45 protein-coding genes, 3 rRNA genes and 2 pseudogenes are annotated in these 57,533 nt (G+C 70.8%); 17 read left to right on the top strand and 33 right to left on the bottom strand.

Going from position 1 to position 57,533, the window contains the following annotated elements; genetic code table 11:
* Positions 1-25: 25 nt before the first annotated feature.
* The 4 genes from QF032_RS22655 to QF032_RS22640 all read right to left on the bottom strand — a co-directional run bounded on the left by QF032_RS22655 (position 26) and on the right by QF032_RS22640 (position 5,898).
* The gene (locus tag QF032_RS22655; RefSeq protein ID WP_307045178.1) at positions 26-670 is read right to left on the bottom strand and encodes an HAD family hydrolase; all 645 of its coding nucleotides are present in this window, start codon (positions 668-670) and stop codon (positions 26-28) included.
* Between the two features lie 61 nt (positions 671-731).
* Positions 732-848 (bottom strand): 5S ribosomal RNA (gene rrf / locus QF032_RS22650).
* Positions 849-938: 90 nt separating this feature from the next.
* A 23S ribosomal RNA gene (locus tag QF032_RS22645) occupies positions 939-4,061 on the bottom strand.
* A gap of 311 nt (positions 4,062-4,372) precedes the next feature.
* A 16S ribosomal RNA gene (locus QF032_RS22640) occupies positions 4,373-5,898 on the bottom strand.
* The 16S, 23S and 5S rRNA genes sit together here, the layout of an rRNA operon.
* Positions 5,899-6,744: 846 nt before the next feature.
* Here QF032_RS22640 and trpS point away from each other — a divergent pair.
* Positions 6,745-7,740 (top strand): annotated as a pseudogene (gene trpS / locus QF032_RS22635) (tryptophan--tRNA ligase); the annotation flags it as partial.
* On the opposite strand, the gene QF032_RS22630 reads toward trpS, so the two are convergent.
* A complete protein-coding gene (locus tag QF032_RS22630) occupies positions 7,710-8,771 on the bottom strand; it encodes a GlxA family transcriptional regulator (RefSeq protein ID WP_307057262.1) in 1,062 nt (353 codons plus the stop codon). The pseudogene trpS and the gene QF032_RS22630 overlap by 31 nt on opposite strands.
* A gap of 75 nt (positions 8,772-8,846) precedes the next feature.
* Between QF032_RS22630 and QF032_RS22625 the strand changes: the two genes are divergently transcribed.
* Positions 8,847-9,434 carry a cysteine hydrolase family protein gene (locus QF032_RS22625; protein ID WP_307057261.1) on the top strand — a complete coding sequence of 196 codons (588 nt, stop codon included), beginning with the start codon at positions 8,847-8,849 and terminating at the stop codon, positions 9,432-9,434.
* 122 nt (positions 9,435-9,556) lie between these two features.
* Here the strand turns inward: QF032_RS22625 and proC are convergent, their stop codons facing one another.
* The 6 genes from proC to QF032_RS22595 all read right to left on the bottom strand — a co-directional run bounded on the left by proC (position 9,557) and on the right by QF032_RS22595 (position 14,480).
* On the bottom strand, positions 9,557-10,369 hold the full coding sequence (gene proC, locus QF032_RS22620; RefSeq protein ID WP_306949918.1) for a pyrroline-5-carboxylate reductase: 813 nt from the start codon (positions 10,367-10,369) through the stop codon (positions 9,557-9,559).
* A gap of 264 nt (positions 10,370-10,633) precedes the next feature.
* On the bottom strand, positions 10,634-11,443 hold the full coding sequence (locus QF032_RS22615; RefSeq protein WP_307057259.1) for an ABC transporter permease: 810 nt from the start codon (positions 11,441-11,443) through the stop codon (positions 10,634-10,636).
* Positions 11,440-12,240 carry an ABC transporter ATP-binding protein gene (locus QF032_RS22610; RefSeq protein ID WP_307057255.1) on the bottom strand — a complete coding sequence of 267 codons (801 nt, stop codon included), beginning with the start codon at positions 12,238-12,240 and terminating at the stop codon, positions 11,440-11,442. The genes QF032_RS22615 and QF032_RS22610 overlap by 4 nt, the downstream gene beginning before the upstream one ends.
* 211 nt (positions 12,241-12,451) lie before the next feature.
* The gene (locus QF032_RS22605) at positions 12,452-13,225 is read right to left on the bottom strand and encodes a class I SAM-dependent methyltransferase (RefSeq protein ID WP_307045173.1); all 774 of its coding nucleotides are present in this window, start codon (positions 13,223-13,225) and stop codon (positions 12,452-12,454) included.
* Between the two features lie 56 nt (positions 13,226-13,281).
* Positions 13,282-13,851: an EamA/RhaT family transporter gene (locus QF032_RS22600; RefSeq protein ID WP_307057252.1), complete on the bottom strand. Its 570-nt coding sequence runs from the start codon at positions 13,849-13,851 to the stop codon at positions 13,282-13,284.
* A 311-nt stretch (positions 13,852-14,162) separates the two neighbouring features.
* The gene (locus QF032_RS22595; protein ID WP_307057250.1) at positions 14,163-14,480 is read right to left on the bottom strand and encodes an SH3 domain-containing protein; all 318 of its coding nucleotides are present in this window, start codon (positions 14,478-14,480) and stop codon (positions 14,163-14,165) included.
* A 181-nt stretch (positions 14,481-14,661) separates the two neighbouring features.
* Here QF032_RS22595 and QF032_RS22590 point away from each other — a divergent pair, with 181 nt between their 5' ends.
* A complete protein-coding gene (locus tag QF032_RS22590; protein WP_307057248.1) occupies positions 14,662-16,935 on the top strand; it encodes a serine/threonine-protein kinase in 2,274 nt (757 codons plus the stop codon).
* 175 nt (positions 16,936-17,110) lie between these two features.
* On the opposite strand, the gene ilvD is transcribed toward QF032_RS22590, so the two are convergent.
* The 4 genes and pseudogenes from ilvD to QF032_RS22570 form a co-directional block, all read right to left on the bottom strand.
* The gene (gene ilvD / locus QF032_RS22585) at positions 17,111-18,964 is read right to left on the bottom strand and encodes a dihydroxy-acid dehydratase (protein WP_307045169.1); all 1,854 of its coding nucleotides are present in this window, start codon (positions 18,962-18,964) and stop codon (positions 17,111-17,113) included.
* Between the two features lie 125 nt (positions 18,965-19,089).
* Complete coding sequence (locus QF032_RS22580) at positions 19,090-19,695, bottom strand: TetR/AcrR family transcriptional regulator (protein WP_307045168.1); 606 nt, start codon at positions 19,693-19,695, stop codon at positions 19,090-19,092.
* 230 nt (positions 19,696-19,925) lie between these two features.
* A pseudogene (locus tag QF032_RS22575) lies at positions 19,926-20,738 on the bottom strand (sugar phosphate isomerase/epimerase family protein); the annotation flags it as partial.
* 215 nt (positions 20,739-20,953) lie between these two features.
* Complete coding sequence (locus QF032_RS22570) at positions 20,954-21,886, bottom strand: Ppx/GppA phosphatase family protein (RefSeq protein ID WP_307045166.1); 933 nt, start codon at positions 21,884-21,886, stop codon at positions 20,954-20,956.
* A 71-nt stretch (positions 21,887-21,957) separates the two neighbouring features.
* Between QF032_RS22570 and QF032_RS22565 the strand changes: the two genes are divergently transcribed.
* Positions 21,958-22,839, top strand: a complete 882-nt coding sequence (locus QF032_RS22565) for a hypothetical protein (protein WP_373430369.1) — start codon at positions 21,958-21,960, stop codon at positions 22,837-22,839.
* A 133-nt stretch (positions 22,840-22,972) separates the two neighbouring features.
* Here QF032_RS22565 and QF032_RS22560 read toward each other — a convergent pair whose 3' ends face one another.
* Positions 22,973-24,787, bottom strand: coding sequence for a hypothetical protein (locus QF032_RS22560; protein ID WP_307057247.1), 1,815 nt, complete (start codon positions 24,785-24,787; stop codon positions 22,973-22,975).
* A 219-nt stretch (positions 24,788-25,006) separates the two neighbouring features.
* Here QF032_RS22560 and radA point away from each other — a divergent pair, with 219 nt between their 5' ends.
* Both radA and disA read left to right on the top strand, forming a co-directional pair.
* Positions 25,007-26,416 (top strand): DNA repair protein RadA, encoded by a 1,410-nt coding sequence (gene radA, locus QF032_RS22555; RefSeq protein WP_307045161.1) that lies wholly within the window; start codon positions 25,007-25,009, stop codon positions 26,414-26,416.
* 81 nt (positions 26,417-26,497) lie between these two features.
* Complete coding sequence (disA, locus tag QF032_RS22550; protein WP_057577693.1) at positions 26,498-27,622, top strand: DNA integrity scanning diadenylate cyclase DisA; 1,125 nt, start codon at positions 26,498-26,500, stop codon at positions 27,620-27,622.
* Between the two features lie 82 nt (positions 27,623-27,704).
* On the opposite strand, the gene QF032_RS22545 is transcribed toward disA, so the two are convergent.
* The gene (locus tag QF032_RS22545; protein WP_307045159.1) at positions 27,705-28,547 is read right to left on the bottom strand and encodes a hypothetical protein; all 843 of its coding nucleotides are present in this window, start codon (positions 28,545-28,547) and stop codon (positions 27,705-27,707) included.
* A gap of 256 nt (positions 28,548-28,803) precedes the next feature.
* Between QF032_RS22545 and QF032_RS22540 the strand changes: the two genes are divergently transcribed.
* From QF032_RS22540 to cseC, 5 genes are all read left to right on the top strand, one after another.
* Entirely contained in the window at positions 28,804-29,742 is a 939-nt protein-coding gene (locus QF032_RS22540) for an A/G-specific adenine glycosylase (RefSeq protein WP_307057245.1), read from the top strand.
* A 370-nt stretch (positions 29,743-30,112) separates the two neighbouring features.
* The gene (locus QF032_RS22535) at positions 30,113-30,655 is read left to right on the top strand and encodes a SigE family RNA polymerase sigma factor (RefSeq protein WP_057577696.1); all 543 of its coding nucleotides are present in this window, start codon (positions 30,113-30,115) and stop codon (positions 30,653-30,655) included.
* 74 nt (positions 30,656-30,729) lie between these two features.
* Positions 30,730-31,374, top strand: a complete 645-nt coding sequence (locus tag QF032_RS22530; RefSeq protein WP_307045155.1) for a hypothetical protein — start codon at positions 30,730-30,732, stop codon at positions 31,372-31,374.
* Positions 31,375-31,573: 199 nt separating this feature from the next.
* Complete coding sequence (gene cseB, locus QF032_RS22525; RefSeq protein WP_307045153.1) at positions 31,574-32,275, top strand: two-component system response regulator CseB; 702 nt, start codon at positions 31,574-31,576, stop codon at positions 32,273-32,275.
* Positions 32,276-32,303: 28 nt separating this feature from the next.
* A complete protein-coding gene (gene cseC / locus QF032_RS22520) occupies positions 32,304-33,638 on the top strand; it encodes a two-component system sensor histidine kinase CseC (protein ID WP_307045151.1) in 1,335 nt (444 codons plus the stop codon).
* A 387-nt stretch (positions 33,639-34,025) separates the two neighbouring features.
* Here the strand turns inward: cseC and QF032_RS22515 are convergent, their stop codons facing one another.
* On the bottom strand, positions 34,026-35,606 hold the full coding sequence (locus QF032_RS22515) for an MDR family MFS transporter (RefSeq protein ID WP_307045150.1): 1,581 nt from the start codon (positions 35,604-35,606) through the stop codon (positions 34,026-34,028).
* Between the two features lie 179 nt (positions 35,607-35,785).
* Between QF032_RS22515 and QF032_RS22510 the strand changes: the two genes are divergently transcribed.
* Complete coding sequence (locus QF032_RS22510; protein WP_307045145.1) at positions 35,786-36,361, top strand: TetR/AcrR family transcriptional regulator; 576 nt, start codon at positions 35,786-35,788, stop codon at positions 36,359-36,361.
* An 11-nt stretch (positions 36,362-36,372) separates the two neighbouring features.
* On the opposite strand, the gene QF032_RS22505 is transcribed toward QF032_RS22510, so the two are convergent.
* Positions 36,373-36,966, bottom strand: coding sequence for a M23 family metallopeptidase (locus QF032_RS22505; RefSeq protein ID WP_307045142.1), 594 nt, complete (start codon positions 36,964-36,966; stop codon positions 36,373-36,375).
* A 538-nt stretch (positions 36,967-37,504) separates the two neighbouring features.
* On the opposite strand from QF032_RS22505, the gene QF032_RS22500 reads away from it, so the two are divergent.
* Positions 37,505-38,149 carry an HAD family acid phosphatase gene (locus tag QF032_RS22500; RefSeq protein ID WP_307045139.1) on the top strand — a complete coding sequence of 215 codons (645 nt, stop codon included), beginning with the start codon at positions 37,505-37,507 and terminating at the stop codon, positions 38,147-38,149.
* A 67-nt stretch (positions 38,150-38,216) separates the two neighbouring features.
* On the opposite strand, the gene QF032_RS22495 is transcribed toward QF032_RS22500, so the two are convergent.
* Positions 38,217-40,745, bottom strand: a complete 2,529-nt coding sequence (locus tag QF032_RS22495; RefSeq protein WP_107442612.1) for an ATP-dependent Clp protease ATP-binding subunit — start codon at positions 40,743-40,745, stop codon at positions 38,217-38,219.
* 431 nt (positions 40,746-41,176) lie between these two features.
* Between QF032_RS22495 and QF032_RS22490 the strand changes: the two genes are divergently transcribed.
* Positions 41,177-41,824, top strand: a complete 648-nt coding sequence (locus QF032_RS22490; protein WP_307057243.1) for an SCO3374 family protein — start codon at positions 41,177-41,179, stop codon at positions 41,822-41,824.
* Here QF032_RS22490 and QF032_RS22485 read toward each other — a convergent pair.
* The 10 genes from QF032_RS22485 to QF032_RS22440 all read right to left on the bottom strand — a co-directional run bounded on the left by QF032_RS22485 (position 41,803) and on the right by QF032_RS22440 (position 50,533).
* Positions 41,803-42,138: a histone-like nucleoid-structuring protein Lsr2 gene (locus QF032_RS22485; RefSeq protein WP_307045135.1), complete on the bottom strand. Its 336-nt coding sequence runs from the start codon at positions 42,136-42,138 to the stop codon at positions 41,803-41,805. The two genes, QF032_RS22490 and QF032_RS22485, sit on opposite strands and share 22 nt — an antisense overlap.
* Positions 42,139-42,363: 225 nt before the next feature.
* Entirely contained in the window at positions 42,364-42,912 is a 549-nt protein-coding gene (locus QF032_RS22480; RefSeq protein ID WP_306949956.1) for an amino-acid N-acetyltransferase, read from the bottom strand.
* A 9-nt stretch (positions 42,913-42,921) separates the two neighbouring features.
* A complete protein-coding gene (locus tag QF032_RS22475; RefSeq protein ID WP_307057241.1) occupies positions 42,922-43,389 on the bottom strand; it encodes a BlaI/MecI/CopY family transcriptional regulator in 468 nt (155 codons plus the stop codon).
* Positions 43,390-43,538: 149 nt separating this feature from the next.
* Positions 43,539-43,718 (bottom strand): hypothetical protein, encoded by a 180-nt coding sequence (locus QF032_RS22470; RefSeq protein ID WP_307045131.1) that lies wholly within the window; start codon positions 43,716-43,718, stop codon positions 43,539-43,541.
* Between the two features lie 52 nt (positions 43,719-43,770).
* Positions 43,771-44,490 carry a hypothetical protein gene (locus tag QF032_RS22465; RefSeq protein WP_307060334.1) on the bottom strand — a complete coding sequence of 240 codons (720 nt, stop codon included), beginning with the start codon at positions 44,488-44,490 and terminating at the stop codon, positions 43,771-43,773.
* Between the two features lie 558 nt (positions 44,491-45,048).
* On the bottom strand, positions 45,049-45,846 hold the full coding sequence (locus tag QF032_RS22460) for a type III pantothenate kinase (RefSeq protein WP_107442617.1): 798 nt from the start codon (positions 45,844-45,846) through the stop codon (positions 45,049-45,051).
* A 16-nt stretch (positions 45,847-45,862) separates the two neighbouring features.
* A complete protein-coding gene (gene nadC / locus QF032_RS22455) occupies positions 45,863-46,861 on the bottom strand; it encodes a carboxylating nicotinate-nucleotide diphosphorylase (RefSeq protein ID WP_307045129.1) in 999 nt (332 codons plus the stop codon).
* Positions 46,862-46,866: 5 nt separating this feature from the next.
* On the bottom strand, positions 46,867-48,582 hold the full coding sequence (locus QF032_RS22450) for an L-aspartate oxidase (RefSeq protein ID WP_306949962.1): 1,716 nt from the start codon (positions 48,580-48,582) through the stop codon (positions 46,867-46,869).
* Positions 48,579-49,571 carry a pantoate--beta-alanine ligase gene (gene panC / locus QF032_RS22445; protein ID WP_307057239.1) on the bottom strand — a complete coding sequence of 331 codons (993 nt, stop codon included), beginning with the start codon at positions 49,569-49,571 and terminating at the stop codon, positions 48,579-48,581. The genes QF032_RS22450 and panC overlap by 4 nt, the downstream gene beginning before the upstream one ends.
* Positions 49,568-50,533, bottom strand: coding sequence for a Rossmann-like and DUF2520 domain-containing protein (locus QF032_RS22440; RefSeq protein WP_306949966.1), 966 nt, complete (start codon positions 50,531-50,533; stop codon positions 49,568-49,570). The genes panC and QF032_RS22440 overlap by 4 nt, the downstream gene beginning before the upstream one ends.
* 396 nt (positions 50,534-50,929) lie before the next feature.
* On the opposite strand from QF032_RS22440, the gene QF032_RS22435 reads away from it, so the two are divergent.
* Together QF032_RS22435 and QF032_RS22430 are read left to right on the top strand one after the other, a co-directional pair.
* A complete protein-coding gene (locus tag QF032_RS22435) occupies positions 50,930-52,144 on the top strand; it encodes a threonine aldolase family protein (protein WP_307057237.1) in 1,215 nt (404 codons plus the stop codon).
* Between the two features lie 149 nt (positions 52,145-52,293).
* Positions 52,294-53,400 carry a DUF5937 family protein gene (locus tag QF032_RS22430; protein WP_307057236.1) on the top strand — a complete coding sequence of 369 codons (1,107 nt, stop codon included), beginning with the start codon at positions 52,294-52,296 and terminating at the stop codon, positions 53,398-53,400.
* Positions 53,401-53,416: 16 nt separating this feature from the next.
* Here the strand turns inward: QF032_RS22430 and QF032_RS22425 are convergent, their stop codons facing one another.
* The 3 genes from QF032_RS22425 to QF032_RS22415 all read right to left on the bottom strand — a co-directional run bounded on the left by QF032_RS22425 (position 53,417) and on the right by QF032_RS22415 (position 56,109).
* A complete protein-coding gene (locus tag QF032_RS22425) occupies positions 53,417-54,049 on the bottom strand; it encodes an AAA family ATPase (protein WP_307057234.1) in 633 nt (210 codons plus the stop codon).
* A gap of 79 nt (positions 54,050-54,128) precedes the next feature.
* Positions 54,129-54,797, bottom strand: coding sequence for a response regulator (locus QF032_RS22420; RefSeq protein ID WP_306949975.1), 669 nt, complete (start codon positions 54,795-54,797; stop codon positions 54,129-54,131).
* A 109-nt stretch (positions 54,798-54,906) separates the two neighbouring features.
* Entirely contained in the window at positions 54,907-56,109 is a 1,203-nt protein-coding gene (locus QF032_RS22415; RefSeq protein WP_307045115.1) for a sensor histidine kinase, read from the bottom strand.
* A 154-nt stretch (positions 56,110-56,263) separates the two neighbouring features.
* On the opposite strand from QF032_RS22415, the gene QF032_RS22410 reads away from it, so the two are divergent.
* Positions 56,264-57,439: an SAM-dependent methyltransferase gene (locus QF032_RS22410; protein ID WP_307057233.1), complete on the top strand. Its 1,176-nt coding sequence runs from the start codon at positions 56,264-56,266 to the stop codon at positions 57,437-57,439.
* Positions 57,440-57,533: the final 94 nt, after the last annotated feature.

Below are 57,533 nucleotides of genomic sequence, written 5' to 3'. Positions count from 1 at the left end.
TGTCAGCCCGTCCACCGGACCGGCGTCAGACCAGCAGGTCACCCAACTGATCCATGTCCGCGAAGAGTTGCGTGGCCCCGGCGAGCTTGGCGGCCGGCGTCATCGCGGTGAACCCGTACACGTCCATCCCGGCCGCCCGGGCGGCCTGCACCCCGAGCGGGCTGTCCTCTACGACCACACACCGTCCCGGTTCGACGCCCATCCGCTCGGCCGCGAAGAGGAAGAGGTCCGGAGCGGGCTTCCCCTTGCCCACGTCCTGCGAGCTGAAGACACGGCTGTCGTCGAACCACCGGTCCAGCCCCGTCGTCCGGTGCCCCACCCGGATCCGCTCATGACTGCCCGAGGACGCCACGCAGTACGGCACCTCGTCCGCCGCCAGCTTCTCCAGCACGGTCACAGCGCCCGGGACGGGCCGCAGCTCCCGCTCGAAGGCCTCGAACACCCGCCGGTGGAAGACGTCGTCGAAGTCGGCCGGCAGCCGTTCCCCCGTCCGTTGGAGGACCAGGTCGTGGATGCGGTGCATCGCCGACCCCATGTAGTCCCGGATGGAGTCCTCGTAGCTGGTCGGATGTCCCAGCTCGGTCAGATACCCGGCCAGCAGGCGGTTGGAGATCGGCTCACTGTCCACGAGGACACCGTCGTTGTCGAAGACCACCAAGTCGTAGCGCATATTCCGACCCTAAACGCAGAAAACCCCCGTGCCGAATGGCACGGGGGTTTTCGCAATGATTGTTCGGCGGTGTCCTACTCTCCCACAGGGTCCCCCCTGCAGTACCATCGGCGCTGTAAGGCTTAGCTTCCGGGTTCGGAATGTAACCGGGCGTTTCCCTCACGCTATGACCACCGAAACACTATGAAACTGTCCAGCCGCACCACACCGTGACCATGGCATGGGGCTGTTCGTGGTTTCAGAACCAACACAGTGGACGCGAGCAACTGAGGACAAGCCCTCGGCCTATTAGTACCAGTCAGCTTCACCCATTACTGGGCTTCCACATCCGGCCTATCAACCCAGTCGTCTACTGGGAGCCTTACCCCATCAAGTGGGTGGGAATACTCATCTCGAAGCAGGCTTCCCGCTTAGATGCTTTCAGCGGTTATCCCTCCCGAACGTAGCCAACCAGCCATGCCCTTGGCAGAACAACTGGCACACCAGAGGTTCGTCCGTCCCGGTCCTCTCGTACTAGGGACAGCCCTTCTCAATATTCCTGCGCGCGCAGCGGATAGGGACCGAACTGTCTCACGACGTTCTAAACCCAGCTCGCGTACCGCTTTAATGGGCGAACAGCCCAACCCTTGGGACCGACTCCAGCCCCAGGATGCGACGAGCCGACATCGAGGTGCCAAACCATCCCGTCGATATGGACTCTTGGGGAAGATCAGCCTGTTATCCCCGGGGTACCTTTTATCCGTTGAGCGACGGCGCTTCCACAAGCCACCGCCGGATCACTAGTCCCGACTTTCGTCCCTGCTCGACCCGTCGGTCTCACAGTCAAGCTCCCTTGTGCACTTACACTCAACACCTGATTGCCAACCAGGCTGAGGGAACCTTTGGGCGCCTCCGTTACTCTTTAGGAGGCAACCGCCCCAGTTAAACTACCCATCAGACACTGTCCCTGATCCGGATCACGGACCCAGGTTAGACATCCAGCACGACCAGACTGGTATTTCAACGACGACTCCACTCGAACTGGCGTCCAAGCTTCACAGTCTCCCAGCTATCCTACACAAGCCGAACCGAACACCAATATCAAACTGTAGTAAAGGTCCCGGGGTCTTTCCGTCCTGCTGCGCGAAACGAGCATCTTTACTCGTAGTGCAATTTCACCGGGCCTATGGTTGAGACAGTCGAGAAGTCGTTACGCCATTCGTGCAGGTCGGAACTTACCCGACAAGGAATTTCGCTACCTTAGGATGGTTATAGTTACCACCGCCGTTTACTGGCGCTTAAGTTCTCAGCTTCGCCACCCCGAAGAGTGACTAACCGGTCCCCTTAACGTTCCAGCACCGGGCAGGCGTCAGTCCGTATACATCGCCTTACGGCTTCGCACGGACCTGTGTTTTTAGTAAACAGTCGCTTCTCGCTGGTCTCTGCGGCCACCCCCAGCTCGAGGAGCAAGTCCTCTCACCAAGCGTGGCCCCCCTTCTCCCGAAGTTACGGGGGCATTTTGCCGAGTTCCTTAACCATAGTTCACCCGAACGCCTCGGTATTCTCTACCTGACCACCTGAGTCGGTTTAGGGTACGGGCCGCCATGAAACTCGCTAGAGGCTTTTCTCGACAGCATAGGATCATCCACTTCGCCACAATCGGCTCGGCATCAGGTCTCAGCCTTAATGTGTGACGGATTTGCCTATCACACGGCCTACACCCTTACCCCGGGACAACCACCGCCCGGGATGGACTACCTTCCTGCGTCACCCCATCACTCACCTACTGCAAGTCTGGTCCGTCGGCTCCACCACTTTCCATTCCCCGAAGGGTCCGGAACGGCTTCACGGACTTAGCATCGCCTGGTTCGATGTTTGACGCTTCACAGCGGGTACCGGAATATCAACCGGTTATCCATCGACTACGCCTGTCGGCCTCGCCTTAGGTCCCGACTTACCCTGGGCAGATCAGCTTGACCCAGGAACCCTTAGTCAATCGGCGCACACGTTTCTCACGTGTGAATCGCTACTCATGCCTGCATTCTCACTCGTGAACCGTCCACAACTACCTTCCGGTGCTGCTTCACCCGGCACACGACGCTCCCCTACCCATCACAGCAGGCGTTGGCCCTATTGCTGCAATGACACGACTTCGGCGGTACGCTTGAGCCCCGCTACATTGTCGGCGCGGAATCACTAGACCAGTGAGCTATTACGCACTCTTTCAAGGGTGGCTGCTTCTAAGCCAACCTCCTGGTTGTCTCTGCGACTCCACATCCTTTCCCACTTAGCGTACGCTTAGGGGCCTTAGTCGATGCTCTGGGCTGTTTCCCTCTCGACCATGGAGCTTATCCCCCACAGTCTCACTGCCGCGCTCTCACTTACCGGCATTCGGAGTTTGGCTAAGGTCAGTAACCCGGTAGGGCCCATCGCCTATCCAGTGCTCTACCTCCGGCAAGAAACACACGACGCTGCACCTAAATGCATTTCGGGGAGAACCAGCTATCACGGAGTTTGATTGGCCTTTCACCCCTAACCACAGGTCATCCCCCAGGTTTTCAACCCTGGTGGGTTCGGTCCTCCACGAAGTCTTACCTCCGCTTCAACCTGCCCATGGCTAGATCACTCCGCTTCGGGTCTTGAGCGTGCTACTGAAACGCCCTGTTCGGACTCGCTTTCGCTACGGCTACCCCACTCGGGTTAACCTCGCAACACACCGCAAACTCGCAGGCTCATTCTTCAAAAGGCACGCAGTCACGAGACGCCAAGCAAGCTTGACGTCCGACGCTCCCACGGCTTGTAGGCACACGGTTTCAGGTACTATTTCACTCCGCTCCCGCGGTACTTTTCACCATTCCCTCACGGTACTATCCGCTATCGGTCACCAGGGAATATTTAGGCTTAGCGGGTGGTCCCGCCAGATTCACACGGGATTTCTCGGGCCCCGTGCTACTTGGGTGTCTCTCAAACGAGCCGTTGATGTTTCGACTACGGGGGTCTTACCCTCTACGCCGGACCTTTCGCATGTCCTTCGCCTACATCAACGGTTTCTGACTCGCCTCACAGCCGGCAGACTGTGAAAGAGAGATCCCACAACCCCGAATGCGCAACCCCTGCCGGGTCTCACACGCATACGGTTTGGCCTCATCCGGTTTCGCTCGCCACTACTCCCGGAATCACGGTTGTTTTCTCTTCCTGCGGGTACTGAGATGTTTCACTTCCCCGCGTTCCCTCCACATACCCTATGTGTTCAGGTATGGGTGACAGCCCATGACGACTGCCGGGTTTCCCCATTCGGAAACCCCCGGATCAAAGCCTGGTTGACGGCTCCCCGGGGACTATCGTGGCCTCCCACGTCCTTCATCGGTTCCTGGTGCCAAGGCATCCACCGTGCGCCCTTAAAAACTTGGCCACAGATGCTCGCGTCCACTGTGCAGTTCTCAAACAACGACCAGCCACCCATCACCCCCAACCTGAGCTGGAGTTCACTGGGGCCGGCATCAGAAGGACGACCTCACGGCCATACCCTCAGACACCCAACAGCGTGCCCGGCACCCCCGCCACTCGTGATCAGCTTTCCACGCTCCGAAGAGCAGTACTTGCAGCCCGAGATGACTGAGAATGCCGAATAATCAACGTTCCACCCATGAGCAACCAGCACCGGACGTTCGCCGATGAACTGGCCTCTGGACAACCTTGCGGTCGCCTAGAAGTGCTCCTTAGAAAGGAGGTGATCCAGCCGCACCTTCCGGTACGGCTACCTTGTTACGACTTCGTCCCAATCGCCAGTCCCACCTTCGACAGCTCCCTCCCACAAGGGGTTGGGCCACCGGCTTCGGGTGTTACCGACTTTCGTGACGTGACGGGCGGTGTGTACAAGGCCCGGGAACGTATTCACCGCAGCAATGCTGATCTGCGATTACTAGCAACTCCGACTTCATGGGGTCGAGTTGCAGACCCCAATCCGAACTGAGACCGGCTTTTTGAGATTCGCTCCACCTCACGGTTTCGCAGCTCTTTGTACCGGCCATTGTAGCACGTGTGCAGCCCAAGACATAAGGGGCATGATGACTTGACGTCGTCCCCACCTTCCTCCGAGTTGACCCCGGCAGTCTCCTGTGAGTCCCCATCACCCCGAAGGGCATGCTGGCAACACAGAACAAGGGTTGCGCTCGTTGCGGGACTTAACCCAACATCTCACGACACGAGCTGACGACAGCCATGCACCACCTGTACACCGACCACAAGGGGGCGACCATCTCTGGCCGTTTCCGGTGTATGTCAAGCCTTGGTAAGGTTCTTCGCGTTGCGTCGAATTAAGCCACATGCTCCGCTGCTTGTGCGGGCCCCCGTCAATTCCTTTGAGTTTTAGCCTTGCGGCCGTACTCCCCAGGCGGGGAACTTAATGCGTTAGCTGCGGCACCGACGACGTGGAATGTCGCCAACACCTAGTTCCCACCGTTTACGGCGTGGACTACCAGGGTATCTAATCCTGTTCGCTCCCCACGCTTTCGCTCCTCAGCGTCAGTAATGGCCCAGAGATCCGCCTTCGCCACCGGTGTTCCTCCTGATATCTGCGCATTTCACCGCTACACCAGGAATTCCGATCTCCCCTACCACACTCTAGTCTGCCCGTATCGAATGCAGACCCGGGGTTAAGCCCCGGGCTTTCACATCCGACGCGACAGACCGCCTACGAGCTCTTTACGCCCAATAATTCCGGACAACGCTTGCGCCCTACGTATTACCGCGGCTGCTGGCACGTAGTTAGCCGGCGCTTCTTCTGCAGGTACCGTCACTTTCGCTTCTTCCCTGCTGAAAGAGGTTTACAACCCGAAGGCCGTCATCCCTCACGCGGCGTCGCTGCATCAGGCTTTCGCCCATTGTGCAATATTCCCCACTGCTGCCTCCCGTAGGAGTCTGGGCCGTGTCTCAGTCCCAGTGTGGCCGGTCGCCCTCTCAGGCCGGCTACCCGTCGTCGCCTTGGTGAGCCATTACCTCACCAACAAGCTGATAGGCCGCGGGCTCATCCTTCACCGCCGGAGCTTTCAACCCCTACAGATGCCTGCAGAAGTGATATCCGGTATTAGACCCCGTTTCCAGGGCTTGTCCCAGAGTGAAGGGCAGATTGCCCACGTGTTACTCACCCGTTCGCCACTAATCCCCACCGAAGTGGTTCATCGTTCGACTTGCATGTGTTAAGCACGCCGCCAGCGTTCGTCCTGAGCCAGGATCAAACTCTCCGTGAATGTTTTCCCGTGATCGGGATCGCACACACGAGAGCGGAACGTCGAGCGGAATAAGCTCGGCGTTCACAACGTCCTCGCTGTGTTTGTTTCAAAGGAACCTCATCCTCGGCTATCACTGCCGGGGACGGGGTATCAACATATCTGGCGTTGATTTTTGGCACGCTGTTGAGTTCTCAAGGAACGGACGCTTCCTTCGTACTCACCCTCTCGGGCTTTCCTCCGGGCAGTTTCCCTTCGGTCTTGCGTTTCCGACTCTATCAGACCGTTTCCCGATCCGCTTTCCTCGGTGCTTTCCAGGTTCCCCGCTTATCTCGCGGTTTTCCTTTCCGGCGTTTCCGACTCTACCAGACCCTTTCGGTTCTGATTCCCGGTCGACGGGAGTCGTCTTCGCGGCTGTTGGGCCGTTCCGACGAGTGAGACTTTAGCGGATTCCCGGCCTCCGAAGCCAATCGGGGCCTGCGTCCTTTCGAACGCGGATTCCTCATTCCGTGAATACGCACGCCAATGAACGCGACAGCAGACGAGTCGACTGTTGTCGAGTAGTTGGTTGGTACCTGCGGAATGGCTGTCCGGGGACCGACCGGAGTCGGCGCTCACGTCGGACAACTCGGAGAACACTACGTTTCACGCCAGGGTGTGTCAACTCATGTCCCGGGAGCACCCCAGGGGCGTAGTCTGGCTCCCATGACTACGCGTACGTGCACCCAGCTGTGGTGGGCCGCCTGACAGGCGGCCGTGTTCACGTATGCACTCAACGGCCGCCGCTTCGGCGGCCGTTCTCGTTTCTCCCACCAGAGCCCGGGGGTCGGCCGGCCGGAACGGCGGTCTCGACCAGGAGGTGGAGAGATGAAGCGGGTCTTCAGCGGAGTCAAGCCGACCGGGCACCTGACGCTGGGGAACTACCTGGGCGCGCTGCGGCAGTGGGCCGAGGTCGACCAGCACCGGGCCGACTCCCTGTTCTGCGTCGTCGATCTGCACGCGCTGACCGTCGACCATGATCCGGCGCGGGTACGACGGCTGAGCCGGCAGGCGGCGACGCTGCTCCTGGCTTCGGGACTGGATCCGCAGTTGTGCACCGTCTTCGTCCAGAGCCATGTGGACGAGCATGCGCGGCTGTCGTACCTCCTGGAGTGCGTGGCCACCGACGGCGAGATGCGGCGGATGATCCAGTACAAGGAGAAGGCCGCGCGGGAGCGGGAGCGCGGGGGCAGTGTGCGGCTGTCGTTGCTGACGTATCCCGTGCTGATGGCGGCGGACATCCTGGCCTACGCGACCCATGAGGTGCCGGTCGGGGACGACCAGGCGCAGCATGTGGAGCTGGCCCGGGATCTGGCGGTGCGGTTCAACCAGCGGTACGGGCACACCTTCGTGGTGCCGAAGGCGACGCTGCCGACGGTTGCGGCGCGGGTGATGAACCTTCAGGAGCCGGCGTCCAAGATGGGCAAGAGCGACGACTTCGGGCCCGGCATCGTCTATCTGCTGGACGAGCCGGACGTGGTGCGCAAGAAGATGATGCGGGCCGTCACCGACAGCGGGCGGGAGGTCGTGTACGACCGGGTGGGACGGCCCGGCGTCGCGAATTTGCTGGAGATCCTCGCTGCCTGTACGGGCGGGGATCCGGCGGCGCTTGGCGCGGGGTACTCGTCGTACGGCGCTCTGAAGAAGGACGCCGCCGACGCGGTGGTGGCGGTCCTGGAACCCCTGCAGGCCAGGCATCGGGAACTGTGCGCCGACCCGGGATATGTGGAGAGGGTGCTGCGGGACGGGGCCGGGAAGGCCCGGCACATGGCCCGGCCGGTCGTGGACCGCGCCTATCGCGCGATCGGACTGCTTCCGCCGCTGACGGACTCGGTGGCCGAATCGGTGGCGGAGCCGCTGCCGGGGGCCGCTGCGGAGTCGGTGGCGGAGGAGGCGTTGAACGCGGCTCGGTAGGCGCGGGGGCTGGTGGCGAGGCGTGAGGCGAAGTGCTGGCGCATCGTGACCTCGCTGCCGAAGCCGGCGCGCCGGGCGACCTCCGGCATGGCGAGGTCCGTGCGTTCGAGGAGTCGCTGGGCGGCGGCGACGCGCTGGTCGAGGAGCCAGCGCAGGGGGGTGACCCCGGTCTCGGCCCTGAAGTGGCGGGCGAAACTGCGCGGGGACATGCCGGCCTGCGCGGCGAGGTCGGCGACGGTGAGCGGTTCGTGCAGTCGGCGCAGGGCGTGTTCGCGCACGGTGGCGAGGGCGTCGGCGTCCCGGTCCGAGCGGGGCGTGGGGTGCTCGATGAACTGGGCCTGGGTGCCGGTGCGGAAGGGGGCGGTGACCATCGAGCGGGCGATGGTGGCGGCCGCTTCCGCGCCGTGGGAGCGGCGGACCAGGTGGAGGCAGAGGTCGATGCCGGCTGCCGTGCCGGCGGCGGTCCAGATGTTGTCGTCCTCGATGAAGAGGGCGTCGGGCACGACGGTGACCCGGGGGTGGAGGGTGCGCAGGAGGTCGACGAGGTTCCAGTGGGTGATCGCTCGGCGGCCGTCCAGGAGGCCGGCCTGGGCGAGGGTGAAGGCGCCGCCGCAGAGGGCGGCGAGGGTGGTGCCGCGGGCGTGGGCCCGGCGGAGGGCGTCGAGGACGGCGGCGGGGGCGGGAGTGAGGTGGTCGTCCAGGCCGGGGACGAGGATCAGGTCGGCGCGGGAGAGCCAGGCGAGGGTGCGGTCCGGGAGGAGGGCCATGCCGCCGCGCATCGGGACGGGCGCGGCGGGGTCGGCGGCGACGCGGCGCAGATCGAAGGCGGGGGCGCCGCGGTCGGTGCGGTCGGCGCCCCAGACCTCGGTGATGACGGAGACGTCGAAGGCGCGGATGCCGGGGAACGCGACGAGGGCGACCCGGTGCGCGGGCTTCTTCATGGCTGGCAGTAAACCATCGATCGATGGCTTCAGTGCCTCTGGGGCGGGTTCCCGGGCGGCGGCAGGATCGTGGGCATGGACATCGCAGAGAACGCAGCGCTGGTGGTCGTGGACGTGCAGAAGGGTTTCGAGGAACTCGGGTTCTGGGGTGAGCGGAACAATCCGGAGGCGGACGACAACATCGCCGCCCTCATCGACGCCTGGCAGGCCTCGGGGCGGCCGGTCGTGTTCGTGCGGCACGACTCGTCGGGGCCGCGGTCCCCGTTGCGGACGGGGTATCAGGGGAACGACTTCAAGGAGTACGTGCAGGAGAGAAGGGGACGGGGCCCGGGGGCGGAGCTGCTCGTCACGAAGACCGTGAACTCGGCCTTCCTCGGGACGCCGGATCTGGGGGCCTGGCTGACGGCTCAGGGGATCACGCAGATCGTGGTGGCCGGGATCCAGACCAACATGTGCGCGGAGACGACGGCACGGATGGGCGGGAACCTCGGGTACGACGTGCTGTTCGCGTACGACGCGACCTACACGTTCGGCCTGGAGGGGCCGTTCGGCTGGCGGCGGAGCGCCGAGGAGCTGGCGCAGGCCTCGGCGGTGTCGCTGCACGGGGGCGGGTTCGCGCGCGTGGTGACCACGAAGGAGATCGTGGGGGCGGCCGGCGGGTGACCGCCGGGCCGCTCGCCTTCCCCGGGGCCGGTTCTTCCCGGCAGGTCAGGTCGATCCTTCTTGCCGGGTCCGTCCTGCTCTGCGGGTCGGTCCTTCTTGCCAGGTCAGTCCTGTTCGGCGGGTCAGTCCTTTTTGCCGGAGGCCAGTGCGCGGCTGCGGTCGCGGGCGGCCTCCAGGGCGGCGATGAGCGCGGCCCGTACGCCGTGGTTCTCGAGTTCGCGGATCGCGTTGATGGTGGTGCCGGCGGGTGACGTGACGTTCTCGCGGAGCTTGACCGGGTGCTCGCCGCTGTCGCGGAGCATCGTGGCGGCGCCGATCGCGGACTGGACGATCAGGTCGTGGGCCTTGTCGCGGGGCAGGCCGAGCAGGATGCCGGCGTCCGTCATGGCTTCGACCAGGTAGAAGAAGTAGGCCGGGCCGCTGCCGGAGAGCGCGGTGCAGGCGTCCTGCTGGGACTCCGGGACGCGGAGCGTCTTGCCGACGGCGCCGAAGATCTCCTCGGTGTGCACGAGGTGGTCGGCGGTGGCGTGGGTGCCGGCGGAGATGACGGACATGGCCTCGTCGACGAGGGCGGGGGTGTTCGTCATGACGCGGACGACGGGGGTGCCGGGGGCGAGGCGCTCCTCGAAGAACGAGGTGGGGATGCCGGCCGCTCCGCTGATGACCAGGCGGTCGGCCGGGACGTGGTCGGCGAGTTCGGCGAGGAGGGTGCCCATGTCCTGCGGCTTCACCGTGAGGATCAGGGTGTCGGCGGACTTGGCGGCCTCGGCGTTGGTGACCGGGGTGACCCCGTAGCGGGTGCGGAGTTCTTCGGCGCGCTCGGGGCGGCGGGCGGTGACGAGGAGGTCGGCGAGGGGCCAGCCGCCGCGGATCATGCCGCTGAGGAGGGCTTCGCCGATCTTGCCGGTGCCGAGGACTGCGACTTTCTGGGTCATGGCTGGGGGGTCCTCCGGAGGGGTGCGGGGTGGGCGCGCGCGCCGCGGTGATGCCGTCGTCGACCGGGATCATCCTCGCACCGGGGGTGCTGGTCCGGCTGGCGCGTCCGGTGGGCGGACGTGGGTTTTCGCCCCCGCCGTCCCGTCCCGTCCCGTCCCTGGGGGCGCTGCCCCCAGGCCCCCGGTTCGGCCCGGGACGGGCCGTCCTCAAACGCCGGACGGGCTGGGAACCGGGCGCGGGCTGGGATTCGGGAGGGTGGGGTCTCACTGCGTACGGCGTCGGAGGGTTGCGGCGCCCAGGCAGAGGACGAGGAGGGCGCAGCCGCCGACGATGAGGACGTCCCGTACGAAGGTGGCCGTCATGTCGGTGTGGGTGAGGACCTCGTTCATGCCGTCGACCGCGTACGACATGGGGAGGACGTCGGAGAGGGTCTCCAGAGCGGGGTGCATGGTGTCGCGCGGGGCGAAGAGGCCGCAGAGGAGGAGCTGGGGGAAGATCACCGCCGGCATGAACTGGACCGCCTGGAACTCGGAGGCGGCGAACGCCGAGACGAAGAGGCCGAGGGCGGTGCCGAGCAGCGCGTCGAGGAGGGCTACCAGGAGGAGCAGCCAGGGGCTGCCGGTGACGTCCAGGTCGAGGAACCAGACGGCCAGGCCGGTGGCGAGGGCCGACTGGACGATCGCGAGGGCGCCGAAGGCCAGGGCGTAGCCGGCGATGAGGTCGCCCTTGCCGAGGGGCATCGCGAGGAGGCGTTCGAGGGTGCCCGAGGTGCGTTCGCGCAGGGTGGCGATGGACGTGACCAGGAACATCGTGATCAGCGGGAAGATGCCCAGCAGGGACGCGCCGACGTTGTCGAAGGTCCGGGGGCTGCCGTCGAAGACGTACCGGAGCAGGAACAGCATCACGCAGGGGATGAGGATCATCAGCGCGATGGTGCGGGGGTCGTGGCGCAGTTGGCGCAGGACGCGGGCGGCCGTGGCGGCGGTCCGGGAGGCGTTCAGGGCACCGGTCGGGGCGGGTGCGCGGACGGGGGCGGGGGCGCCCGGGGTCTCGGGGGGCGTGGTGGTGGTCATCGGGTGGTCTCCTTCGCGCGGGCCGCTTCCGTCGCGGCGTCCACCAGGTGCAGGAAGGCCGACTCGACCGTCTCCGCGTCGGTGCGGGTGCGCAGTTCGTCGGGGGTGGCGTCGGCGAGGATCTCGCCCTCGCGCATGAGGAGCAGGCGGTGGCAGCGCTCGGCCTCGTCCATGACGTGGGAGGAGACGAGGAGGGTCGCGCCCCGGGTGGCGGCGATGTCGTGGAAGAGGTTCCAGAGGTCGCGGCGCAGGACCGGGTCCAGACCGACGGTCGGTTCGTCGAGGACCAGAAGTTCCGGGGCGCCCAGCAGGGCGACGGCCAGGGAGACCCGGTTGCGCTGACCGCCGGAGAGGTTGCCGGCGAGGGCGTCGGCGTGGGTGGTGAGGTCCACGTCGGCGATGGCCCGGGTGACGTTCTCCTGGCGGCGGTCCGCTGCCGCCCGGCCCGGGTCGAGGATCGCGGCGAAGTAGTCCAGGTTCTGGCGGATCGTCAGGTCGTCGTAGACCGACGGGGCCTGGGTGACGTAACCGATGCGGGTGCGGAGGGCGGCGTGGCCGGCGGGACGGCCCAGCACGTCGAGGGTCCCGGCGACCTTGGCCTGGGTGCCGACGATCGACCGCATGAGGGTCGACTTGCCGCAGCCGGAGGGCCCGAGCAGGCCGGTGATCTGGCCGCGGGGGACGGTGAAGTCGAGGGCGTGCAGGACGGTGCGCGGGCCGCGGACCACGGTCAGGCCTTCGGCGCGTACGGCGGGTGCGTCAGGTGGGCGGGCGCCGGGCCGCCTGGAATTCATCATGTGATGAATAATGCTCGCGGTGAGGGGCGTCGTCAAGTCGCGGCGCGGGGGTGGAGCAGGGCGGGGAGGAGTGGGGCGGGGGGGCTTCGGGGAGGCCGCACATGTGTGCGCGGCGGCCCTGGAGGTGAGGGCCGCCGCGCACGGTCGGACGGGGAGGAAGGACGAAGGGAGGGAGACGGAGGAGGAGAGGGTGGGGATACCGGCGGGCGGGTCAGGCCTTGGCGAGGAGCAGGATGACGTCGTAGACCTCTTCGACGATGCCGTCTGGGAAGGCCCGTATCAGGTGGTCGCGTTCCTCGGCGAGGAAGGCGGCGGCTGCCTCCTCGCCGTGGACCAGGAAGATCGAATGGCTGCCGATGTTGGCCAGATGCGTGTCCACGGGGACCCGGCGGCTCCAGCGGACCGTGCGGTGGACGAGGTCGAGGCGGCCCTCCGGGTCGACGACGCGGGTGTCCACGTTCTTGTTGCCGGCGCCGGCGTTCTGCCCGAAGCGGCGTCCGATGCGTTCCGCGGCCTCGGCGAGCCAGGGCACGTCGAGGGCGTCGGTGTTCCACCACAGAGCCAGAGCGCCGCCGGGACGCAGCACCCGCAGCGCCTCCGGGACCGAGCGCGCCGGGTCGGTCCAGTGCCAGGACTGGGCGTAGGTGAGGAAGTCGACGCTGGAACGGGCCAGCGGCAGGCGGTTGCCGTCGCCGCGGACGACCGGCACGCCGGGAAGGGTCAGGCGCAGTTGCGCGGCCATGCCGTCTCCGGGTTCGACGGCGAGGACGTCCGCGCCGCGGGCGTGCAGTCGCGCGGTCGAGAGGCCGGTGCCGGCCCCGACGTCCGCCGTCCGCGCGCCGGCGAGGGGACGGCCGGCGAGATCCTCGATCACGTCGAAGAGGGCGTTCGGGTAGGAGGGCCGGTTCGCGGCGTACTGGGCCGCGGCGGCGTCGAAGGAACGGGCTCGGGCCGCGTGGAGGGAAGCGGGAGTGGAAGCCGTCATGGGGCCATGGTGGCGGGAGTGGGCGGGGAGGGGAACGGGGCCCCGCTCGGCACGGCTCAGCGGCGGCGCTTCTTCGAGGGGTTGCCGGTGCGCCGCTTCGTGCGGCGTTCGTACTGGAGGCGGGCCGCCTCGTACTCCTCGCGGTGGAGTCTCTCGCCGGGCGCCTCGGTGAGCGCGCGGAAGAAGTACGCGAGCAGCGAGCCGACGAAGCCGACCGCCAGCAGACCGCGCAGGGAGGCCTGGCGGTCGGGGTCGGGGCGCTTGGCGAAGCCGTCCCAGGTGTTCCGGAAGGCGAGCGCGCTGCACACCGCGAACATCACGACGACCAGGACGGTCACGAAGCCGCCCAGATCGGCGATCGCGATGCCCTGGTAGGCGAAACGCAGGACGAGGCACGAGCCGACGACGGCGAGCAGTGAGCCGAGGGCGACCGCGCCGCGCCGGACGGCGTAGCCCCGGGGGCCGCCGTCGTGGTTCAGCCAGGTGGTGCCGAAGAAGCGGAGGGGTTCGGGGCGCGGGCCGGCGCCGACAGGGTCTCCTGCCGGGCCGGCGGGGGCGCCCGGGGAGACCTCGGCGGCGTCCCGGGGTTCCGGCGGACTGTCCGGGGTGCCGTTTTCGTCGCTCACGGGACGATTATGGCTCCGGGCGCGGGCGGGCGGCCGGGTGGGTGCCACAGAGCACGGACGGCCCACCGGGTGGGTGCCCGCAGACCACCCGCCCCGCGAGCCGCCGAGGGGCGGGGCCGGGGGGAACGGGGCAGCGCGGGCCGGGCAGGCCGGGCCCCGTTGTCGCGCGGATTCGCCACGCCCGGGTCCCGGCCGCCCGGGTTCCAGCTGCCTGGTTTCAGCCGCCCGGACCCCAGTGGTCGGGTCGCAGGCGCCGGTCCCAGGCGCCCGGGGCCTCGGTCCGGTATCCCCGCCCCCGGGATCAGGTGTGCTCAGGAGCAGCGCGGTGCGATGTAGCCGTCGCTGCCCGTGCGAATGTAGGCGTCCGAGACGAACTGGCCGTCGGCGATGTTGTCCCAGATGTTCGTGGTGCCGTACGGCCCGGAGACCGACGTGCCCGGGCACTGGCAGAAGACGGGGACCTTCGCGCCCTCGGACAGGACCCGGACGACCGAGTAGCCGGTGCCGGGACCGCTGCGCACGTTGAGCCGGACCCCCGGCGCGACCGGATAGTAGGCGAGCGCCGCGGTCGCGGTCGCGGCCTCCGCCGCGTCGCTGTTCCCCGCCTCTTCCACGTGGTCGACAGACATGTGAAACCTCCCCCGTTGCACCCCATGACTGCCATGGGGTCCCGTTGATTCCCCCGAAACCCGCCACGAAACACGTGTGCGGAATTCGTACGCGGAGGCTAGCAAGCCGCCTCTGCGCCGCACGAGTCATCGACTAGGCTCCGTGCGTCGCGCGCGCGGATGAACAGCACGGGGGTGGTCGATGTCGCCACAGCGCAACACCGGAGCGGGCGCGGAAGCGGAACTTCCGGAGTACGCAGGTCACTACCGCCTCCAGGAGTGCCTGGGTTCCGGCGGCATGGGCGTGGTGCATCTGGCCCGCAGCACCTCCGGGATGAAGGTCGCGGTCAAGGTCGTGCACGCCCGGTTCGCCCGCGATCCCGAGTTCAGGGGGCGGTTCCGGCAGGAGGTGGCGGCCGCCCGCCGGGTGAGCGGGGCGTTCACGGCGCCCGTTGTCGACGCGGACCCGGAGGCCGAACGGCCGTGGATGGCCACCCTGTTCATCCCCGGCTCGACGATCGCCGAGCAGGTGAAGCGGAACGGGCCCATGAACGCCGGTGAGTTGCGGCGGCTGATGGCCGGCCTCGCGGAGGCGCTGCGGGACATCCACCGTGTGGGGGTCGTGCACCGGGACCTGAAACCGAGCAACGTGCTGCTCGCCGAGGACGGTCCGAAGGTGATCGACTTCGGCATCTCCCGGCCCAAGGACAGCGAACTGCGCACCGAGACCGGCAAGTTGATCGGCACGCCGCCGTTCATGGCGCCGGAGCAGTTCCGCCGCCCGCGGGAGGTCGGGTCCGCAGCCGACGTCTTCGCACTCGGCTCCGTGATGGTGCACGCGGCGACGGGACGCGGGCCGTTCGACTCCGACAGCCCGTACGTCGTCGCCTACCAGGTCGTCCACGACGAGCCCGATCTGACGGGCGTGCCGGACAACCTCGCGCCGCTGGTGAAGCGTTGCCTCGCCAAGGAGCCGGAGGACCGGCCCACCCCCGACGAACTCATGCACGCGCTGCGGGCGGTGGCGGCCTCCTACGACACGCAGGTGTTCATACCGCCGCAGCGGGCTCTGGAGGAGCCGGAGCCCGGGCCGACCGCCGGCACGGGCACCTCCTCGACCGGGGAGTCGGGGCAGGCCGCCGGGACCGCAGCGGAAGGCGGGACCGCGGGGAAAGGCGGGACCGCCGAGGCCGGGACGTCCGGGAAGCCCGAGACGGCCGGCGAGGTCGGCGGGGCGGGCGGGGGCGGGAAGCCGCGGGGACGACGCAGGCGGACGGTGCTCGCGGCCGGCGCGCTGGCCGTCGCCCTCTGCGGCGGCGCGCTCGGGGCGGCGCGGATGCTCGGGGACGGCGACGCGAACCGGGGTGGACGGGGGAACGCGGGCGGCGCGCACTCCTCGCCGTCCGCCCTCGCCGACTGGAGCGTGCGGCCCATGGAGGGCGGCGGCGAGGCCGCGCACGGCGGCACGGGCGGCCTGCCGCAGTGCGTGTACGGCACGCGGCTGCTGGTCTGTGCGCAGTCCGGGCAGGTGTCCGCGCTGAACGCGTCCGACGGGCGCGTGCTGTGGCGGCGGGCGGTCCCCGAGGGTGACGGGTCCGTCGAGGCGCCGGCGCTCGCGGGTGGACTGGCGCTGGTGGTCACCGACTCGGGCAGGCGGATGGAGGCGCTCGACCCGGCGTCGGGCGTCCCGCGCTGGCAGCGGGACCTGACGCCGTACCCGGGCGTCCGCACCGTCGGCGACATGCTGCTGCTGACCGCGGTCGACGGCACGGTGACCGGGGTGGACGCGGCGACGGGCAGGACGGCGTGGAGCCGGCCGATCCCGGGCCTGAGCGAGCCGTACTTCGTGTCGTTCGCGCAGGACGCGCGGCCGTTGGCCTACGCGTCGAGCACGTCCGACGACGGGCGGCGCACCCGGATCACGGCCGTCGACCCCGCGACGGGCGCGGTGCGGTGGGAGAAACGGTTCAACGGGACGGTCGTGCCCGCGGGCGCCGTCGGCGACAGCCTCGTCCTGCTGTCCGAGGGCAGTGTGTACGGCGACGTCGACGCCGTGCTCCGCTACCGGCCGGGGGACGCCGCGCCGCGACGGACCGGTCTGGGCGTAGCTCTCCAGGGGGTGCGCGCCACCGTGCGCGGCGACCGGGTCTACCTGCTGGCCTTCGACGGGTCGCTGGTGGCCGTCGACACGCTCGCGGGGAAGGAGCTGTGGTCCCTGCAGACGGCGGTGAGCCGGGGATCGGCGCCGTCCGCCGACGGCGAGCACGTGTACTTCGGCGCCGCCGACGGACGTCTCCTCGCGGTGGACGCCGACAAGGGCAGGCTCGTCGGGCAGACGCGACTGCGGCTCGGGGCCGAGTCGGACAAGGTGGTGGCCTCGCTGCCCGCGCCCACGGCGGTCGACGACCGTGTCTACGCCGGCGCGCCCGACGGTACCGTCTTCACGGTCGACGGGCGGGCCCCGGAGGACTGGTAGCCGCGGCCGACACGCGCCGAGGACCGCCCCCGCACGGAATGTCGGCGGAGACGGCCCTCGGGGCGTCGGGGTCGGGAGGCGGGCAGGGCGTCGCGACCGGGGTCGGCGTGGGCGTCGGCCCGGGTGTCGGGCGCGGTCTCTGCCCGGGGGTCGGCCCCCGTGGAGGTCGCGGGCGTCAGCCCAGCTTGGACACGTCCCGCACCGCGCCCTTGTCGGCGCTCGTGGCCATCGCGGCGTAGGCCCGCAGGGCGGCCGACACCTTGCGCTCGCGGTTCTTCGGGGCGTACACGCCGCCGAGGGCCGCCTCGCGCCGGGTGAGCTCGGCGTCGTCCACGAGGAGCTCGATGGTGCGGTTCGGGATGTCGATGCGGATGCGGTCGCCGTCCTCGACGAGGGCGATGGCGCCGCCGGAGGCCGCCTCGGGGGACGCGTGGCCGATGGACAGGCCGGAGGTGCCGCCGGAGAAGCGGCCGTCGGTGATCAGGGCGCAGGTCTTGCCGAGGCCTCGGCCCTTGAGGAAGGACGTCGGGTAGAGCATCTCCTGCATGCCCGGGCCGCCCTTGGGGCCCTCGTAGCGGATGACGACGACGTCCCCGTGCGTCACCTGCTTGTTGAGGATCTTCTCGACGGCCTCCTCCTGCGACTCGCAGACGACCGCCGGGCCCTCGAAGGTCCAGATCGACTCGTCGACGCCGGCCGTCTTGACCACGCAGCCGTCGACGGCGAGGTTGCCGCGCAGCACGGCGAGGCCGCCATCCTTGCTGTAGGCGTGCTCGGCGGAGCGGATGCAGCCGCCCTCGGCGTCCTCGTCCAGCGCCTCCCAGCGCTCGGACTGCGAGAAGGCCTCGGCGGAGCGGACGCAGCCGGGGGCGGCGTGCCACAGTTCGAGCGCCTCGGGCGAGGGGGATCCGCCCCTGACGTCCCAGGTCTTCAGCCAGTCCGCCAGGGTGGGGCTGTGGACCGAGTGCACGTCCTCGTTGAGCAGGCCCGCGCGGTGCAGTTCGCCCAGCAGGGCGGGGATGCCGCCGGCGCGGTGCACGTCCTCCATGTAGTACGTGCGGTCCTTCGCCACGTTCGGCGCGACCTTGGCCAGGCAGGGCACGCGGCGCGAGACCTCGTTGATCTCCTCCAGGCCGAACGGGACGCCCGCCTCCTGGGCGGCGGCGAGGAGGTGCAGGATCGTGTTGGTGGAGCCGCCCATCGCGATGTCGAGGGCCATCGCGTTCTCGAAGGCCGCGATGGTGGCGACGTTGCGGGGCAGGACCGTCTCGTCGTCCTGCTCGTAGTAGCGGCGGGTGATGTCCATCACCGTGCGGCCGGCGTCCTCGTACAGCGCCCTGCGGGCCGTGTGGGTGGCCAGGACCGAGCCGTTGCCGGGGAGGGACAGACCGATGGCCTCGGTCAGGCAGTTCATCGAGTTGGCGGTGAACATGCCGGAACAGGAGCCACAGGTCGGACAGGCGTTCTCCTCGATACGGAGGATGTCCTCGTCCGAGATCTTGTCGTTGACGGCGTCACTGATCGCGTCGACCAGGTCGAGCGTGCGGACCGTGCCGTCGACGAGGGTGGCGCGGCCGGACTCCATCGGGCCGCCGGAGACGAAGACCGTGGGGATGTTCAGCCGCAGGGCCGCGTTCAGCATGCCCGGGGTGATCTTGTCGCAGTTGGAGATGCAGATGAGGGCGTCGGCGCAGTGGGCCTCGACCATGTACTCCACGCTGTCCGCGATCAGGTCGCGGGAGGGCAGGCTGTAGAGCATGCCGCCGTGGCCCATCGCGATGCCGTCGTCGACGGCGATCGTGTTGAACTCGCGCGGGATGCCGCCGGCCGCGGTGATCGCCTCGCTGACGATCCGGCCGACCGGCTGGAGGTGCGTGTGCCCGGGCACGAACTCGGTGAAGCTGTTGGCCACCGCGATGATCGGCTTCCGGCCGATGTCCGCACCGGGTACACCGGAGGCGCGCATAAGGGCGCGGGCGCCCGCCATATTGCGGCCGTGGGTGACTGTGCGGGACCTCAGCTCGGGCATCGTCGCTCGCTCCTTCAGAGACTGCGATCAGAGACTTCTGACTGCTAACGAGCGTACGCCGGTCATCCAGGGGGCGGACACTGTGTCCGTATACCGGGACGAATGTCTCACCTGCGGACCGCGGCTCACGGTCCGGTCAGGTGGCCCTGCACGACCGGCGCCACGCGCGCGATGATCTGCTCCAGATCCGCCGAGGCGAGCGGCTCCACCTTGATGACGTACCGCAGCATCGCGCAGCCGACCAGCTGCGCCGCCGCGAGTTCGGCGCGCAGCTCGGCGTCCGGCAGGTCGAGCTGGGCGGCGATGCGGCGCAGCAGCTGTGAGGCGACCAGGCGCCGGAAGACGGCTGCCGCGGTGTCGTTGTTCACGGCGGAGCGCACGATCGCCAGCAGGGGCTTGCGGGTGGTGGGGTTCTCCCAGACGCCGAAGATGAAGCGGGCGAGCCGTTCGCCGACCTGGTCCGGCGGCCCGTCGGCGACCGCCTCCGGCGCGTTCAGCGCGGGCGCGAAGGCCACCTCGATCGAAGCCTCGAAGACCTGTTCCTTGGTGCCGAAGTAGTGGTGCACGAGGGCCGGGTCCACACCGGCCGCCTTCGCGATGCCGCGGACGGACGTCTTCTCGTAGCCCCGCTCGGAGAACTCCTCACGGGCGGCCGTCAGGATGCGGTCCCGGGTGTCCGCCGACTCCGCGCGCGGGGGGCGGCCCCGCCTGCGGGCGGTGACGCCGGTCATCGGCGGCGGGCTTTCGGGCGCCGGAATCCGGCCCGGGACTTCGGCGAGGAGGACCTCGAGGACGGCATCGCGGCCCCCGAGGAGCCTTCGGGCGCCGAGGACCCCGTGGGCGTCGAGGAGGACTCCGGCGGGGGCGCGGCGGCCGGGGACGCCTGGGAGGACGCCGTTGACGGCTTGGACGGCTTGGAGGACGACGGCGGCGGCAGGGAGGACGAGGCGGGCGGCAGGGAGACCGAGGAGGCGGAGGCGAGGTGCAGGCGGGTGAAGGCGAGGGCCTCCGCCAGGTCGGCCTCCCGTTCGGCGCCGGACATCGCGCGCCGCGTGTTGACCTCGATGACGACGTGCCCGTCGAAACCGGTCAGCGCGAGCCGCTCCAGCAGCTCGGCGCAGGGCTGGGAGCCGCGCCCCGGCACCAGGTGCTCGTCCTTCGCCGAACCGTTTCCGTCGGCGAGGTGGACATGGCCCAGCCGGTCGGCCATGCGGTCGACCATCTGCATCGCGTCCGCGCGGGCCGTCGAGGCGTGGCTGAGGTCGATCGTGAAGTGCCGGTAGTCGTCCTTCGTGACGTCCCAGTCGGGCGCGTAGGCGAGCATCTCGCGGTCGCGGTAGCGCCACGGGTACATGTTCTCGACGGCGAACCGCACATCCGTCTCGTCGGCCATCCGCCAGATGCCGGTGACGAAGTCGCGCGCGTACTGGCGCTGCCAGCGGAACGGCGGGTGGACGACGACGGTGCTCGCGCCGAGCTTCTCCGCCGCCGCGCGGGCCCGCTGGAGCTTGGTCCACGGGTCGGTCGACCACACCCGCTGCGTGATCAGCAGACAGGGGGCGTGAACGGCGAGGATCGGGACGCGGTGGTGGTCGCTGAGCCTGCGCAACGCGTCGATGTCCTGGCTGACGGGATCGTTCCAGACCATGACCTCGACGCCGTCGTACCCGAGGCGCGCGGCGATCTCGAAGGCCGTCGCCGTCGACTCCGGGTAGACCGAGGCCGTCGACAGGGCGACCTTCGCATCCGGGATCCGCACGACTGGCTCTGCCATGGGGGACAGGTTACGGGGTGCGGTCGGGTGGGACCGCGCGCCCGATCGCCGTTGTGGTGTTCCCCACGGACGGGCGTGTGCGCCGGGGTCGTGCGCACCGCCGGCCGCGCCCCCGGCGTGCAGGATGTCCTAGGGCTCGGGGGTGGGCCGCCGGGCGCCGGGCCGGGCGGTGGTCCCTGCGCCCGTTTGTCCGCCGGTCCGTCCGCCGGTACCGGTCACGTGGCCGCCATGTGATCGAGCTTGCGGAGGATGACGCCCTCCCTGAGCGCCCAGGGGCAGATCTCCAGCGACTCCACGCCGAAGAGGTCCATCGCCCCCTCCGCGACCAGCGCGCCGGCGAGAAGCTGGTTTGCGCGGCCCTCGGACACGCCCGGGAGCTCCGCGCGCTGGGCGGTCGTCATGCCGGCGAGGCGGGGCACCCAGGACTCCAGGGACTCCCGCTTGAGCTCACGCTGGGTGTACAGGCCGTCGGTGGAGCGGGCGGCGCCGGCGATGCGGGCGAGCTGCTTGAAGGTCTTCGACGTGCCGACGACGTGGTCGGGGGCGCCGAAGCGGCTGAACTCGCCGACCGTGCGGGCGATCTGCGCCCGGGCGTGACGGCGCAGGGCGCGGATGTCCTCGGGGTCGGGCAGGTCGCCGGGGAGCCAGCCCGCGGTGAGGCGGCCGGCGCCCAGCGGCAGGGACGCGGCCGCGTCGGGCTCCTCGTCCATGCCGTACGCGATCTCCAGGGAGCCGCCGCCGATGTCCAGGACGAGCAGCTTGCCCGCCGACCAGCCGAACCAGCGGCGGGCGGCGAGGAAGGTGAGCCGGGCCTCCTCGGCGCCGGTGAGAACCTGGAGCTCCACACCGGTCTCGGCCTGCACGCGCGCGAGGACGTCGTCGGCGTTGCTGGCCTCGCGCACCGCGGAGGTCGCGAACGGCAGCACATCCTCGACGCCCTTGTCCTCGGCGGCCTGCAGGGCCTCGTGGACGACCGTGACCAGCCGGTCGACCCCGTCGTCGCCTATCGCCCCGTCCCCGTCGAGGAGTTGAGCGAGGCGCAGTTCCGCCTTGTGCGAGTGCGCGGGAAGGGGCCGCGCGCCGGGGTGGGCGTCCACCACCAGCAGATGCACCGTGTTCGATCCCACGTCGAGGACACCGAGTCTCATGTAGGGCACGCTACTGCCCGTGCGGCCGTGCTCCGCCCCCGAAGGCGCTTCCGGCGACTTACCCTGGACAGGTGCCAAAGACGAAAAAGGCGAAGACCGACAAATCCACCGGCGGCTCTTCGCGGGCGGACGCGGTGACGGCGGCCAAGAAGGCGAAGAAGGCCCTGGAAGCGGCCCTGGGAACGACCCCGGCAGCGGACGAGAAGGGGCTCGACTTCGCGCGCGCGTGGGTGGAGTTTCCGGATCCGGCGGACGCCGAACAGGTCTTCCGCTGCGATCTGACATGGCTCACCTCTCGCTGGAACTGCGTCTTCGGCAGCGGCTGCCAGGGCATCCAGGCGGGCCGCGCGGACGACGGCTGCTGCACGCTGGGCGCCCACTTCTCCGACGAGGACGACGAGAAGCGCGTCGCCGGACATGTGGCGAGGCTCACCCCCGACATCTGGCAGCACCACGCCGAGGGCACACGGGACGGCTGGATCGCGGAAGACGACGAGGGTTCGCGCCAGACCCGCCCGTTCAACGGCTCGTGCATCTTCCAGAACCGTCCGGGCTTCGCGGGCGGCGCGGGCTGCTCGCTGCACATCCTGGCCCTCAAGGAGGGCCGCGAACCGCTGGAGACCAAGCCGGACGTCTGCTGGCAGCTTCCGGTGCGGCGGACGTACGACTGGATCGACCGGCCCGACGACACGCGCGTGCTGCAGGTGTCGATCGGCGAGTACGACCGGCGGGGCTGGGGCCCCGGCGGCCATGACCTGCACTGGTGGTGCACGTCGGCGACCTCGGCGCACGGCGCGGGCGACCCGGTGTACGTCTCCTACCGGCCGGAGCTGACCGAACTGATGGGCAAGGCCGGATACGACCGCCTGGTCGAACTGTGCGAGGAACGCCTCGCCGGACAACTCCCGCTCCTCGCCCCGCACCCGGCGGACCCGGCGCGCCCGACGGACTGAGCGTCCGCGGCGCGTCCGACGGGCCAGGTGCCCGCGGCGCGTCCGGGACGTGCCGCGGGCAGGGTCCGGACGTGGGCGAACGCGTGGGCGAGGACATGGGTGAAGACGCGGGCGGCGACATGGCGCGCGCGGCTCAGGACGTCGCCGGGCTCGGGGGTTCGCCGTCGCCCGTCGTGGGTTGCGGGCTGTCCGGGTCGGTCGGGGTCGGGTCGGCCGGGGTCGGGTCCGGGTCGGAGCCGGGGGGCGGGTCGGCGGGGGTCGGGTCCGGGTCGGACGGCGTCGTGGGCGTGGGCTCCGGGTCCGTGGCCGGGGGCGGGTCGCCGTGGCCCGGCCCGGGGTCGTGCCCCGAGCCGTGTCCGGTTCCGTTTCCAGGGCCGGACGGCCCGGCGGCGGTGCCGTAGCCCCCGATGGAGACGACGGCGCCCGCCGGGGCGATCGCCACGCGTGCGTGCCATGACCCGGCAGGCTCGCGCAGGTGATCCACGTACACCTTCACCGTCACCGACTCGCCGGGCCGCAGGACGCCCGCGGACCGGCTCATATACAGCCAGGGCGCCGCGGTGACCGCCGACCAGCGGACCGGGCCGTCGGCGTCGGCATCCGCGGTCAGGGTGACGAGGGTGGTGTCGCCGCGGGTGACGGCCGTCACGGAGAGCCGCCCGGCGGCGCTCTCGGCAAGTCCCGTGACGCTGACGACCTCCACGGACACGTCCGGGTCGTCGCCCTTCGCGCCGGGGCTCCGGGGGCGGGTGCTGACGTTGCCGGCGTTCTCGTAGCCGCCCTCCGTCTCGCCGTCCAGGCTGTCGGGGCCGTGCGCCTCGCTGACGCCGACCGGGCGTCCTTCGGCGCCCTCCCCCGTCGGTGTTCCCCGGTAGGCCGCCCACAGGGCGAGCACGGGAGCGGCGACGACGGTGGCGACGACGGTCGTCGTGACGGCACGCGCGCGCAGACGCTCCCGGCGGGCGGCGTGGTCCTTGGGGTCCATCGGGAAGCCGCGCCGGTCGTAGCGCGGCACGGCGGTCCGCCGTGCGCGCGGAAGGTGGTTCATGGCGACGTGCAGCCGCGCGCGGGGCGCTTCCAGGACGGGCAGCTCGGCGGGGGTGACGCCGGCGCCGGGCCAGCGACCGGGGACGGCGCGTCCGGCGGCCCGGCGACAGTGCGGGCAGTCGTCGACGTGCCGGACGAGTTCACGGCGCAGCGCGGCGTTGAGCACGAGCTGGTTCCCGCCGGTCAGTCGCGCCACGCCGGGACAGCCGCCGGTCTCGACCACGGCGAGGGCCGCACGCGTGCGTTCCACCTCGCAGGCGGCCGTGGCGAGCAGTTCGCGGGCGGCGGCGAGGTCCTTGCCGAGGACGGCGGCGACCTCGTGGACGGCGAGATGGTGGCGCACGGCGAGTTCCAGCGCCTCGCGCTGTTCCGGGGTGATGCCCGCGGCCTCCGGCCAGGCCAGCTGGGAGAGCTCGTGCCTTTGCCGCTCCTGGCCCGCGTCGGGCCCGGCCGGCGTGGACCCTGCCGGTGCGGACCCGGACGGGGCGGACCCGGACGGGGCGGCGGGCACCCGTTGCGGTCCCTGTTGCGGTCCCGGCTGCCGACGGCGGCCGTCGCGGTGCGCCGCGTGGGTGCTCCGGTGGTTCTGTCTGGCCTCGGCGAGCTTGCGCAGGCAGGCCCAGCGGGCCAGGGCGTACAGCCAGGCCCGGCGGTCGCCCGCGGCGTCCGGCCCGCGCTGGCCGCGCCGCTCGGCGAACGTCAGCGCGTCCGCGAGGGCCGCGGTGGCCGCCTCGTGGTCGCACAGAACGGACAGACAGTAGGTGAACAGGCCGTCCAGGTAAGGCTCGTCACGCGTGGGCGGCCGCTGCGCGAGCGTGCGCGCCGCAGCGCCGTCGCGCGCCTCCCGGTGCGCCCGGTGCGCGCCGGTCGTGCGGGTCGAGATGTCCGGGCTGCTGCTCATCACCCGTGCGACCGTAGGCGGCACGGAACCAGGTCTTCTTGTCCCTTGAGTCCTTTTAATCCGTACGGGTGAAACGATCCCTCAAAAGGGGACCGTCCAGGGGGGTCCCGTGGCTCGTTCGTGAGGGGACGTGGCTGATTCACAGGGGGCGCCGGTGTTTCGCGCCCCCGCCGTCCACAGGCACGTCCGGCTGTCGGTGGGGGCGGCTACGGTTTCCCCATGGCTGCCCGTACGAAGACCACCAAGGACCGCCCGTCCTACCGCTGCACTGAATGCGGCTGGCAGACGGCAAAGTGGCTCGGCCGCTGCCCCGAGTGTCAGGCCTGGGGCACGGTCGAGGAGTACGGCGCGCCAGCGGTCCGCACCACGGCGCCGGGCCGCGTCACCACCTCCGCCCTGCCCATCGGTCAGGTCGACGGACGGCAGGCCACCGCCCGCCCCACCGGCGTGGCCGAGCTGGACCGCGTCCTCGGCGGCGGGCTCGTGCCGGGCGCGGTCGTGCTCCTGGCGGGCGAGCCCGGCGTCGGCAAGTCGACCCTGCTGCTGGACGTGGCCGCCAAGTCGGCCAGCGCCGAGCACCGCACCCTGTACGTCACGGGCGAGGAGTCCGCGTCGCAGGTCCGAATGCGCGCCGACCGCATCGGCGCCATCGACGACCACCTGTATCTCGCGGCGGAGACCGATCTGGCGGCCGTCCTCGGCCATTTGGACGCGGTCAAGCCGTCCCTGCTGATCGTGGACTCCGTGCAGACCGTGGCCTCCCCGGAGATCGACGGTGCGCCCGGCGGCATGGCCCAGGTCCGCGAGGTCGCGGGCGCCCTGATCCGCGCCTCCAAGGAACGCGGGATGTCCACGCTGCTGGTGGGCCACGTCACGAAGGACGGCGCGATCGCCGGTCCGCGTCTCCTCGAGCACCTGGTCGACGTCGTCCTGAGTTTCGAGGGCGACCGGCACGCGCGGCTGCGCCTGGTGCGCGGCGTCAAGAACCGTTACGGCGCGACCGACGAGGTCGGCTGCTTCGAACTGCACGACGAGGGCATTACGGGCCTTGCCGACCCGAGCGGACTTTTCCTGACCCGTCGTGACGAACCGGTCCCGGGCACCTGCCTGACGGTCACCCTGGAGGGCCGCCGGCCCCTGGTCGCCGAGGTGCAGGCGCTCACCGTCGACTCCCAGATCCCCTCCCCCCGCCGCACGACGTCCGGTCTGGAGACCTCCCGCGTCTCGATGATGCTGGCCGTCCTGGAGCAGCGCGGCCGGATCAGCGCGCTCGGCAAGCGGGACATCTACTCGGCGACGGTCGGCGGCGTGAAGCTCTCGGAGCCCGCCGCGGACCTGGCCATCGCCCTCGCCCTGGCGTCCGCCGCCAGCGACACCCCGTTGCCCAAGAACCTCGTCGCGATCGGCGAGGTGGGCCTCGCAGGCGAGGTCAGACGGGTCACGGGCGTCCAGCGCAGGCTCGCCGAGGCCCACCGTCTGGGATTCACGCACGCGCTCGTGCCGGGCGATCCCGGCAGGATCCCCGCGGGCATGAAGGTCCTGGAAGTGGCCGACATGGGGGACGCCCTGCGGGTCCTGCCGCGCTCCCGTCGCCGAGACGCCCCACAGGACGCGGAGGACCGCCGGTAGACTTTGCCCTGGTCTCGCCCGTCCGTACGAACGAGTGCGCGAAACGGGGACGCCCCAGACCCCAGTGACCGGAGGAGTGCAGTGGCAGCCAACGACCGGGCGGCAGCTCCCGGAAAGTCCGGTGGGAGTTCCGGTTCCGACGGCCTGATGCGCGCCGCGCTGAGCGCGGTGGCCCCCGGCACGGCCCTGCGCGACGGCCTGGAGAGGATCCTCCGCGGCAACACCGGCGGGCTGATCGTGCTGGGCTCCGACAAGACGGTCGAAGCGATGTGCACGGGCGGGTTCGTCCTGAACGTGGAGTTCGCGGCCACCCGTCTGCGCGAGCTGTGCAAGCTCGACGGCGGCATCGTGGTCTCGTCCGACCTGTCGAAGATCCTCCGGGCCGGCGTCCAGCTCGTGCCCGACCCCATGATCCCCACGGAGGAGACCGGCACCCGGCACCGCACGGCGGACCGGGTCAGCAAGCAGGTCGGCTTCCCGGTCGTCTCGGTCTCGCAGTCCATGCGCCTGATCGCCCTGTACGTCGACGGGCAGCGCCGGGTCCTGGAGGACTCCGCGGCGATCCTGTCCCGCGCGAACCAGGCGCTGGCCACCCTGGAGCGCTACAAACTCCGCCTGGACGAGGTCGCGGGAACGTTGTCAGCGCTGGAGATCGAGGACCTGGTGACGGTCCGGGACGTCTCCGCGGTGGCCCAGCGACTGGAGATGGTGCGCCGTATCGCCACCGAGATCGCCGAATACGTGGTCGAACTGGGCACGGACGGGCGGCTGCTCGCCCTCCAGCTCGACGAGTTGATCGCGGGCGTGGAGCCGGAGCGCGAACTGGTGGTCCGCGACTACGTTCCCGAGCCGACGGCCAAGCGTTCCCGCACGGTCGACGAGGCGCTGCACGAGCTGGACGCGCTCACCCACGCCGAGCTCCTGGAGCTGTCCACGGTCGCCCGCGCGCTGGGCTACACCGGCTCCCCCGAGGCGCTGGACTCGGCGGTCTCCCCGCGCGGCTTCCGTCTGCTGGCGAAGGTGCCGCGTCTTCCGGGGGCCATCATCGACCGTCTCGTGGAGCACTTCAGCAGCCTGCAGAAGCTGCTCGCCGCGAGCGTCGACGACCTCCAGACGGTGGACGGCGTCGGTGAGGCGCGGGCCCGCAGCGTCCGCGAGGGCCTGTCCCGACTGGCCGAGTCCTCGATCCTGGAGCGGTACGTCTAGGCCCACCCGCCCCGGCAGCGCGTGAGCGCGGAGGGGCGTGTCCGCGGGTGGAGCGGGCGCGCGGGTGGAGCGGGCGGTGCGCTCAGTCGTCCTTGAGCACGAACGACGTCTGCGCCTTCGCGAAGCCCGGGGCCTGCGCCTCGAGGAGATACGTGCCGGCCTTGGCCGTCCCGGCCGGCGGAGTGGCGCATGCGGGGGCGCTCGGCTTGCGGTCCCACTTCACGGTGTAGGTGAAGCTCTGACCGGCCGGCACCCGGTACAGCAGGCTCCCGGAGGTCTTGGGGCAGTCCGCGGAGGACCAGTAGTCCTCGTCGTCGGCCGCCTGAGTGATCGTCAGCACCGCCCGCTTCGGGCCGAGATCGACTTTGCAGTCGCTCGCCGAGCTGTTCTTCGCGATCAGCTGGAAGGTCGGCGTCTGGTCGGGCGAGTAGTCGTTACGGATGCTGCGCAGCGTCCATGTCACCGCACCCGCAGTGCAGTTGGGGAGCGTGGTGCCGACAGGCAGCGTCGTGGCCGTGCCGCCGCCACCGCCGGTGCCACCGGCGCCGGTGCCCGCCGCGTTGCCGTCACCGCTGCCGTTGGCGCCGTCGTCGTTGTCGCCGGAACCTGCCGAGCCGCCGTCCGAACCGCCGGAGCCTGCGCCCGCGTCCGCACCCGATCCGCCGGTGGACCCCGGGCTCGACTCGTCGCGTCCGCCCGGGTTCTGGCTGATCGCGGGCCCGGATCCGGACGGCCCGGGCGTGATGGACGGGGCGGGGTTCTTGCCGTTGCCCTTGCCGGCGCCGTTCCGGCCGCCACCCCCGCCCGAGGTCACGACCCACAAGGCCAGCAGCGCCAGCAGGGCGAACACGGACAGCATGACGACCCTCCGTCGCCAGTAGATGGAGGAGGGAAGCGGCCCGACCGGATTGCGCAGAGATCCCACGGCGCAAACTGTACGAGAGATCGTGGTGTTCACCGGCCTCACCCGCCGCTGGGAACACAACTTTTCCGGATCATCATTCCGGAGACCGGTCTCGCGCGCCCCACTTCGGCCCGCGAGGTCACCGCTCATTGACGATCACCCTGCCGCGCCCCGGGCCGCGCCCCCGGCACGTGGGCGCGCAGCGCACTCGCGCCGGTCCCGGCCGAGTGGCGGTGCACACGCGCGCGCCGGTGGGCATGGCAGGATCGGAAGAGCCATGACTGCGCCCACGAAGTCCCCGCACAGCAGCCCCGCCCGGGCCGAAGCCGTCGCCGACGCCCTCGGAGCGGACCTGCACTCCCCCGTGATCGACTGGTTCGACGACCACGCCCGTGACCTGCCCTGGCGACGCCCCGAGGCCGGCGCGTGGGGCGTGATGGTCAGCGAGTTCATGCTCCAGCAGACGCCGGTCAGCCGGGTCCTGCCGGTCTACGAGCAGTGGCTCGCCCGCTGGCCGCGCCCCGCCGACCTGGCCGCCGAGGCTCCGGGAGAGGCGGTCCGCGCGTGGGGGCGGCTCGGCTACCCGCGCCGCGCCCTGCGGCTGCACGGCGCCGCCGTGGCGATAACGGAACGGCACGGCGGCGGCGTGCCGTCCGACCACGCCCACCTGCTCGCGCTGCCCGGCATCGGCGAGTACACGGCCGCGGCCGTCGCCTCCTTCGCGTACGGGCAGCGGCACGCCGTTCTGGACACCAACGTCCGCCGGGTGTTCGCGCGCGCCGTGACGGGCGTTCAGTACCCGCCGAACGCGACCACGGCCGCCGAGCGCAAACTCGCCCGCGCCCTGCTGCCCGACGACGAGACGACGGCCGCGCGCTGGGCCGCCGCGTCGATGGAACTCGGCGCGCTCGTGTGCACGGCCAGGAACGAGACGTGCGTGCGATGCCCGATCGCCGCGCAGTGCGCGTGGCGGCTCGCGGGCAAGCCGGAGCACGACGGGCCGCCGCGCCGCGGTCAGACGTACGCCGGCACCGACCGGCAGGTCAGGGGCAAGCTGCTCGCCGTCCTGCGGGACGCGCACGCGCCCGTGCCGCAGACCGCCCTCGACCGCGTGTGGCACGAGCCGGTGCAACGCGCGCGTGCGCTGGACGGGCTCGTATCGGACGGACTGGTGGAGCCGCTGCCCGACGGGCTGTACCGCCTGCCGCTGAGCTGACTGCCGTTGAGCCGAAGCCGTGAGCTGACCGCCGTTGCCCTGACTGTCGCCTAGCTGACGCATGGTCAGTTCACGGACAACGGCCACCTTCACAGACTTCGTCGAGCCGTGACCGCGCCTGTGTCACACCCAACGAGGGGGCAAAAAGCCTCATAGTTGGACTATCGACCCCGCCCCTCTACCCAGAACTCATTTCCGTTACACAACCGACGGACAGCCGAGCGCTAGCCGCAGGCTGCTTCGGACAGCCCCGTGACAACACCTCCGTAGCTTCGTTTGCGTGCCCACCGAGAACACCGGGCCACCGACCACAGCAGGAACCGGCAGGCGACAGCCCGCCGGAAACGGGGAAAAGACGGAGGAGTTCACCATGGCGCAGGGCGAGGTGCTCGAGTTCGAGGAATACGTCCGCACGCGGCAGGACGCGCTGCTGCGCAGCGCCCGACGTCTGGTCCCGGACCCGGTCGACGCGCAGGACCTCCTGCAGACCGCGCTGGCCCGTACGTACGGCCGCTGGGACGGCATCGCGGACAAGCGCCTCGCGGACGCCTACCTTCGCCGGGTCATGATCAACACGCGCACCGAGTGGTGGCGGGCCCGCAAGCTCGACGAAGTGCCGACCGAGCAGCTCCCGGACGCCCGGGTGGACGACTCCACCGAGCAGCACGCCGACCGCGCCCTGCTGATGGACGCGATGAAAGTACTGGCTCCGAAGCAGCGCAGCGTCGTAGTACTGCGACACTGGGAGCAGATGTCCACGGAGGAGACCGCCGCTGCCCTCGGCATGTCGGCGGGAACGGTCAAGAGCACGCTGCACCGGGCGCTCGCCCGGCTCCGCGAGGAGCTGGAGGCCCGCGATCTGGACGCACGTGCCCTGGAGCGTGAGGAGCGGGAGCGTTGCACGGCGGCCTGACCGACAAGGGCGGTGTCGATGGCCCCGTCGTCCGCCCTGAGGGCGGGCGGCGAGGCGCCGGGGGATCCTTCGACATGCGCCATGGGCCGACACCGGCCCGGGGCGCCATCCAGGCGGCGACCACGGCGATGGCCGTGCTCGCCGCCCTTGCCCTTTTCGTCTCCGCCTGCGCCACCGGCGGCACCGGCGCACGCGACGAGGGGCCGGCGCACGGCGACGCGGTGGCGGGCGCGACGCCCATGCCCCGGGCCGCCGCCTCCGAGAGCCTCGACCAGTCGGACGCGGTCCAGCTCGTCAAGGACGACCCGGCGGTCTCGGCCGAGGTCAAGGGCGAACTCAAGCCCTGCGTGGGCGACGAGTATCCGGTCGACGTCTCCTACGGCAACCTGACCGGCAGTACCGGCGACGACGTCATCGTCAACGTGCTGACCTGCGGTGACGCTGTCGGCGTGGGCTCCTACGTGTACCGCGAGAGCGACGACGGCTACCAGAACGTGTTCAAGGCCGAGGAGCCCCCCGTCTATGCGGAGATAGACAGGGGCGACCTCGTGGTGACCAAGCAGGTGTACGAGAAGGGCGATCCGGTCTCCAGTCCGTCCGGCGAGAACGTGATCACGTACCGCTGGACCTCGGGCCGCTTCATGAAGGAGTACAGCTGGCACAACGACTACAGCAGCGTCGTCGGCGGGAATCCGACCCCGGTGCCGGAGACCAGCTGACCCGCACGGAAGCGGGCGATCAAAAAAATCTTCGTCCGGCGTGAACCGATCGGGCTGCCCGGTGCGATCAATGAGTGGACGGGCAAGGCGGCGGCACGGGAAATGAACGCTCGCCGTGCTCCGTGCGTCCCTCCAAGGGGCGCTCCGACAGGATCCCGACAGCAGCACGAGACCGCATACGAGAACTGAGAGCACCGGGATGGCAGACCAGACCCACGTCCTGTTCGTCGAGGACGACGACGTCATCCGCGAAGCCACCCAGCTCGCCCTGGAGCGGGACGGCTTCGCGGTCACCGCGATGCCCGACGGCCTCTCCGGCCTGGAGGCGTTCCGGGCCGACCGCCCCGACATCGCCCTGCTGGACGTGATGGTGCCCGGCCTGGACGGCGTGAGCCTGTGCCGGCGCATCCGCGACGAGTCCACGGTGCCGGTGATCATGCTGTCGGCGCGCGCCGACTCCATCGACGTGGTCCTGGGCCTGGAGGCCGGCGCGGACGACTACGTGACCAAGCCGTTCGACGGAGCGGTGCTGGTCGCGCGGATCCGCGCCGTGCTGCGCCGCTTCGGTCACGCGGGCGGCGGCGACCGCTCCGCGCCCGAAGCCACCGCCGACGGGGGTGTGCTGACCTTCGGTGACCTGGAGATCGACACCGAGGGCATGGAGGTGCGCCGGGCCGGACAGCCGGTGGCGCTGACGCCCACCGAGATGCGGCTGCTGCTGGAGTTCTCCTCCGCTCCGGGCACCGTCCTCTCCCGCGACAAACTGCTGGAGCGGGTGTGGGACTACGGCTGGGGCGGCGACACCCGGGTCGTCGACGTCCATGTACAGCGGTTGCGAACGAAAATCGGTCAGGACCGCATCGAGACGGTCCGCGGCTTCGGCTACAAGCTGAAGGCATGAGCGGAGCGGGGACAGGGATATGCGGGGGATGATCGAGCGCCTGATGCCGGCGCGCGCAGCGGGCGCGGGCATGCGCACGGGGCTGCGATGGAAGCTGAGTGCGGCGATCGCGCTGGTCGGCGCGCTGGTGGCGGTCGCCCTCAGCCTCGTCGTGCACAACGCCGCGCGCGTGTCCATGTTGGACAACGCCCGCGACCTCGCCGACGAGCGGGTGCAGATCGCCCAACGCAACTACGAGCAGTCCGGGCGGCTGAACTTCCCCAACATCAAGATCGACGACCCCGGTCTGCCGACGTCGCTGCGGCACAAGATGCAGGAGGGGCGCCGGGCCACGTTCGTCTCCGACCGTACCGGCGGAGTGCCCGACATCTGGGCCGCCGTGCCGGTCAAGGACGGGCACGTGCTGTCCCTGCACACCGGGTTCACCGACCGCAGCACGGACATCCTGAACGACCTCGACCAGGCTCTGGTGATCGGTTCCATCGCGGTCGTCTTCGGCGGCAGCGCGCTCGGGGTGCTCATCGGCGGGCAGCTCTCGCGCCGGCTGCGCAAAGCGGCGGCCGCGGCCAACCAGGTCGCCAGGGGCGAGTCGGACGTCCGCGTCCGGGACGCCATCGGCGGGGTCGTACGGGACGAGACCGACGACCTGGCGAGAGCCGTCGACGCCATGGCGGACACGCTGCAGGAACGGCTGGAGGCCGAGCGCCGGGTCACCGCGGACATCGCGCACGAGCTGCGCACCCCGGTGACGGGACTGCTGACGGCCGCCGAGCTGCTGCCGCCCGGCCGGCCGACGGAGCTGGTCCTGGACCGGGCGAAGGCCATGCGCACCCTCGTGGAGGACGTGCTGGAGGTGGCCCGTCTCGACGGCGCCTCGGAACGGGCCGAGCTGCAGGACATCATCCTGGGCGAGTTCGTGGCCCGGCGGGTGGCGGCCAAGGACCCGGAGGTCGAGGTGCGGGTCGTGCACGAGTCGGTGGTCACGACCGACCCCCGCCGCCTGGAGCGGGTCCTGTTCAACCTGCTGGCCAACGCCGCCCGGCACGGCAAGCCGCCGATCCAGGTCAGCGTCGAGGGGCGGGTCATCCGGGTCCGCGATCACGGCCCCGGTTTCCCGGAGGACCTGCTCGCCGAGGGCCCGAGCCGGTTCCGCACCGGAAGCATCGACCGCGCCGGGCACGGGCACGGGCTCGGCCTCACCATCGCGGCCGGCCAGGCCCGCGTCCTGGGCGCCCGACTGACGTTCCGCAACGTGCGACCCGCCGGAACCGCGGAGCACATACCCTCCGAGGGCGCCGTCGCCGTCCTGTGGCTGCCCGAGCACGCGCCGACCAACACGGGCAGCTACCCGGTGATGCCGTAGCGACCGTGGCCCGCGGTCGTCCGGGTCGATCCGCGGAGGCCCGCGAAACCGTGCCGACCCAACAGGCCTCACGGGCCCGGCTGCCGGATGGGCCGGGTGCCGGATGGGCCCGACAGCCAGACGGCCAGACGAGCCGCCGGTGGGACGCGACAGCCAGATGAGCCCGACCGGACGAGCCCGGCTGCCGGAGGGACCCGATGGCCGGACGGGTCCGACAGCCGTAGGCACGACGGCCGGTAGACATCACGGCTGGTAGGCACCACGGCCGGTAGGCACCACGGCCGGTAGGCACCACGGCCGGTAGGCACCACGGCCGGGCAGGTGGGCCCATGGGGAAGGCCCCCCGGGGCGGACACCGCCGGGAGGCCTTCGGTCGTCGTGGCCGGGTCAGACGGCCTCGACCACGGGCGGCTGAGGGGCCGTGGCGGCGGCCGGGGCATCGGCCTTCTGCGGTCCGGCACCCTTCAGCGGGACTTCCTTGACGAACACCGCCGCCGCCAGCGCGCCCACCGCCACGACAGCGCCCAACAGGAACGCCGAGTGCGTGCCGGCCGACACCGCGTGCTGGTAGGCCTCACGGGCCGCAGCGGGAAGCTTCGCCAGGCTGGCCGCGTCCAGCTGGGCGGACTGCTCGGTGACCTTCGAACCCAGCGCGCCGGCCCGCTCGGTCATGACGTCCTGGACCCGGTTGTTGAACAGGGCGCCCATGATCGCGACGCCGAACGACGAGCCGAGCGTACGGAAGAGGGTGGTGGACGAGGACGCGACGCCCATGTCCTTCATCTCGACGCTGTTCTGGGCGACCAGCATCGTGATCTGCATCAGGCAGCCCATGCCGAGGCCGACGACGGCCATGAACACCCCGGAGGTGAAGCGGCTGGTCCCGGTGTCCATCGTCGACAGCAGGTACAGGCCGATCACCATGAGGGCGCTGCCGACGACCGGGAAGACGTAGTACCTGCCGCTGTTCGTGGTGACCCGGCCCGCGACCATCGAGGTGACGAGCATCGCGCCGAGCATGGGCAGGAGCAGCAGGCCCGAGTTGGTCGCGGAGGCGCCCTGCACCGACTGCTGGTAGAGCGGCAGGAAGAGCGTGGCGCCGAACATCACGAAGCCGGTGATGAAGCCGATGAGCGACATCAGGGTGAAGTTGCGGCTGCGGAAGATGTGCAGCGGGACGATCGGCTCGGCCGCCCTGGTCTGCCAGAACACGAACCCGATGAGCGAGGCGACGCCGATCCCGATGAGCTCCATGATCCGCGCGGACGTCCACGCGTACTCCGTGCCGCCCCAGGTGGTGACCAGGACGATGGAGGTGATGCCGACGGTCAGCAGCGTCGCGCCCAGGTAGTCGATCCTCGACTGCGACCGCTTCTTCGGCAGGTGCAGGACGGTGCTGATGAGGGCCAGCGAGACCACGCCCAGCGGCAGGTTGATGTAGAAGGACCAGCGCCAGCCCCAGTTGTCGGTGATGGTGCCGCCGACCAGCGGGCCGCCGATCATCGCGAGCGCCATGACGCCGGCCATCATGCCCTGGTACTTGCCGCGTTCCCGGGGCGGGATCAGGTCGCCGATGATCGCCATGACGCCGACCATCAGACCGCCCGCGCCGAGGCCCTGGACCGCGCGGAAGCCGATCAGTTCGCCCATGTTCTGGGCCATGCCGCTCATCGCGGACCCGATGAGGAAGATGACGATCGACGACATGAAGGCGCCCTTGCGCCCGTACATGTCGCCGATCTTGCCCCAGATCGGGGTGGAGGCGGCGGTGGCGAGGGTGTACGAGGTGACCACCCACGAGAGGTGTTCGAGACCTCCCAGCTCGCCGACGATCGTCGGCATCGCCGTGCCCACGATCATGTTGTCGAGCATCGCGAGCATCATCGTGATCATGAGTGCGAGCAGGACGACCCGCACGCTCCTGGGCTGCTTCCCGGCTTCCGTCTCGGTTGTCTGCGTGTCCGCCATCTTTCCCACTCCCCTGGGCCACTCACCGACGGCCACTTACTTGCCGACCGGCTAGTTCAGTACACTGGGGAAGGTAGACCTGCAACTAGCCGGGCGTCAAGTAAGTTTCTTGCGACGGGCCGGTCGGACGGTACCTGGCTCTTCGCGGGAGCCCGAGAAGTACGAGGACGGACGTCACCATGGACGGCACCAAGCAGCAACGTCGCGGCAACACCCGCCAGCGCATCCAGGACGTGGCACTCGAACTCTTCGCCGAACAGGGCTACGAGAAGACCTCGCTGCGCGAGATCGCGGAGCGCCTGGAGGTCACCAAGGCGGCCTTGTACTACCACTTCAAGACCAAGGAAGAGATCACCGTCAGCATCTTCACGGATCTGACGAAGCCGATCGAGGACCTGATCGAGTGGGGCCGGAGCCAGCCGCAGACCCTGGAGACCAAGCACGAACTCGTGCGCCGTTACAGCCAGGCGCTCTCCGAGGCGGCCCCGCTCTTCCGCTTCATGCAGGAGAACCAGGCGACGGTGCGCGAGCTCCAGATCGGCGACTCGTTCAAGGACCGCATGCGGAGCCTGCGCGACATCATCATCGACCCTCAAGCCCCGCTGACCGACCAGGTCCGCTGCGTGAGCGCCATCTTCACGCTGCACGCCGGCATGTTCTTCCTGCAGGACCTCGAAGGCGACCCCGAGGAGAAGCGGCAAGCCGTCCTCGAGGTCGCCGTCGATCTGGTGACCCAGGCGCACCAGGGCGCCTGATCACGCCGGCGTCAGACCTTCACGCCCTTGGAGTGCAGGAAGGTGACCGGGTTGATCGCCGAACCGTAGTTGGCGGTCGTACGGATCTCGAAGTGCAGGTGCGGACCGCTGGAGTTGCCGGTGCTGCCGGACAGCGCGATCTTCTGGCCGGTCTTCACGACCTGGCCGATCTTCACGTCGATGCGCGAGAGGTGGGCGTACTGCGAGTAGACACCGTTCGCGTGCTTGATCACGACGGCGTTGCCGTAGGCCGGGCCGTCGCCGGCGCCGTTGCCGCCGGCCTTCACCACGGTGCCGCCGTGCGCGGCCATGACCTTGGTGCCGCTCGGCACGGCGAAGTCCTGACCGCTGTGGGTGGACTGCCACATCTTGCCGGCCTGGGCGAACCCGGCGGACAGCGTGTACTTCTTCACCGGGTCTATCCAGGAGGCCGACACGGCCTTCTTGGCGGCGGCGGACACGGCGGCGGGCGCAGCGGCGGGGGCGGCGGCGGACGCCACTCCGGTCCCCAGCACGACCGAGGCGCCCACTGCGGCGGCCCCGACGGCCACGCGGGTGCGGAGCAGGGACGTACGGGAAGAACGGAACGTGACGCGCTGGAACATGAAGACCTCGTGAGGGAAGGGGACAGAAGAAACCACCCGGCGTGAACGTCCGCCGCAGTGGCCATCCCTTGGTAACCCCGAGGCCCACACGGGCTCAAACGTGTGATGTACGACGGAAGCTAGTACTTCACCCCAAAACTTCCCACTTGTTGACAGAGCGCGCCTTCCGGACACTTTCGACAACACCCCAGCCGGAGGCCGCGGCGGAGTCTCGAACTCTCGAGTCGATGTCCTTTTTGTCGCGTTTCGCGCTATGACTATCCGCCCTAGTAGGGCCCAAATCGCCTGTGCGGCTTGTCACCGGCCGCCCACCTCAAGGCACTTCGGAATGTGACGGCGGCTACTCCCGCGCCCTGCAGGGCACTTGTGACCCCGGTCACGTTCGCATGCAAGGGTCTGTGACGGGCCTCTCAGTCGGCTCTACCGTCCAGTAACCCGCTGGTTTCCCCCGGTAACCCCTTGGTTCCCCCGTAAGTCATCCCCACCGATGAGCATGCCCACGACACCGGCAGCGCAAGGACGCGAGAGGACCCCACACATGACCAGAGGCACCTGGAAGCGCCGCATCGCCATGACCGCCGTCGCCACGGCCGCCGCCACGGCCCTGGCCGTTCCGGTCGGAGCCCAGGCCGCGACGGCCGGCGGCGCCTCCACCGCCACTGCCACCGCCTCGGCAGCCGCCGCGGAGGCCGTCGACTACGCGACCTGGCAGCAGGACTGCCGAACGCTGATGGACCAGGCGCTGCCGGCGCTGAAGCAGCGGATCGCCGCCGCCAAGCCGGGCGAGAAGCAGGCGATCGTGTTCGACATCGACAACACCACCCTGGAGTCCGACTTCGGCTTCAGCTACCCGGCGCCGGCCAACAAGCCCGTCCTCGAGGTGGCCAAGTACGCCCAGGAGCACGGCGTCTCCCTGTTCTTCGTCACCGCCCGCCCGGGCATCATCTCCGGGGTGACCGACTACAACCTCAAGACCGTCGGCTACAAGGTCTCCGGGCTGTACGTACGCGGCTTCCTCGACCTCTTCAAGGACGTCGCCGCCTACAAGACCGCACAGCGCGTCACCATCGAGTCCAAGGGCTACACGATCATCGCGAACATCGGCAACAGCGCCACCGACCTCTCCGGCGGCCACGCCGAGACGACGTACAAGCTGCCCGACTACAACGGCCAGCTGTCGTAGGAGCGCATGCGAAAGGGGCCGGTGCTGTGCAGCACCGGCCCCTTTCGCGGGCTCGACCCCTGGTGGGTCAGGCGTCCTTGCTCAGGTTCGGTCCGGCGCCGCCGGCCGCCTGCTCGATCGGCGGGACGTCGGGCAGCGCCGACTTCTCCTCGCCGCGGAAGGTGAAGGTCTTGGTGTCACCCTCGCCCTCGGTGTCCACGACCACGATGTGACCGGGGCGCAGCTCGCCGAAGAGGATCTTCTCCGACAGCGTGTCCTCGATCTCGCGCTGGATCGTGCGACGCAGCGGCCGCGCGCCCAGCACCGGGTCGTAACCCTTCTTGGACAGCAGCTCCTTGGCGGACTGGGAGAGCTCGATGCCCATGTCCCGGTCCTTGAGCCGCTCGTCGACCTTGCCGACCATCAGGTCGACGATCTTGAGGATGTCCTCCTGCGTGAGCTGCGGGAAGACGACCACGTCGTCGACGCGGTTGAGGAACTCGGGGCGGAAGTGCTGCTTGAGCTCGTCCGACACCTTGTTCTTCATGCGCTCGTAGTTGGTCTTCGAGTCGCCCGAGGCCGCGAAGCCCAGGTTGAAGCCCTTGGAGATGTCCCGGGTGCCGAGGTTGGTCGTCATGATGATGACCGTGTTCTTGAAGTCCACGACCCGGCCCTGGGAGTCGGTCAGGCGACCGTCCTCCAGGATCTGCAACAGCGAGTTGAAGATGTCCGGGTGGGCCTTCTCGACCTCGTCGAAGAGGACGACGGAGAACGGCTTGCGGCGGACCTTCTCGGTCAGCTGGCCGCCCTCTTCGTAGCCCACGTATCCGGGCGGGGAGCCGAAGAGCCGCGAGACTGTGTGCTTCTCGCTGAACTCCGACATGTCGAGGGAGATCAGCGCGTCCTCGTCGCCGAAGAGGAACTCGGCGAGCGCCTTGGACAGCTCGGTCTTACCGACACCGGACGGGCCGGCGAAGATGAACGAGCCACCGGGACGCTTCGGGTCCTTCAGACCGGCACGCGTACGGCGGATCGCCTTCGACAGCGCCTTGACGGCGTCGACCTGGCCGATGACCCGCTTGTGGAGCTCGTCCTCCATGCGCAGCAGACGCGAGGACTCCTCCTCGGTCAGCTTGAAGACCGGGATGCCGGTGGCCGTCGCGAGGACCTCGGCGATCAGCTCGCCGTCGACCTCGGCCACGACGTCCATGTCGCCGGCCTTCCACTCCTTCTCCCGCTTGGCCTTGGCGGCGAGGAGCTGCTTCTCTTTGTCGCGCAGCGAGGCGGCCTTCTCGAAGTCCTGCGAGTCGATCGCGGACTCCTTGTCGCGGCGGACGCCGGCGATCTTCTCGTCGAACTCGCGGAGGTCCGGCGGAGCGGTCATCCGGCGGATGCGCATCCGGGAGCCGGCCTCGTCGATCAGGTCGATCGCCTTGTCCGGCAGGAAGCGGTCCGAGATGTACCGGTCGGCCAGGGTGGCGGCCTGGACCAGCGCCTCGTCGGTGATCGAGACGCGGTGGTGGGCCTCGTACCGGTCCCGCAGACCCTTGAGGATCTCGATCGTGTGCGGCAGGGACGGCTCGGCGACCTGGATGGGCTGGAAGCGGCGCTCGAGGGCCGCGTCCTTCTCCAGGTGCTTGCGGTACTCGTCCAGCGTGGTGGCGCCGATGGTCTGCAGCTCACCGCGGGCCAGCATCGGCTTCAGGATCGAGGCGGCGTCGATGGCTCCCTCGGCGGCACCCGCACCGACCAGCGTGTGCAGCTCGTCGATGAACAGGATGATGTCGCCGCGGGTGCGGATCTCCTTGAGGACCTTCTTCAGGCGCTCCTCGAAGTCACCGCGGTAGCGGGAGCCGGCGACCAGCGCGCCGAGGTCCAGGGTGTAGAGGTGCTTGTCCTTGAGGGTCTCGGGCACCTCGCCCTTGACGATGGCCTGGGCGAGGCCCTCGACGACGGCGGTCTTGCCGACGCCGGGCTCGCCGATGAGCACCGGGTTGTTCTTGGTGCGGCGGGACAGCACCTGCATGACCCGCTCGATCTCCTTCTCGCGCCCGATGACCGGGTCGAGCTTGGACTCACGAGCGGCCTGGGTGAGGTTCCGGCCGAACTGGTCGAGGACCAGGGACGTCGAGGGCGTGCCCTCGGCAGGACCGCCACTGGCGCCGGCGGTCTCCTTGCCCTGGTAGCCGGAGAGCAGCTGGATGACCTGCTGCCGCACCCGGTTGAGGTCGGCGCCCAGCTTGACCAGGACCTGGGCGGCGACGCCCTCGCCCTCGCGGATCAGGCCGAGCAGGATGTGTTCCGTGCCGATGTAGTTGTGGCCCAGCTGAAGCGCCTCGCGGAGCGACAGCTCCAGGACCTTCTTGGCACGGGGGGTGAAGGGGATGTGCCCGGACGGGGCCTGCTGCCCCTGCCCGATGATCTCCTCCACCTGCTGGCGGACCGCCTCGAGCGAAATCCCGAGGCTCTCAAGGGCCTTGGCGGCGACACCCTCACCCTCGTGGATCAGGCCCAGGAGGATGTGCTCGGTGCCGATGTAGTTGTGGTTGAGCATCCGGGCTTCTTCCTGAGCCAGGACGACAACCCGCCGCGCGCGGTCGGTGAACCTCTCGAACATCGTTAATCGCTCCTCAGAGCGGTCAGGCAGTGGGGGGAACTTCCCCTCCCTGTCCTTCCGCAGCTTAGTCCCGCAAGCGGGGACCGCTCATTCCAACTGCCGACACCGTCGATGGCCTCCTGACCCCGAACGCCGACATCTGCTCCAACCCGATGGTGCGAGACGATGTTCCCGCAGGCCAGGCAGATACCCCAGTCGCCAGTACGCCGATGGCGAACGTGAGACGTGCCGTGCCTGCGTGTCGCCCCCTCCCACTAGGGATGTCTTACCCGTCGGGACTGACACTCCATGCCGGGGGCACCGGTTCCCTCCGCTACGGGCGAACAACCTTGCGCCTCGCGACACCCCGCCTCGCCCCGATCGGCGAAACGGTGCGCAGTCAAGGAAACACCCAGCGTAACTCGGGGGCCTTTCGGACGGTTGCACTTGGCATGGTTGGCCCAGTTCCCTCGTCGAACCCCCCGGCGGCCCGCTCGGCCCGCTCGGCCCGCTCCTCACCGCCCACCGTTCCCCTCCCTCGACGGCCCTGGGATCCGGCCGACCGGATCCGTGGCTGGTACGAGAACGAACTGGGCTGGGCGACCGTGCCCGGGGAACCGCTCCGGCTTTCGACCGGCGGGCGCTTCGACGTCCTGGACGTCCCGGCCGAGGCGGGGCTCACGGCGCTCCGGCACCTCGCGCCGGCCTCGCCGGTGGCCGTGCGGGGCGACCGGATGCTGCTGCTGGTGGCAGCCGGCTGCGCGGAGGAGGTGCCGGGGATCCTGGAGTGGCTGGAGTGGGGCGCGCTGCCCCTGGACCTGACGGCGCTCGGGGCCGGCGGCCTCATCGAGGCGCCGTGGCCTGCGGACCGGACTCCGGACTGCGCCACCGGGTCGGACCGCGGGCCGGTGCAGGGGGCCGCCGTGTGGTTGCGGCCCCCCGTTGCAGGGTGCGAGGTCGAGGCCTCGCTGCCGACCATGTCGGCACTGGGAGGCGTGGGAACCGCCCCCGATCTCGTACGGCTGGTGGACACGCTGGCGACGCAATGCCACCGTGTCCGACTGCTGGGCGCGTGCGCTCAGCCGTTGGCCTTCTCGTAGGCCTCGCGAATGGTCGCCGGAACACGGCCACGGTCATTGACCTCGAAACCGTTCTCCTTCGCCCACGCGCGGATCTGGGCGGTGTCCTGGCTTCCGCCGGAAGCGGCACGCGCCTTTCCACGCCCACCCGCGGCACGGCCGCCGGTACGCCGGCCGCCCTTCACGTAGGGCTCGAGAAGTCCACGCAGCTTGTCCGCATTGCTGGTCGTGAGATCGATCTCGTAGGTCTTGCCGTCCAGCGCGAACGTCACGGTCTCGTCCGCCTCGCCGCCGTCGAGGTCATCGACAAGAAGGACCTGAACCTTCTGTGCCACCGGATTTCCTTTCATCGAAAACGTGAGGGTCGGGGGTCCGCGGCGTCCGCCGTTTAGCCGCGCCCTCTTATATGCAGTACTGCAGTACGTCGGAAAGCAAACCGCTTTTGCTGGGAAAACACAAACCCTCGGCCAAGGCTGACGGCCCGCCCGCCGACCGGAAACGTGCGCGTTTCGGACATAGGGAACCCGGGCATGGCGGGTCGGCGGGAATGGCGGCGACGATCACAGATGCAGAAGCATCCGGCTGTTGCCCAAGGTGTTCGGTTTCACTCGTTCGAGTCCGAGGAACTCCGCGACGCCCTCGTCATAGGAACGCAGCAGCTCTGCGTAGACATCGGTGTCGACCGGCGTCTCACCGATCTCCACGAACCCGTGCTTGGCGAAGAAGTCCACTTCGAAGGTGAGGCAGAAAACCCGGCGAACGCCGAGCCAGCGTGCGGTGTGGAGCAACTTCTCCAACAACCGGTGCCCGACGCCGGCGCCCTTCAGCCCGGGCTTCACCGCGAGAGTCCGCACTTCCGCCAGGTCTTCCCACATGACGTGCAGGGCGCCGCAGCCGACCACCTCGGCGTTGTCGTCGCGTTCGGCGACCCAGAACTCCTGGATGTCCTCGTAAAGAGTGACCGTCGCTTTGTCGAGCAGGATCCCGCCGCGGACGTAGGCGTCGAGGAGACGGCGCACGACGGGGACATCACCGGTCCGGGCCCGCCGGACGGTGATGGCTTTAGCGGTGACTTCGGGGTTCTCGGCCGAGGGACTCTCTGCTGACATGTACGGACGCTATCGCCCGTCGCGCTCCGTCGCCGAGGCGGGGTTCTCCGCGGCGCCGCCCTTACCGGCCTCGGTCTGCGCACTCGGTGCGCCGGACGGACTCGGCGTTGTTGCGGGTTCTGCGGTTTCCGGGCCTTGGACCATGCGCACGGCGTCGCTCAGCGCGCGCCGCTGTTCGTCGCTCATCATCCCGAAGAAGGCGACGAGAGCGGCGGCGGGGTTGTCGCTCTGCGCCCAGGCGTCGTTCATCAGGGCGGCGGCGTAGGCGGCCCGGGTGGAGACCGCCTCATATCGATAGGCCCGGCCTTCCGCTTCCCGGCGCACCCAGCCCTTCTGATGGAGATTGTCCAAAACGGTCATCACGGTGGTGTACGCGATGGACCGTTCCTGCTGAAGGTCTTCCAGGACTTCTCGAACGGTGACCGGGCGGTTCCACTTCCACACCCGCGTCATGACCGCGTCTTCGAGTTCTCCCAATGGGCGAGGCACAGCTCAGAACAATAGTGGGAGATCACACCAATCGCGTGCCGGACGTGCGCTTTCGCCGACAAACAGCAACAAAAAGGGCGCGTGGCTCCGGAAGGAGCCACGCGCCTCGGGAGGGCGGCGGAGCGCCGAGGGGGCGGTCAGGCCTCCGGGCTCACGGAGGCCTGGCGGGCCCCCTCCGCGCGCGCGAGGGCGGCGTCGACGGCCGCGTCCTCCTTGGCCTTGTTGGCACCGCCCTGGGTCTTCACGATCACCCTGATCAGGCCGATGAAGAACACCGCCATGACGACGGGGGGCAGCAACGCGGAGACGTAGTCCATGGAACCAGGGTAGCCAGGGAGGAACGGGACATCGGGGCGGGGTGCGCGGGGATCAGCCGGCGGCGAGGCGCCGCTGGTCGGGGTCGGCGGGCGGCGGGCTCGGTCTGCGGCGCGGGAAGACCTCGCCCGGCGTGGGGACGGGCCGGCGGGCGGGCTCCGGGGAGGCGGGCTCGGCGGGCACGGGACCGGGGCCCGGCGTGGCCGGCTTCCCGGCGGGCTTCTTCCGCGGCTCCCCCTGCGGGCGGCCGCCGGGGTCCGCACCGGCCGCGGAACCCGCCGAACCCGCGGAACCCGCCGACACACAGACGGGCGCCTCCTCGGAGAGGCCTCCCCGAAGAGCCAGGAGGCGCGTACGGGACGCCGGGACGGTCGCGGTGGCCGCCGGGGCCCTGCGGGCCGTACGACGGGCCAGCCGGGCGCGGACGTCCTGCTCGGCGAGCGTCTGGCAGCGTTCCAGGAGGGCCGCGCCCGCCGGGTTGCCGCGCAGGGCGCGCAGAGCGGCGAGGTCGTCGGGATCGGGCCGGTAGCCGGTGGCCAGAACCTCCTCCAGGAGGGCGAGGTAGCCGGCGGCGGTGCCGGGAAGGGCTGCGCGGTACCGGCCGAGGTCGGCCACCAGGAACGCCCGGAGCCGGGCGGCCTCGTGCGTCGCCTCGTCGAGGGACTCGGCTAGGCGGTGGCAGTCCTGGATGTCCTCGGCGGAGACGGGGCCGGGGTGAAGGGCGAGGGCGAGGGCGCGGCGGAGCACGCGCAGCTCCTCCGCGCCGAACGCCAGGCCGCCGCGGGATCCGTAGGGCGTGGGCATGCGGCGACGATACGCGCTAATCAGACAAATTCGACATAGCGGACGGGCGTGGCGCGCCCGAATCCGCCCCGCCGGCCCCGTCGGTTCCGTAGGCCCCCTAGGCCCCCGAGGCCCCGTCGGGCCGGCTTCCGGCATCGGCCCGCGGTCCGGTCGGCCGTTCGGTTCCGCCGGCCGCGCCCCGGCCGACCTCGTCCGCACGGACGGGCCCACTTCGTGCACGGACGGGCCGACTTCGTGCACGGACCGGCCGGGCAGGCCGCGGCCCGCGCAGGCTCGGCAAGTCCAGGCAGGCATGGCGAGGCGAGGTGAGGTGAGGTCCAGGCAGGCATGGCGAGGTGAGGTGAGGTTCGCGCGGGCCTGGCCGTGTTCCGCGCGGGCTGGCGAGACCCGCGCAGGCGGGGGCCGGAGTCCGCGCCGGGCGGGGCCGGAGTCCGCGCCGGGCGGGGCCGGAGTCCGCGCCGGGCGGGGCCGGAGTCCGCGCCGGGCGGGGCCGTTCGCTGCCCTCCCGGCTTCAGGAGGGCAGTCGGCTCACATGCGCGACACGTTCCGCTCGTACACCAGGCGCAGCCCGATCAGCGTCAGCCAGGGCTCGTGCTCGTCGATCACCGAGGATTCGCCCAGCACCGTCGGCGCCAGGCCGCCGGTCGCGATCACCGTCACGTCGTCCGGGTCCTCCGCGAGTTCCCGGGCCATCCGGGTCACCACGCCGTCGACCTGGCCGGCGAAGCCGTAGAGGATCCCGGACTGCATCGCCTCGACCGTGCTCTTGCCGATCACGCTCCGGGGCCGGGCCAGCTCGATCTTGCGCAGCTGCGCGGCCTTGACGCCCAGCGCGTCCACCGAGATCTCGATGCCGGGGGCGATGACGCCGCCGACGTACTCCCCGCGCGCGCTGACCGCGTCGAACGTCGTCGCCGTCCCGAAGTCGACGACGATCGCCGGACCGCCGTAGAGCTCGTTCGCCGCGACGGCGTTGATGATGCGGTCGGCGCCGACCTCCCTGGGGTTGTCGAACAGGATCGGCACCCCGGTCTTCACGCCCGGCTCGACGAGCACGGCGGGCACGTCGCCGTAGTAGCGCCGCGTCACCTCGCGCAGCTCGTGCAGCACCGAGGGCACCGTGGCGCAGATCGCGATGCCGTCGATGCCGTCGCCCAGCTCGTCCCCGAGGAGGGGGTGCATGCCCATCAGGCCTTGCAGGAGCACGGCCAGTTCGTCCGCCGTGCGGCGGGAGTCGGTGGAGATCCGCCAGTGCTCGACGATGTCCTCACCGTCGAAGAGGCCGAGCACGGTGTGCGTGTTGCCCACGTCGATCGTCAGCAGCATGGCCGGTCCCCGTTCCCTACTCCGCCGCCCGCAGATCCAGACCGATGTCCAGGATCGGCGAGGAGTGCGTCAGGGCGCCCACGGCGAGGAAGTCGACGCCCGTGTCGGCGTACACCTTGGCGTTGTCCAGGGTGAGCCGGCCCGACGCCTCCAGCAAGGCGCGCTTGTCCACGAGGGCGACGGCCTCCGCGCACTCGGCGGGCGTGAAATTGTCCAGCAGGATGAGGTCGGCGCCCGCGTCGACGACCTCGCGCAGCTGGTGCAGGGTGTCGACCTCGACCTCGATCGGCACGTCCGGGAAGGTCTCCCGCACCGCCTCGAAGGCCTGGGCGACACCGCCCGCGGCGACCACGTGGTTGTCCTTGACCAGTGCCGCGTCGGACAGCGACATGCGGTGGTTGACGCCCCCGCCGCAGCGGACGGCGAACTTCTCCAGGGAGCGCAGGCCCGGCGTCGTCTTGCGGGTGTCGCGCACGCGTGCCCCGGTGCCCTCCAGGGCGTCCGCCCACGCGCGCGAGGCGGTGGCGATGCCGGACAGACGGCACAGCAGGTTCAGCGCGCTGCGCTCGGCGGTGAGGAGGTCACGCGTGCGCGTGGTGACCGACAGCAGCTTCTGCCCGGCCTCCACCCGGTCGCCGTCCTCCACGTGCCGCTCTACCTCGAACTCGTCCGTGCAGACGACCGAGACGACCGCCTCGGCGATCCGCAGCCCCGCGACCACGCCCGCCTCGCGCGCGGTGAAGTCGGCGGTGGCGACCGCCTCCTCGGGGATGGTCGCGACCGTCGTCACGTCGACGCCGTGCGCCAGGTCCTCCTGGATGGCGACGTTGGCGATGTCCTCCACCTCGACGGGGTCCAGTCCGGCGTCGACCAGCAGCTGGGCGAGTGCGGGGTCGAGCCCGCACTCCTCGTATTCGGCGTATCCCTCGTCGGTGAATTCGGCGTCTGCGGCGCCGCAGGCACAGCCGTCGCCGCAGCCGCCGCTCGGGGCGAGGGGAAGGTCGGGGGTGCTCACGTCTGTCACTGCTCCTGGTGGTGCTGCCGGGTCGGGGGGAAGTCTGCGGTATCGGTGGTGTGTACGGCGAGGGTGCGATCCGGATTCAGCCGTACGACGATGTGGCGGCGCCAGTCGGCGTCGTCTCGGTCGGCGTGGTCCTCGCGCCAGTGGCAGCCGCGGGTCTCCTCGCGCAGGAGCGCGGCGGCGACCAGGACGCGCGCGACGCACAGGAGGTTGGTGGCCTCCCAGGTGTCGACGCCGGGCTCTGCCGTCTTGCCGTTCTCGTCGAGGGCGTCGCGGGCCTCGGTGTGCAGCCGCTGCAACTGGTCGGCGGCCCTCTCCAGGGACGCGGCGGAGCGCAGCACGCCCGCGCCGTCGGTCATGATCCGCTGGATGGCGAACCTGGCTTCGGGGGCGAGCAGCGGGTGCGCCGGCCGCTCGGGGCGCTCCACGGGTGCGGGCACGCGCGCGTGGAGCGCGTCGTCCGTCCGGCTCGCGGCGATGTCGCTCACGATGCGCTCGGCGTAGACGAGGCCTTCGAGGAGCGAGTTGGACGCCAGCCGGTTCGCGCCGTGCACGCCGGTGCAGGCGACCTCGCCGCAGGCGTACAGGCCGGGCACGGTCGTACGGCCGTGGGAGTCGGTGCGCACGCCGCCGGAGGCGTAGTGGGCCGCCGGGGCGACCGGGACGGGCTCGGTGACCGGGTCGATGCCGTGGGCGCGGCAGGCGGCGAGGATCGTCGGGAAGCGGTGCTCCCACATCTCGGCGCCGAAGTGGCGGGCGTCGAGGAACATGTGCTCGGCGTCCTGCTCCTGCATGCGGCGCATGATGCCCTTGGCGACGATGTCCCGGGGGGCGAGTTCGGCCAGCTCGTGCTTGCCGACCATGAAGCGCACGCCGTCCGCGTCGACCAGGTGCGCGCCCTCGCCGCGCACGGCCTCCGAGACGAGGGGCTGCTGGCCCTCGGCGTCCGCGCCCAGGAACAGCACGGTCGGGTGGAACTGGACGAACTCCAGGTCGGAGACCTCCGCGCCCGCGCGCAGGGCGAGCGCCACACCGTCGCCGGTGGACACCGAAGGGTTGGTGGTCGCGGAGAACACCTGGCCCATGCCGCCGGTCGCGAGGACGACGGCGGGGGCGTGCACGGCCCCCACGCCGTCGTGCTGGCCCTCGCCCATGACGTGCAGGGTGACGCCGGCGGTGCGGCCCTCGGCGTCCGTGAGGAGGTCCAGGACGAGTGCGTTCTCAACCGTGCGCAGTCCGCGCGCGCGGACCGCCTCGACGAGCGCGCGGGAGATCTCCGCGCCGGTCGCGTCTCCGCCCGCGTGCGCGATACGGCGGCGGTGGTGGCCGCCCTCGCGGGTCAGCTCCAGGCCGCCTTCCTCCGACTCGTCGAAGTGCGCGCCGGTCTCGATCAGCCGGCGCACGGCGTCGGGGCCCTCGGTGACGAGGATCCGCACGGCCTCCTCGTCGCACAGGCCCGCGCCCGCCACCAGGGTGTCGTCCAGATGCTGTTCGGGCGTGTCGCCGTCGCCCAGGGCCGCGGCTATGCCGCCCTGCGCCCAGCGGGTGGAGCCGTCGTCGAGGCGCGCCTTGGTGACGACGACCGTCCTCAGCCCCGCGGCCTCGCAGCGCAGGGCCGCCGTCAGGCCGGCGACGCCGGAACCGACGACCACCACGTCCGCGGAGATGTTCCACCCGGGCGCGGGTGCGTGCAGTCGTATGCCTGTGCTGGTCACGAGGCGGCTCCGAAGGTGAGGGGGAGGTTGTCGATCAGCCGGGTCGTGCCGACCCGGGCGGCGACGGCGAGAACGGCCTCGCCGGTGAAGTCGTCCTCGATCTCGGTGAAGTCGGACGGGTCGACGAGCGCGAGGTAGTCCAGCCGCAGCGGGGGGTCGAGCCGCAGGGCCTCGTCCAGGATCTGGCGGGCGGCCGCGCGGACCGCGGCAGGGTTGCCGGGGGCGGCCTTGGCGACGGCGTGCGCGTCGGCGGCCGCGCGGGACTCGCCGATGGCGCTGAGCGCCTCGGCACGCGCGTGTGTGGCGGGCACCTCCCGCGCGCGGGCCCGCAGGGCCTCCTGCGCCGCGTGCCGGTCGCGGCCGGCGAAGAGGGCCTGGGAGAGCGCGAGCGCGGTGCGCCGCTCCCGCGCGGACAGATAGCGGTTGCGGCTGGACAGCGCCAGCCCGTCCTCCTCGCGCACGGTCGGCACGGCGACGATCTCGGTGCCGAAGTTCAGATCCCGGACCATGCGGCGGATCAGGGCGAGCTGCTGGGCGTCCTTCTGCCCGAAGAGGGCGGCGTCGGGCCGGGTGAGGTGCAGCAGCTTGGCGACGACGGTGAGCATGCCGTCGAAATGCCCGGGGCGTGAGCCGCCCTCCAGGCGCTCGCCCATGGGGCCCGCCGAGATCCGGACCTGCGGCTCGCCGCCCGGGTAGACCTCGTCCACGGACGGGGCGAACACGACGTCCGCGCCGGCCTGCCCGGCGATCTCGACGTCGGCGTCCAGGGTGCGCGGGTAACGGTCGAGGTCCTCGCCCGCGCCGAACTGCAGCGGGTTGACGAAGACCGTGACGACGACCTCGCCGCCGGGCCCGGCGAGTTCGCGGGCGGTGCGCACCAGGGTGGCGTGCCCTTCGTGCAGGGCGCCCATCGTCATCACGACGGCGCGGCGGCCGTCACGCGTGCGTGCGTACAGCTCGTCGGCGTTGCGCAGCAGGGCGGCGGTCATCCGGCATCTCCTTCGGCGCCGCGCGGGCCGGGGCCGCCGGGATCGGACGGCGCGCCGTGGACGTTGCCGGCGAGCACCCCCAGGAGGTCCTCGGCGAGTTCGGGCTTGAGGAGCCCGTGCGCGAGCGCGCGGTCGGCGGTCGCGCGGGCCATCGCGAGATAGCCGGCGACGGTCTGCGGAGCGTGCTCGCGCAGCTGCGCGACGTGCGCGGCGACCGTGCCCGCGTCCCCGCGCGCGACGGGCCCGGTGAGCGCGGCGTCGCCCGAGCGCAGCGCGTTGTCGAGAGCGGCGCCCAGCAGCGGGCCGAGCATCCGGTCGGGGGCTTCGACGCCGGCCGCGCGCAACAGCTCCATGGACTGGGCGACCAGGGTGACCAGGTGGTTGGCGCCCAGGGCGAGGGCCGCGTGGTACAGCGGGCGGCTCTCCTCGGCGATCCACTCCGGTTCGCCGCCCATCTCGATCACCAGGGCTTCGGCGGCCATCCGAAGTCCGTCGGGCGCGGTGACGCCGAAGGAGCAGCCGGCCAGGCGCTGAACGTCCACCGGGGTGCCCGTGAAGGTCATCGCGGGGTGCAACGCGAGCGGCAGGGCGCCCGCGCGCAGGGCGGGGTCGAGGACCTTCGCGCCGTACCGCCCGGAGGTGTGCACGAGCAGCTGGCCGGGGCGTACGGCGCCGGTCTCGGCGAGGCCCTCCACCAGGCCCGGCAGGGCGTCGTCGGGGACCGTCAGCAGCACCAGGTCGGCGCGTCGCAGGACTTCGGCGGGCGGGACGAGCGGCACGTCGGGCAGCAGGAGCCCCGCTCGTCGTCTGGAGGCGTCGGAGACGCCGGAGACGGCGACCGGACGATGCCCGGCGAGCTGGAGGGACGCGGCCAGGGCAGGACCGACCCGGCCCGCGCCGACGACGCCGACGGCCAGCCGCGCGGGGCGGTCCCTCGGGTCTGGTTGTTGGGCTGTACTCACGCGACGCGGCCTTCCGTTCCAGTCCGCTCCGGGTACCGGACGATTTCTCGTCATGTTAACGCGATCCGTTCGAAGGGCGTCCGGTTGTCCACAGGCTGTGGGCTTTCCCACCCGTTCCCCGACATCGGCCGGGACGGGTGGGGGCTGAGGCACGGGTGGGGGGCTGGGGCACGGGTGGGGGGCTGGGGCACGGGTGGGGGGCTGGGGCACGGGTGGGGGGCTGGGGCACGGGTGGGGTCGGGCGGGCGTATGCGGACCCGCCGGGGGTGGGTGCGGTGGCCCGGGTGCGGGCCGGTGGGCCCGGGGGCGGGTCGACGGGCCCGGGGGCGGGGGCGGGAGCGGGGCGACGGAATATGCGCGTGCTCACGCGCGTGGGGGCACGGCATCATCCGGGGCATGGCATACACGACGGACCAGGGAGACGAAAAGACGGCGCAGCAGCGCCTCCGGGAGCGGCGGGCGGCCGCCCACCGTGCGGCGGAACGCGTCGTGTCGCGCGCGGGATTCCGCGGCACCCTGCGCGAGCGGCTCGCGCACCTCCACGCGCACGCACCCGACGTCCACGACCTGGACGACCCCGGTGACATGTACGGCAACGGGGTCGTGGGAGCCCTGGAGGAGCGGGTCGCCGGGCTGCTCGGCACGGAGGCCGCCGCGTTCTTCCCGACCGGCACGATGGCCCAGCAGATCGCGCTGCGCTGCTGGGCGGGCCGTACCGGCAACCCGACGGTCGCACTGCACGCGCTGAGTCATCCCGAGAAGTGGGAGCGGGACGCGTTCAGCGCCGTCAGCGGGCTGCGCACCGTCCGAGTGACGGGGGAGCCCCGGCTGCCCACGGCCGCGGAGGTGCGCGGGTTCGAGGAGCCCTTCGGCGCGCTGATGCTGGAGCTGCCCCTCCGCGACGCCGGTTACGTGCTGCCCTCCTGGGAGGAGCTCACCGAGACCGTGGAGGCGGCGCGCGAGCGCGACGCGGTGGTGCACTTCGACGGCGCGCGGCTGTGGGAGACGACCCGTCGTTTCGGGCGTCCTCTGCACGAGATCGCCGACCTGGCGGACAGCGTCTACGTGTCGTTCTACAAGTCCCTCGACGGTCTCGGCGGCGCCGCGCTCGCCGGCCCGCGGTCGCTGGTGGAGGAGGCGAAGACCTGGCGGCACCGGTACGGCGGCATGATCTTCCAGCAGTTCCCCACCGCTCTGTCGGCGCTCATCGGCCTGGAGCGCGAACTGCCCCGGCTGCCCGAGTACGTGGACCACGCGCGCGTGGTGGCCGCCGCGCTGCGCGAGGGCCTCGCCGCGACGGACGTGCCGTGGGCGCGCGTGTACCCGGAGCCGCCGCACACCCACGAGTTCCAGGTCTGGCTGCCGTACGAGGCCGACGTCCTCGCCGAAGCGTCGCTGCTCCAGGCCGAGGAGACGGGGACGATGCTCTTCGCGGGCGCCTGGGAGCGGGGCGGGCCGGGGCTGGCCGTGACCGAGGTCGGCGTCCGCTCCGAGGGCCTGACCTGGACGGCGGACGACGTGAAGGCGGCGGTCGCGGACTTCACCAGGCGGATCCCCCGAGCGGCCCGGATCGCCGACGGGGTCGAAGGGATCGACGGGATCGACGAATAGGGACCGGCACCACGGGATCCCGGCACCCTCGGCATCCCCTGCACCGGCACCCCGGCGGCCGGTCGACCCCGGGCGTCGGCCGGGTGTCAGACGTCGGTCGGGCCGGGCGGTCGGGCCGGGGTGTCAGTGGCGGAGTGCACCATGAGGGAATGAGCCTGCGCATCGACGTCGCCGGGCTGCGGCCGGAGAGGGTCTCCGTCGCGCCCTCGCCCCTGGCCGAGCTCGGCATGGCGCTGCACGCGCTGGCCGAGCCGGGGCACCATCCCGGCCTGCAGGGCTGGGTCACCGCGGTCACCGCCGGTCTCGACCCGCATCTGGCCGACCGGATGTGCGAGGCCGACTTCCTGTGGCGGACGACGTTCTCGGACCTGTTCCTGCCCTGCGCGGGCATCCCGGGCAGAACCGCCCTCCCCGGCGCGACGCTGGCCGACGAGCTCGACCTCCTGGACAAGCTGACGGACGAACAGTTCGTGGACTGCGCGCTGGAATTCATCTGCGCGCCCGGCTACGACCTGCCGAGCGCCGGCGTCGTCTCCGACCCGGAGCTGCGCCGGCGCGCCTTCGACCTGGCCGCAACGCGCGGTCCGCGGCAGGTGCGGTTCACCCGGCGGCTGCTCGACGACCCGCCACGCGTGCGTGCATGGCTGCGCCAGTTCCTGCGGGACTGCGACGAGGCGTTCTTCGCCGACGTCTGGGCGCGGGTGCGGCTCCCGCTCGCCGCCGACGCCCGCCTGAAGACGGACCTCCTGCGCCGCAAGGGGCTGGCGGAGACGCTCACCTCCGTCTCCTCAGCCGTGACACTCGACGAGGAGGCCGCGCGGATCACCGTCGACAAGCTGGTCGTGGGCCGGAGCGCCACGGGCGACGGCGGCCTGCTGTTGGTGCCCACGAGCCTCGGCTGGCCGCACCTGATGGTGCTGCACCGGTACGGCTGGCAGCCGGTGCTGCACTACCCGGTCGGCTCGCCGGAGCCGGCCGCACCGCCGTCGGTGGAGCAGCTGGCGCTCCGGATGACCGCGCTGTCCCATCCCGTCCGCATGCGCATCTGCCGGATGCTGGCCCGCAGCGCGTACACCACGACGGAACTGGCCCAGGTCCACGGCGTGTCGGCGCCCGAGATATCCCGGCACCTCACCCTGCTGAAGAAGGCGGGCCTGGTCACCACCCGCCGGCGCGGCCGGTATCTGCTGCACCAGCTCGACGTCGCGGTGGTGGCCCGGCTGGGCAGCGACTTCCTGGAAGGGATCCTCCGCTAGCGGGCTGTCCGGAGGGTCAGTCGAACCGGATGTGCCTCAGGCCCACGCCGGCCTGCCGCAGCCGCGTCCGCAGCGCGCCCCCGGTGTGGGGCCTGAGCGTCAGACCGGCCAGGACGGCGACGCGGTCGGCCGTCTTCGGCACCGTCGTGTGGTCCGTCCACAGGTGTTCGGCGAACTCCGGCTCGCGCAGGCGCTCCAGGCAGTGGTCGAGCCGCCCGACGGCCCAGGTCTCCCGGCGCAGCCCCGCGTTCCTTCCCACGGCGAACCCCAGGAGGTGCCCCGGTCCGCGTTCACGCAGCCGTCGCAGGATGGTCTCCCGTCGGGCGAGAAGCGTGAAGTGACGCACGTCGTGGCCGAGTTCGCGCAGCCTGCCGACGGTCTCGGCGAAGTACACCGGGTCGGTGACGGTCATCGGGGCGACGACCACGCCGTCGTGCTTGCGGAGTGCGAGGTCAAGGACCTCGACGACGCCCTGCCGCCAGGACGCGAGGTCCTGGAAGTCACCGCGCAGGTCCGGCGGCAGCATGCGGCGCAGACCGAACCCGGCGTGCTCGGGGTCGCACACCACGCTGCCGGGCAGACGGCGCCGGATCTCGTAGGCGGTCTGCGTCTTGCCCCCGCCGAAGGGGCCGTTGATCCACAGAAGCATCCCCAGACCCTAGTGCGAGCCCGGCCCGATCCGAACGAGAGGCCCCGAGCCGTGCCCGTGACGAAGGGCGGGACACGCCCTAGTGGCCGCCGGCCCGGACGAGACCCGTTTCGTAGGCCAGCACCACGACCTGGACGCGGTCGCGCAGGCCGAGCTTGGTGAGGATGCGTCCCACATGGGTCTTGACGGTCGCCTCGGAGAGCACCAGCCGGGCCGCGATCTCCCCGTTGGACAACCCCTGGGCGACCAGCACCATCACCTCGCGTTCGCGCTCCGTCAGCCGCTCCAGCTCCTTGTGCCGGGGCTCGCCTCCGGTGGCGGGCAGCATCGGCGCGAACCGGTCCAGGAGGCGGCGGGTGGTGGAGGGCGCGACCACCGCGTCACCGCTGTGCACGGAGCGGATCGCGGCGAGCAGCTCGCCGGGCGGGACGTCCTTGAGCATGAAGCCGGAGGCACCCGCCTTCAGCCCGGAGAACGCGTACTCGTCGAGGTCGAAGGTGGTCAGGATCAGCACCTTCGGAGGGTCGGGCTCCTCGCAGATGCGCCGGGTGGCCTCGACGCCGTCCAGTTTCGGCATCCGGACGTCCATCAGCACGACGTCCACCTCCGTGGAACGCACCACCTGAAGGGCCTCGACGCCGTCGCCCGCCTCCGCCACGACCTCCATGTCCGGCTGGGCGGCGAGCACCATCCGGAACCCGGTGCGCAACAGCACCTGGTCGTCGACGAGCATCACGCGGATCGTCATCGGGTCCTCTTCCGTTCTTCTGTCGGGTGAGCGTGGGGCGGAGGCGGGCGGGGTGGAGCGGGCGGTTCACGGGGGCGTGACAGGTGTCAACGAGGGGCGCGCGTCAGCGTCAAGCCGGTTTGAGCGGGAGCAGGGCGCTGATCCGGAATCCTCCGCCCGGTCGCGGGCCCGCGTCCAGGGTGCCTCCCACCATGCCGACCCGTTCACGCATGCCGATCAGCCCGTGCCCGGCGCCGTCGGCCCCGCCCTCCTCGTACAGCTCGTGCGGGGCGCCCTTGCCGTCGTCCTCCACGAGCAGCCCGAGACCGTCGTCGAAGTAGACCAGGCGGACGCTGGCGCCCGTGTTCGGCCCACCGTGCTTGCGCGTGTTGGTCAGCGCCTCCTGCACGATGCGGTACGCCGTCAGCTCGACGCCACTGGGCAGGGGCCGGGGCGTGCCCTCGACCTTGAAGTCCACGGGCAGGCCCGAGCCGCGGCACTGCTCGACCAGGTCCTCGATCTGCTCGACGTCGGGCTGCGGGACGTACTCGCCGCCCTCCTGGTGCTCGCCGGTGCGCAGCACACCCAGCAGCCGGCGCATCTCGGCGAGGGCCTGGCGGCCGGTGGAGGAGATCGTCTCCAGGGCCGCCTTCGCCTGGTCGGGCGCGGCGTCCAGGACGTAGGCGGCGCCGTCGGCCTGCACCACCATCACCGACACGTTGTGCGCGACGACGTCGTGCAGCTCGCGCGCGATGCGGGCGCGCTCGGCGGCGACGGCCACCTTCGCCTGCGCCTCGCGCTCCTTCTCCAGACGGGCCGCGCGCTCCTCCAGCTGGGCGAAGTACGCGCGGCGGGTTCGCATGGAGTCGCCGAGCACCCAGGCGAACGCGAACGGCACCGTCAGGAAGACCACGGTCGCGAGGCTGCCCAACACGCCCGAGCTCTCGTTCGGCCAGCGCAGCTGGGCGGCGGTGGCCGCGCTCAGGCCCATCACGAGCGCCAGCCGGGACGCCCAGCGGGCGCCGTTCGCCGCGACCGTGTAGACGATCACCAGCAGGGCGAAGTCGGCGGCCGTGGTCGAGACGTTCAGCACCAGCTGCGCCAGCCCCAGGGCGGCGGCCAGCAGCAGCATCTTCTCGGGCAGCCGCCTGCGCAGCGCGATGACCAGGCAGAGCAGAAGCACGACGGGCACGTACAGCGCCATGGAGTCGGTGCCTCCGCGCTGGTCCTGGCCGGCGGTTCCGGCCAGGACAGAGATCCCGAAGAGGACGAGGGCCCAGAAGCCGTCGACCCCGGTCGGGTTTCTGCGGAGGAAGTCATAGAGGCGTTGCACGTAACCCAGCGTAGGGAAGCCCGATGCGTGCGGGGGTCAACCGGAGGATCGATCCGGTACGGGCGCGTGTACTCCGCAAGGTGGATGCCGCGATCACCTGTACGCCTGGTGCGTCCGCCTAGTCTGTCCGGGTGGACGAGGTCTGGCGGACGGGATGACCGGCTCGGGCGAGTGGCGCGGCTGGCGCGCGGCGACGCAGGCCGCGCTGTACGGAACGGGCGGAGCCACGGAGGGCTTCTACCGGCGGCCCGAGGGTCCCGCCGGGCACTTCCGCACATCCGTGCACGCCTCGCCGCTCTTCGCCGGGGCCGTGGCCCGCCTGCTGTGCCGGGTGGACGAGGCGCTGGGCCGGCCCGAGTCGCTCGACTTCGTCGACATGGCCGCCGGCCGGGGCGAACTGGTCGCCGCGGTGCTGGCGGCGCTTCCCGCCGGCGTGCGCTCCCGCACACGCGCCTGCGCCGTCGAGATCTCCGACCGCCCCGAGGGGCTCACTCACCGGATCGAGTGGCTCCGCGAGCCACCGCCGGCCGTCACCGGGCTGATCTTCGCCAACGAGTGGCTGGACAACGTCCCCGTCGAGGTCGCGGAGGTCGACTCCGCGGGGGTGGCGCGACTGGTCCTCGTCCGGGAGGACGGGACCGAGCGACTCGGGGATCCGGTGTCGGGAGCGGAGGCGGACTGGCTGGCGCGCTGGTGGCCGTCGGAGGGCGAGGAGGGTCTGCGGGCCGAGATCGGGCTGCCCAGGGATCTGGCGTGGGCGTCGGCCGTGGCATGCGTCGGACGGGGGCTCGCGGTGGCGGTGGACTACGCGCACACCGCGGACGCACGCCCCCCGTACGGGACTCTCACCGGGTTCCGGGACGGACGCGAGGTCGCGCCCGTGCCGGACGGGTCCTGCGACATCACGGCCCACGTGGCGCTGGACGCGTGCGCGCGGGCGGGAGCGGGAGCCGCGGCGCGCACGCACGCGCCGCACACGCTTCCCGGCTCCTCCGCGCGCCCCGCCACCGGTACGCGCCCCGGCTCCCGCACGATCGCGGGCCCCGGCGCGCGCACCGGCACACGCCTGCTCACCCAGCGCGCCGCGCTGCACTCCCTGGGCCTCACCAGCGCACGCCCCCCGCTCGCACTCGCCTCCACCGACCCCGCCGCATATGTGCGCGCCCTCGCGAGCGCCGGAGCGGCCGGCGAACTCACCGCGCCGGGCGGACTGGGCGACTTCGGCTGGCTGGTCCAGCCGGTCGGCATCCCGAACCCGCTGGTCGTACGGCCGGGGCCGGACGCCGCAGCGGACCCGGAGACCGACCCGGCGCCTCCCGAAGCCGGCTGACCGACCGTCTCCAGACCTGCCGCCCCGGGCGACCGTCGCCCGGCCGGCCGTCGCGACGCATGCGCGCGCCGCGCGACCGCCTGCCGACCCGATG

Source organism: Streptomyces achromogenes (assembly GCF_030816715.1).
In the GTDB taxonomy this organism is placed as follows: Bacteria; Actinomycetota; Actinomycetes; order Streptomycetales; family Streptomycetaceae; genus Streptomyces; species Streptomyces achromogenes_A.
Note: the sequence above shows the minus strand (reverse complement) of the source record. Positions and strands in the feature narration are given on the sequence as shown.

Excerpts from the sequence above, each read along its gene's own strand:
- cseC (WP_307045151.1), top strand. The coding sequence starts at position 32,304 with ATGATCGAGCGCCTGATGCCGGCGCGCGCAGCGGGCGCGGGCATGCGC.
- QF032_RS22420 (WP_306949975.1), bottom strand. The coding sequence starts at position 54,797 with ATGACGATCCGCGTGATGCTCGTCGACGACCAGGTGCTGTTGCGCACC.
- QF032_RS22460 (WP_107442617.1), bottom strand. The coding sequence starts at position 45,846 with ATGCTGCTGACGATCGACGTGGGCAACACGCACACCGTGCTCGGCCTC.
- QF032_RS22410 (WP_307057233.1), top strand. The coding sequence starts at position 56,264 with ATGACCGGCTCGGGCGAGTGGCGCGGCTGGCGCGCGGCGACGCAGGCC.
- QF032_RS22560 (WP_307057247.1), bottom strand. The coding sequence starts at position 24,787 with ATGAGCAGCAGCCCGGACATCTCGACCCGCACGACCGGCGCGCACCGG.
- panC (WP_307057239.1), bottom strand. The coding sequence starts at position 49,571 with ATGACCGCCGCCCTGCTGCGCAACGCCGACGAGCTGTACGCACGCACG.
- QF032_RS22515 (WP_307045150.1), bottom strand. The coding sequence starts at position 35,606 with ATGGCGGACACGCAGACAACCGAGACGGAAGCCGGGAAGCAGCCCAGG.
- QF032_RS22495 (WP_107442612.1), bottom strand. The coding sequence starts at position 40,745 with ATGTTCGAGAGGTTCACCGACCGCGCGCGGCGGGTTGTCGTCCTGGCT.
- QF032_RS22625 (WP_307057261.1), top strand. The coding sequence starts at position 8,847 with ATGGACATCGCAGAGAACGCAGCGCTGGTGGTCGTGGACGTGCAGAAG.
- QF032_RS22605 (WP_307045173.1), bottom strand. The coding sequence starts at position 13,225 with ATGACGGCTTCCACTCCCGCTTCCCTCCACGCGGCCCGAGCCCGTTCC.
- QF032_RS22595 (WP_307057250.1), bottom strand. The coding sequence starts at position 14,480 with ATGTCTGTCGACCACGTGGAAGAGGCGGGGAACAGCGACGCGGCGGAG.
- QF032_RS22430 (WP_307057236.1), top strand. The coding sequence starts at position 52,294 with ATGAGCCTGCGCATCGACGTCGCCGGGCTGCGGCCGGAGAGGGTCTCC.
- QF032_RS22590 (WP_307057248.1), top strand. The coding sequence starts at position 14,662 with ATGTCGCCACAGCGCAACACCGGAGCGGGCGCGGAAGCGGAACTTCCG.
- QF032_RS22480 (WP_306949956.1), bottom strand. The coding sequence starts at position 42,912 with ATGTCAGCAGAGAGTCCCTCGGCCGAGAACCCCGAAGTCACCGCTAAA.
- QF032_RS22535 (WP_057577696.1), top strand. The coding sequence starts at position 30,113 with ATGGCGCAGGGCGAGGTGCTCGAGTTCGAGGAATACGTCCGCACGCGG.
- QF032_RS22580 (WP_307045168.1), bottom strand. The coding sequence starts at position 19,695 with ATGACCGGCGTCACCGCCCGCAGGCGGGGCCGCCCCCCGCGCGCGGAG.
- QF032_RS22510 (WP_307045145.1), top strand. The coding sequence starts at position 35,786 with ATGGACGGCACCAAGCAGCAACGTCGCGGCAACACCCGCCAGCGCATC.
- cseB (WP_307045153.1), top strand. The coding sequence starts at position 31,574 with ATGGCAGACCAGACCCACGTCCTGTTCGTCGAGGACGACGACGTCATC.
- QF032_RS22570 (WP_307045166.1), bottom strand. The coding sequence starts at position 21,886 with ATGAGACTCGGTGTCCTCGACGTGGGATCGAACACGGTGCATCTGCTG.
- QF032_RS22500 (WP_307045139.1), top strand. The coding sequence starts at position 37,505 with ATGACCAGAGGCACCTGGAAGCGCCGCATCGCCATGACCGCCGTCGCC.
- QF032_RS22425 (WP_307057234.1), bottom strand. The coding sequence starts at position 54,049 with ATGCTTCTGTGGATCAACGGCCCCTTCGGCGGGGGCAAGACGCAGACC.
- QF032_RS22540 (WP_307057245.1), top strand. The coding sequence starts at position 28,804 with ATGACTGCGCCCACGAAGTCCCCGCACAGCAGCCCCGCCCGGGCCGAA.
- QF032_RS22655 (WP_307045178.1), bottom strand. The coding sequence starts at position 670 with ATGCGCTACGACTTGGTGGTCTTCGACAACGACGGTGTCCTCGTGGAC.
- QF032_RS22490 (WP_307057243.1), top strand. The coding sequence starts at position 41,177 with ATGGTTGGCCCAGTTCCCTCGTCGAACCCCCCGGCGGCCCGCTCGGCC.
- QF032_RS22615 (WP_307057259.1), bottom strand. The coding sequence starts at position 11,443 with ATGACCACCACCACGCCCCCCGAGACCCCGGGCGCCCCCGCCCCCGTC.
- radA (WP_307045161.1), top strand. The coding sequence starts at position 25,007 with ATGGCTGCCCGTACGAAGACCACCAAGGACCGCCCGTCCTACCGCTGC.
- QF032_RS22630 (WP_307057262.1), bottom strand. The coding sequence starts at position 8,771 with ATGAAGAAGCCCGCGCACCGGGTCGCCCTCGTCGCGTTCCCCGGCATC.
- QF032_RS22435 (WP_307057237.1), top strand. The coding sequence starts at position 50,930 with ATGGCATACACGACGGACCAGGGAGACGAAAAGACGGCGCAGCAGCGC.
- QF032_RS22470 (WP_307045131.1), bottom strand. The coding sequence starts at position 43,718 with ATGGACTACGTCTCCGCGTTGCTGCCCCCCGTCGTCATGGCGGTGTTC.
- ilvD (WP_307045169.1), bottom strand. The coding sequence starts at position 18,964 with ATGCCCGAGCTGAGGTCCCGCACAGTCACCCACGGCCGCAATATGGCG.
- QF032_RS22530 (WP_307045155.1), top strand. The coding sequence starts at position 30,730 with ATGCGCCATGGGCCGACACCGGCCCGGGGCGCCATCCAGGCGGCGACC.
- QF032_RS22610 (WP_307057255.1), bottom strand. The coding sequence starts at position 12,240 with ATGATGAATTCCAGGCGGCCCGGCGCCCGCCCACCTGACGCACCCGCC.
- QF032_RS22505 (WP_307045142.1), bottom strand. The coding sequence starts at position 36,966 with ATGTTCCAGCGCGTCACGTTCCGTTCTTCCCGTACGTCCCTGCTCCGC.
- proC (WP_306949918.1), bottom strand. The coding sequence starts at position 10,369 with ATGACCCAGAAAGTCGCAGTCCTCGGCACCGGCAAGATCGGCGAAGCC.